Annotated in this window: 46 protein-coding genes, 1 riboswitch and 1 other annotated feature (1 of these 48 only partly in view); of the genes, 9 read left to right on the top strand and 37 right to left on the bottom strand. The window is 35.8% G+C overall.

Annotated features, from left to right (window positions below; genetic code table 11):
• Positions 1–818 (top strand): triphosphoribosyl-dephospho-CoA synthase CitG (gene citG / locus ATZ35_RS11555; RefSeq protein ID WP_208927367.1); only part of this gene is annotated, 818 nt, incomplete at its 5' end.
• Between the two features lie 80 nt (positions 819–898).
• Here citG and ATZ35_RS11550 read toward each other — a convergent pair.
• Complete coding sequence (locus ATZ35_RS11550) at positions 899–1,627, bottom strand: response regulator transcription factor (RefSeq protein WP_208927366.1); 729 nt, start codon at positions 1,625–1,627, stop codon at positions 899–901.
• Between the two features lie 112 nt (positions 1,628–1,739).
• Between ATZ35_RS11550 and ATZ35_RS11545 the strand changes: the two genes are divergently transcribed.
• Both ATZ35_RS11545 and ATZ35_RS11540 read left to right on the top strand, forming a co-directional pair.
• Entirely contained in the window at positions 1,740–3,590 is a 1,851-nt protein-coding gene (locus ATZ35_RS11545) for a sensor histidine kinase (RefSeq protein WP_208927365.1), read from the top strand.
• A gap of 318 nt (positions 3,591–3,908) precedes the next feature.
• Entirely contained in the window at positions 3,909–5,123 is a 1,215-nt protein-coding gene (locus tag ATZ35_RS11540; protein ID WP_208927364.1) for a YdcF family protein, read from the top strand.
• Positions 5,124–5,174: 51 nt separating this feature from the next.
• Here the strand turns inward: ATZ35_RS11540 and ATZ35_RS11535 are convergent, their stop codons facing one another.
• From ATZ35_RS11535 to ATZ35_RS11475, 13 genes are all read right to left on the bottom strand, one after another.
• Positions 5,175–5,516 (bottom strand): hypothetical protein, encoded by a 342-nt coding sequence (locus tag ATZ35_RS11535; RefSeq protein ID WP_208927363.1) that lies wholly within the window; start codon positions 5,514–5,516, stop codon positions 5,175–5,177.
• The gene (locus ATZ35_RS11530; RefSeq protein ID WP_208927362.1) at positions 5,513–6,811 is read right to left on the bottom strand and encodes a Y-family DNA polymerase; all 1,299 of its coding nucleotides are present in this window, start codon (positions 6,809–6,811) and stop codon (positions 5,513–5,515) included. The genes ATZ35_RS11535 and ATZ35_RS11530 overlap by 4 nt, the downstream gene beginning before the upstream one ends.
• Positions 6,812–6,977: 166 nt before the next feature.
• Positions 6,978–7,520, bottom strand: a complete 543-nt coding sequence (locus tag ATZ35_RS11525) for a hypothetical protein (protein ID WP_208927361.1) — start codon at positions 7,518–7,520, stop codon at positions 6,978–6,980.
• Between the two features lie 115 nt (positions 7,521–7,635).
• Positions 7,636–8,115 carry a hypothetical protein gene (locus ATZ35_RS11520; protein ID WP_208927360.1) on the bottom strand — a complete coding sequence of 160 codons (480 nt, stop codon included), beginning with the start codon at positions 8,113–8,115 and terminating at the stop codon, positions 7,636–7,638.
• 177 nt (positions 8,116–8,292) lie between these two features.
• Positions 8,293–9,018, bottom strand: a complete 726-nt coding sequence (locus ATZ35_RS11515; RefSeq protein ID WP_244148157.1) for a hypothetical protein — start codon at positions 9,016–9,018, stop codon at positions 8,293–8,295.
• A gap of 87 nt (positions 9,019–9,105) precedes the next feature.
• A complete protein-coding gene (locus ATZ35_RS11510; protein ID WP_208927359.1) occupies positions 9,106–9,546 on the bottom strand; it encodes a hypothetical protein in 441 nt (146 codons plus the stop codon).
• Between the two features lie 325 nt (positions 9,547–9,871).
• Positions 9,872–10,411, bottom strand: a complete 540-nt coding sequence (locus ATZ35_RS11505) for a hypothetical protein (RefSeq protein WP_208927358.1) — start codon at positions 10,409–10,411, stop codon at positions 9,872–9,874.
• Positions 10,412–10,428: 17 nt separating this feature from the next.
• The gene (locus ATZ35_RS11500) at positions 10,429–10,923 is read right to left on the bottom strand and encodes a hypothetical protein (RefSeq protein ID WP_208927357.1); all 495 of its coding nucleotides are present in this window, start codon (positions 10,921–10,923) and stop codon (positions 10,429–10,431) included.
• 133 nt (positions 10,924–11,056) lie between these two features.
• The gene (locus ATZ35_RS11495) at positions 11,057–11,590 is read right to left on the bottom strand and encodes a hypothetical protein (protein ID WP_208927356.1); all 534 of its coding nucleotides are present in this window, start codon (positions 11,588–11,590) and stop codon (positions 11,057–11,059) included.
• Between the two features lie 175 nt (positions 11,591–11,765).
• On the bottom strand, positions 11,766–12,410 hold the full coding sequence (locus ATZ35_RS11490) for a glucose-1-phosphate adenylyltransferase (protein WP_208927355.1): 645 nt from the start codon (positions 12,408–12,410) through the stop codon (positions 11,766–11,768).
• Between the two features lie 20 nt (positions 12,411–12,430).
• On the bottom strand, positions 12,431–13,087 hold the full coding sequence (locus ATZ35_RS11485; protein WP_208927354.1) for a bactofilin family protein: 657 nt from the start codon (positions 13,085–13,087) through the stop codon (positions 12,431–12,433).
• Positions 13,088–13,117: 30 nt separating this feature from the next.
• On the bottom strand, positions 13,118–22,192 hold the full coding sequence (locus ATZ35_RS11480) for an RHS repeat-associated core domain-containing protein (protein WP_208927353.1): 9,075 nt from the start codon (positions 22,190–22,192) through the stop codon (positions 13,118–13,120).
• 4 nt (positions 22,193–22,196) lie between these two features.
• Complete coding sequence (locus tag ATZ35_RS11475) at positions 22,197–22,616, bottom strand: hypothetical protein (protein ID WP_208927352.1); 420 nt, start codon at positions 22,614–22,616, stop codon at positions 22,197–22,199.
• 294 nt (positions 22,617–22,910) lie between these two features.
• On the opposite strand from ATZ35_RS11475, the gene ATZ35_RS11470 reads away from it, so the two are divergent.
• Positions 22,911–23,960 carry an AI-2E family transporter gene (locus tag ATZ35_RS11470; RefSeq protein WP_208927351.1) on the top strand — a complete coding sequence of 350 codons (1,050 nt, stop codon included), beginning with the start codon at positions 22,911–22,913 and terminating at the stop codon, positions 23,958–23,960.
• 275 nt (positions 23,961–24,235) lie between these two features.
• Here ATZ35_RS11470 and ATZ35_RS11465 read toward each other — a convergent pair whose 3' ends face one another.
• Positions 24,236–24,784, bottom strand: a complete 549-nt coding sequence (locus tag ATZ35_RS11465; protein ID WP_208927350.1) for a DUF5067 domain-containing protein — start codon at positions 24,782–24,784, stop codon at positions 24,236–24,238.
• Positions 24,785–24,891: 107 nt separating this feature from the next.
• On the bottom strand, positions 24,892–26,046 hold the full coding sequence (locus ATZ35_RS11460; RefSeq protein WP_208927349.1) for a serine/threonine-protein kinase: 1,155 nt from the start codon (positions 26,044–26,046) through the stop codon (positions 24,892–24,894).
• Between the two features lie 125 nt (positions 26,047–26,171).
• On the opposite strand from ATZ35_RS11460, the gene ATZ35_RS11455 reads away from it, so the two are divergent.
• Positions 26,172–26,600: a helix-turn-helix domain-containing protein gene (locus ATZ35_RS11455; RefSeq protein ID WP_208927348.1), complete on the top strand. Its 429-nt coding sequence runs from the start codon at positions 26,172–26,174 to the stop codon at positions 26,598–26,600.
• Positions 26,601–26,654: 54 nt separating this feature from the next.
• Here the strand turns inward: ATZ35_RS11455 and nhaC are convergent, their stop codons facing one another.
• From nhaC to tyrP, 3 genes are all read right to left on the bottom strand, one after another.
• Positions 26,655–28,025, bottom strand: a complete 1,371-nt coding sequence (nhaC, locus tag ATZ35_RS11450; protein WP_208927347.1) for a Na+/H+ antiporter NhaC — start codon at positions 28,023–28,025, stop codon at positions 26,655–26,657.
• A 140-nt stretch (positions 28,026–28,165) separates the two neighbouring features.
• Positions 28,166–30,046 carry a tyrosine decarboxylase gene (tdc, locus tag ATZ35_RS11445; RefSeq protein WP_208927346.1) on the bottom strand — a complete coding sequence of 627 codons (1,881 nt, stop codon included), beginning with the start codon at positions 30,044–30,046 and terminating at the stop codon, positions 28,166–28,168.
• 39 nt (positions 30,047–30,085) lie between these two features.
• Positions 30,086–31,492, bottom strand: coding sequence for a tyrosine-tyramine antiporter (gene tyrP / locus ATZ35_RS11440; RefSeq protein ID WP_208927345.1), 1,407 nt, complete (start codon positions 31,490–31,492; stop codon positions 30,086–30,088).
• 382 nt (positions 31,493–31,874) lie between these two features.
• Positions 31,875–32,078, top strand: a binding site (T-box leader).
• 52 nt (positions 32,079–32,130) lie between these two features.
• On the opposite strand from tyrP, the gene tyrS reads away from it, so the two are divergent.
• The 3 genes from tyrS to ATZ35_RS11425 all read left to right on the top strand — a co-directional run bounded on the left by tyrS (position 32,131) and on the right by ATZ35_RS11425 (position 35,902).
• Positions 32,131–33,399, top strand: coding sequence for a tyrosine--tRNA ligase (gene tyrS, locus ATZ35_RS11435; RefSeq protein ID WP_208927344.1), 1,269 nt, complete (start codon positions 32,131–32,133; stop codon positions 33,397–33,399).
• Between the two features lie 500 nt (positions 33,400–33,899).
• Positions 33,900–34,214, top strand: a complete 315-nt coding sequence (locus tag ATZ35_RS11430) for a YerC/YecD family TrpR-related protein (RefSeq protein ID WP_208927343.1) — start codon at positions 33,900–33,902, stop codon at positions 34,212–34,214.
• Between the two features lie 146 nt (positions 34,215–34,360).
• Positions 34,361–35,902 (top strand): glycosyltransferase-like membrane protein, encoded by a 1,542-nt coding sequence (locus ATZ35_RS11425; protein WP_208927342.1) that lies wholly within the window; start codon positions 34,361–34,363, stop codon positions 35,900–35,902.
• A 121-nt stretch (positions 35,903–36,023) separates the two neighbouring features.
• Here ATZ35_RS11425 and lpdA read toward each other — a convergent pair whose 3' ends face one another.
• The 16 genes from lpdA to ATZ35_RS11345 all read right to left on the bottom strand — a co-directional run bounded on the left by lpdA (position 36,024) and on the right by ATZ35_RS11345 (position 51,328).
• Positions 36,024–37,430: a dihydrolipoyl dehydrogenase gene (gene lpdA / locus ATZ35_RS11420; protein WP_010760823.1), complete on the bottom strand. Its 1,407-nt coding sequence runs from the start codon at positions 37,428–37,430 to the stop codon at positions 36,024–36,026.
• Positions 37,431–37,437: 7 nt separating this feature from the next.
• Positions 37,438–39,084 carry a dihydrolipoyllysine-residue acetyltransferase gene (locus ATZ35_RS11415; protein ID WP_208927341.1) on the bottom strand — a complete coding sequence of 549 codons (1,647 nt, stop codon included), beginning with the start codon at positions 39,082–39,084 and terminating at the stop codon, positions 37,438–37,440.
• A gap of 137 nt (positions 39,085–39,221) precedes the next feature.
• Positions 39,222–40,199, bottom strand: coding sequence for an alpha-ketoacid dehydrogenase subunit beta (locus ATZ35_RS11410; protein ID WP_010764468.1), 978 nt, complete (start codon positions 40,197–40,199; stop codon positions 39,222–39,224).
• 2 nt (positions 40,200–40,201) lie between these two features.
• Positions 40,202–41,317, bottom strand: a complete 1,116-nt coding sequence (gene pdhA, locus ATZ35_RS11405) for a pyruvate dehydrogenase (acetyl-transferring) E1 component subunit alpha (protein ID WP_010764467.1) — start codon at positions 41,315–41,317, stop codon at positions 40,202–40,204.
• A 571-nt stretch (positions 41,318–41,888) separates the two neighbouring features.
• Positions 41,889–44,501, bottom strand: coding sequence for a magnesium-translocating P-type ATPase (gene mgtA, locus ATZ35_RS11400; RefSeq protein WP_208927340.1), 2,613 nt, complete (start codon positions 44,499–44,501; stop codon positions 41,889–41,891).
• Between the two features lie 141 nt (positions 44,502–44,642).
• Positions 44,643–44,825 (bottom strand): hypothetical protein, encoded by a 183-nt coding sequence (locus tag ATZ35_RS11395; protein WP_208927339.1) that lies wholly within the window; start codon positions 44,823–44,825, stop codon positions 44,643–44,645.
• Positions 44,826–44,996: 171 nt separating this feature from the next.
• A riboswitch (M-box (ykoK) riboswitch) is annotated at positions 44,997–45,165 on the bottom strand.
• Positions 45,166–45,248: 83 nt separating this feature from the next.
• Positions 45,249–45,602, bottom strand: a complete 354-nt coding sequence (locus ATZ35_RS11390; RefSeq protein WP_208927338.1) for a DUF6483 family protein — start codon at positions 45,600–45,602, stop codon at positions 45,249–45,251.
• A 205-nt stretch (positions 45,603–45,807) separates the two neighbouring features.
• Positions 45,808–46,074: an LXG domain-containing protein gene (locus tag ATZ35_RS11385; protein WP_208927337.1), complete on the bottom strand. Its 267-nt coding sequence runs from the start codon at positions 46,072–46,074 to the stop codon at positions 45,808–45,810.
• 263 nt (positions 46,075–46,337) lie between these two features.
• Entirely contained in the window at positions 46,338–46,631 is a 294-nt protein-coding gene (locus ATZ35_RS11380) for a barstar family protein (RefSeq protein WP_208927336.1), read from the bottom strand.
• A 21-nt stretch (positions 46,632–46,652) separates the two neighbouring features.
• The gene (locus ATZ35_RS11375) at positions 46,653–47,330 is read right to left on the bottom strand and encodes a ribonuclease domain-containing protein (protein ID WP_208927335.1); all 678 of its coding nucleotides are present in this window, start codon (positions 47,328–47,330) and stop codon (positions 46,653–46,655) included.
• Between the two features lie 167 nt (positions 47,331–47,497).
• Positions 47,498–47,983 carry a hypothetical protein gene (locus tag ATZ35_RS11370; RefSeq protein WP_208927334.1) on the bottom strand — a complete coding sequence of 162 codons (486 nt, stop codon included), beginning with the start codon at positions 47,981–47,983 and terminating at the stop codon, positions 47,498–47,500.
• A gap of 163 nt (positions 47,984–48,146) precedes the next feature.
• Positions 48,147–48,563: a hypothetical protein gene (locus tag ATZ35_RS11365; protein WP_208927333.1), complete on the bottom strand. Its 417-nt coding sequence runs from the start codon at positions 48,561–48,563 to the stop codon at positions 48,147–48,149.
• Positions 48,564–48,755: 192 nt separating this feature from the next.
• Complete coding sequence (locus ATZ35_RS11360; protein WP_208927332.1) at positions 48,756–49,178, bottom strand: hypothetical protein; 423 nt, start codon at positions 49,176–49,178, stop codon at positions 48,756–48,758.
• Between the two features lie 21 nt (positions 49,179–49,199).
• On the bottom strand, positions 49,200–50,669 hold the full coding sequence (locus ATZ35_RS11355) for a T7SS effector LXG polymorphic toxin (protein WP_208927331.1): 1,470 nt from the start codon (positions 50,667–50,669) through the stop codon (positions 49,200–49,202).
• Complete coding sequence (locus ATZ35_RS11350; RefSeq protein ID WP_208927330.1) at positions 50,641–51,006, bottom strand: DUF3958 family protein; 366 nt, start codon at positions 51,004–51,006, stop codon at positions 50,641–50,643. The genes ATZ35_RS11355 and ATZ35_RS11350 overlap by 29 nt, the downstream gene beginning before the upstream one ends.
• Positions 51,007–51,055: 49 nt before the next feature.
• On the bottom strand, positions 51,056–51,328 hold the full coding sequence (locus tag ATZ35_RS11345; RefSeq protein WP_208927329.1) for a TIGR04197 family type VII secretion effector: 273 nt from the start codon (positions 51,326–51,328) through the stop codon (positions 51,056–51,058).
• Positions 51,329–52,411: 1,083 nt separating this feature from the next.
• Between ATZ35_RS11345 and ATZ35_RS11340 the strand changes: the two genes are divergently transcribed.
• Positions 52,412–52,711, top strand: coding sequence for a hypothetical protein (locus ATZ35_RS11340; protein ID WP_208927328.1), 300 nt, complete (start codon positions 52,412–52,414; stop codon positions 52,709–52,711).
• Between the two features lie 110 nt (positions 52,712–52,821).
• On the opposite strand, the gene ATZ35_RS11335 is transcribed toward ATZ35_RS11340, so the two are convergent.
• Positions 52,822–53,214, bottom strand: a complete 393-nt coding sequence (locus ATZ35_RS11335) for a DUF1398 family protein (protein WP_208927327.1) — start codon at positions 53,212–53,214, stop codon at positions 52,822–52,824.
• 112 nt (positions 53,215–53,326) lie between these two features.
• A protein-coding gene (trxB, locus tag ATZ35_RS11330; RefSeq protein ID WP_208927326.1) for a thioredoxin-disulfide reductase crosses the window boundary here: on the bottom strand, positions 53,327–54,079 show its 3' portion. It continues 180 nt past the right edge of the window; 753 of the gene's 933 nt are visible here — the last part of the coding sequence; the start codon falls outside the window, past its right edge; its stop codon occupies positions 53,327–53,329.

The following is a 54,079-nucleotide window of genomic DNA, read 5'->3' as shown; positions in this document are numbered from 1 at the left end:
AAGCAGCCCTTTATCCTAAACCTGGCTTAGTTGATCCTAAAAGTTGCGGTGCACATGCAGACATGAATTATTTTACTTTTATTGATAGTAGTACTGCACTGGCTCCCTTTTTAACAGAGTATGCTAATTTAGGATTCAACCATGAGGGAACACCTTTTGCCTTGTTTGAAAAAATTCGTACACTTGGACAATTGGCTGAAGCTTCCATGCTAGCTAAAACAAAGGGTGTCAATACGCACAAAGGGGCAAATTTTTCTTTTGCCTTACTATTAAGCGCAACAGGAAAAATAATTCATGATCAAAAACTTGAGCTGCCTTTTACTGAAAAAGATACAGCAGCAATTTTTGACTATGTAAAACAGATGACAAAAGGCTTGATTTCTAAAGATTTTGCCGGTTTAGCTCAAAAAGAACACTTAAGTTATGGAGAAAAACTTTATTTAGAACATGGTATTGTGGGGATTCGCGGTGAAGCAGAATTAGGTTATCCTGCACTTAAAAATAGTGCTCTTCCATTTTTAAGGCAACATCATAACAGAGAACAACAGACCTTATTCTTACTCTTATTACTACATTTAATGGCAACAATTGAAGATTCTAATTTAATTAATCGAGGCGGTATTTCAGCTTGGCAAAATGTCCAAAAGCAAGCGACTGAACTTTTACAAACGTTTTCCATAAACAGCTCTAAAAAAGAACTAGACGACGCTTTGATTCTGTTCGATCAACAACTGATCAAAGAACATCTCAGTCCTGGTGGTTCAGCCGATTTAGTTGCATTAAGCTTCTTTTTTGGTCGCTTGGAAGGTCTATTTTGAGTTTTACATAAAATAATATAAAAACAGGTGATGACCATTGATTGATCACCACCTGTTTTTATCACTATACTAACGATCAACTAAACGCTATTCCCTGCCTCTTTCCCTTCAGGATTAAACAGATAGCCAATCCCCCATACTGTCTGCAGATATTTCGGTTTTTTAGAGTCATCTTCAATTTTATTTCTTAAGTAGTTGATATATACCGTGATCAGATTCTTATCCATGTCACCGTCACTCCAAACACTGGCATAAATTTGTTCCTTACTAAATACTTGATAAGGATTTTCCATAAAAAATAAAATCATCATGATTTCTTTAGACGTCATGTTCACGATTTCACCATTCTTGCTAAATTGATACTGATTTTTATCGAATGAAAAGATACCCTCTCTCAACATCGTTTCATCCCGATGTTGGCTTAATGTCAATAACTGCTCTGTTCGATTTAATGTACTGACAACTTGCGCTCGTAATACATCTGGCGCAAATGGTTTAGAAAGGTAGACATCCCCTCCTGACTCTAGACCACTGATGATATCTTGCTCGCTTTTTTTCCCACTAACGAAGATAATGGGTGTCAAAGGCTGACGTTCTCGGATCAATTGAGCTAAATGGTAGCCGTCATTTTCATGTTCTAAACTAACATCTAAAAGAAATAATTGAAACTCTACTCGGTTCATGATATCCAGCGTTTTTTCGATCGTATCACTTTGATAAACTAATAATCCCGTTGACTGAAGCGACTTCCAAATCAATCGACGAATTGCCGGATCATCATCTACCACTAAAATTTTTTCATTCCGCAACGTGCACACCTCATTATTCTTTTTTACATTATCTATACAATAGCTGAATTAACTTTAAATTTCAACATGAACTTGTTATGATATGAACAGACTTTTAAAAGGAGCTAGACCAATGAAACGAACAAACAGAATTGTAAACATCATGATCGCAGCGATGACTGTTTTTATTGTTGTATCCGTTTTCTTTGCAATTCAAGGATTTTCTATCATTCGTAAAACAACGACTGCTAGTGGTCAAGATTTTTTACTTCAGTCGACAGAGTATGTTGGAAAAGTGATCCAACTGTCCATGAAAAATCGCCATCAAGCACTCAACTATCTAGCGATCGATGGAAATTTAAAAAATAGTGATGATCCGGCGACTTACCTAAAAAACAGTGCCTCTTCTCTAAACACTTTTTTTGAGTCACTAAACAATGAAACCGATGCTCTTTTTTACATCGAACCTGACGGTACTCCTCTTTATGCTTTTCATTGGGACGCTCAGGAAAAACAGGTAACGACCGCTGATATCCAAACGATTCGTCCCTTTATCAGCCATGATTTGTCCCTAAAGCAGCTACTTGATAAACCCACTGCACAAAATGGTGATTCCTATTTTATCGATAAAAAGGCCTATGTCAATTTTTATCAAGAAATCCGTACCTCAGCTGGCACTATCGATGGCTATTTGATTTTACCGCTAAATCTAGAAGCATTTTATAAAAACTTCTTACAAGATTTTGAATTAGATTACAAAGGCTATCCCATGATCAAAGATCGCTCAATGACCGTCGTGATGCATCCAGTCGCTCAGCAGGTTGGCCTAGATATTATTAATGGGCGAGAAGAATTGTATCCTGATTTTGATTATTCTGATTTAAAACGTCTCGAAAAATATCAGCTCAGCCATGATTCAGGAAAGCTAACCTATAAATCTTATTGGTGGGATGAAGATACACCAACTGAGGTCTTAAAAATCAGTGCTTTTGAATGGATCGATGTAGGTCTTGCTCATTGGGTCGTTGCAATCAACGCTGATTATAATGAACGAAATGATGATATTATTAACTTTGTCATTGTGTTGTCCTTCCTTTTAGTTTTATTATTACTTTTAATTATCATTTGCTCGTTGTTTATTCATAATTTTAGAAAAAAAGAAACAATCGAAGCAGAAAACCGTCAACTGATCGAAAAACAAAAACAACAAAAAATGCAGCATCAATTAGAATTAGAGCTTTACCAACGAAATAAGATGGAAACAGTCGGTCTACTGACAACATCGATCGTCCATGATATGAATAATTTCTTAACACCGATTATCGGCAACACTCAGTTGTTGTTGGAAGAACATGGAGAAGATCCTGTATTAAAAGCAGATTTAGAGGAAATTCTTCACTCTGCCCAAAAGGGAAAACAACTTTCATCCAATGTTCTACGCTTTTCAAAACCTCAAAAAAGCGTTCAAGAATGGATCGATATTTCAGCGGCTATCGGGGTTGCAACTCACTTGATTGGAGAGATCATTCCAAAAAAAGTGCAATTGACTCTGTCTATCCAAGAAAATCTAGGGACAACAAAATTAGAAGAAACCGATTTACAGAATTTAATCTACAATTTGATTACCAATGCCTATCAAGCGACTAAAGAGAATACAACAAACCAGCAAGAAATTTATGTAACTGTTTCACCTGCTTCAAAAGAATTAACTGAACAGCTGAAAAAAACAAGTTATCAGATGAATCAGATGAATCGTTTTGTTACCTTGGAAATTTCTGATAACGGTCCAGGGATTCCCACCGAATTACAAGAAAAAATATTTGAACCTTTCTTTACAACAAAATCTGCTGATGAAGGGACTGGTCTTGGTCTTTTCGCTGTTACCTCAATTGTTGCAAAATATGAATGGCATCTTTCATTAGTGTCAAAAGAAGGCCAAGGAACTAGCTTTTTTATCACCTTTCCAGCTCGTTCTTCTGAATAAGTCTGAAATGGAGTGATGTGGGACAAAAGTAAAAAGCACTTTTGTTTCACACCCTAAATACGAATAAACGGTGGGAGCAGAAGCAACCCCTTCGGAAATAAGCTAAAATTCACAAAAATTTGAAGAGCAATTTTCGTGAATTCCTTCTTATTTCTCGGGGTTAAACACTCCTGTCCCAACCTCTTCTATTTTTTCATTCTAAGTCGGACTTATTCACTTATATCATAAGATATTTACATTAACTTAAGGTTTGTAGTTTTTTTTTCGCTTATTTTTCGTTATACTAATGTGAAATCATTTATTGAAGGAGTTCTATCTATGGGGAATTATTTTAGTATTATCATTGGGCTTATTTATCTTATTGGCGTTTTTATTATTCCGAAATGGCGGAAAAAAAAGATAAACCAAAATTGGAAATTTTTTGAGTTGCTTTGGTTTTCACTTTGTTTTATTATTTATGTCATTTTTTTAGAAATACAACTTCATACTTATTATTTTTTAATTCCATCAAGCTTTTTATTGTTCTTCCTTTTCTGTTATTTCAAGGAAAAACGTAGATTAATCAATGGGTTATTCTTTAATTTGTTTTTAGTTGTCGGGATGACCTATTTAGGCGTTTTACTTGTTAGAACAATGAATCCACTATTGATTATTTTAGCAGGGATCACAGGTGTCGTCTTGTTGTTACTGCTATTGATTGGCCTTTATGCTTTACTCGCTTTTTTATATTGGAATGCGATTGTCGTTATGCGTAAAGAAGGTCATTCATTAGCGAATTTATTGACCTTGCTTTTAGCTATCGGCTTGACCGTTTTTCTGATTTTCAATTATTATTCAGCGCGAATTTTGCCGCAGTGGGCTTCACTATTATTTGGTATCTTACCCTTCATCATGTTTTATTTTTCAATCGTTTTCTATAATTTTTTAACGATTTCGATCATTTATCAATTTAATCAGCCAAAATATGAGCAGGATTTCATTATTGTTTTAGGCTCAGGGTTGATTGATGGCAAAACAGTTCCGCCACTTTTAGGCAAACGAATCGAAAAAGCGATTCAATTTTACCAAGCCCAGTCCAACGCTACTTTGAATCCACCAAAAATTTTGATGTCTGGTGGTAAAGGTGACGATGAGCATATCGCTGAAAGTATTGCGATGAAACAATATGCCATTGAAAAAGGGATTCCTGAAGAAGCTATTTTAGTTGAAACCAATTCTAAAAACACCTTAGAAAACATGCGCTTTTCAAAAGAAATCATGGAGCAAGATTTTGGGGGAACTGGTTTTCAAGCGATTTTCACGACGAACAATTTTCATCTATTTCGTGCCGGACTTTTTGCCAAAATGGCCAATCTGAAAGCAGATGGGATTGGGGCTCGAACAGCTTTCTATTTTCTACCCAATGCCTTTTTAAGAGAGTTTATTGCAATCGTAATGATGCATAAACGGCGTCATATAATTGTCTGCGGTCTGATTGCACTAATGATGATTCTATTCGCATTAGCTGAATTCTTTCTAGTCACTCACCGTTAAATCTGAAAAACCATCTAACTTTAGCACCGTATATAAAGTTAGATGTTTTTTTTAGTGTAACTGGACATGACGTATTTCGTCATAGCCAATCTTATGTCCTCCTACATAGATTCCCAATTCGTCATGACCTTGAATCAGACCAATAATATCTGCTCCATAATTTCCTTCAGAATCTAGTTCTTCTTTTTGAATCATCACTTCAACCTGATTTTGAAAAGCCTGAGCTAACACTTCATCGATTTCTGACCAACTCATTTGTCTTTTCTTTTCAGCTGGTTGTTTGTTCTTCTCTTGTTCAATGATTGCTGTATGTTCAGATAAATAAAAGCCTGCCCATTTTTTCATTTTCCGATCTTGATATTGTTCAAAATAATAATCTCGTTCCTTACTCATTGCAAGCCCTCCATTCCTCCTGCGTGTCCGCCAACGAGCGATGCTCTGGAAATTGCTGTACCGCCAGATGAAACAGAACTTGCGTGGACCAATGAAACGTAGCCAAAACGCTGGCGAATTTCGTCAATCAACTGGTCTAGTTTTAGTTCCTTCAGTTGCTCATCTGGCTCATGAAATAAATCTAATTGTACATAAGTACTGTAGTTCAGTTTGGAATAGGTAATTCCAATATGTCGTACTTCTTCTCCGTGCCAATGCTGCCTAAAAATGGTTAAACAGTAGTCGATCAATACTTTGCTGCTGTTTGTTAAAGGGACTTTCATTTGCCTTGAAAAACCTGAGCCACCCGCTTGACCAGCTTTGGAAAACCCCACAGATAAATGCACACATTCGGTCTGGCAATGGGCTTTTCGTAGACGTGCCGCCACTTGTTCTGCCATCTCTCTAATCACCACTTCGATCTCCTCTTGCTTCAAGTAATCTCGCATCAAAATTTGGGAATTATTATACGAGCGTTCTTCTGGTATGTATTTTTCAGATAAACGACTGCGATCGATGCCATGCGCATGTGCGTATAGCTGTTCACCAATGACCCCTAAATTTCTTTTAAGACTATTTAAATCCGCATGAGCCAAATCATATACGGAACGAACTCCTAGATTGTTTAACCGTTTAGCTAAGCGATGACCAATTCCCCACATATCTGTCATTGATTCAATACGCCAGACCTTTTCAGGAACGTCTTCATAATGCCATTCAGCTAATCGTTCATTATTGTGTTTTGATTCGATATCCATCGCTAATTTGGCTAATAAAGGATTATCACCCATTCCAATTGTAATTGCTAGACCTGTTTCTTTTTTGATTCTTTGTTGGATGACTTTAGCCAATTCTTTTGGTGTTTGTCCAAATAATTTCCAACTAGCTGTCACATCTAAGAAAGATTCATCGATCGAATAAATATGTAAGTCTTCTTCTGCAACATATTCTTTGTAGATAGCATTGATTTTCATGTTTTCTTTGATATATTCATTCATCCGAGGCGGTACAATCACTAATTCCGGATGATCAGGCACATCATATTTTCGTGTCACATTGGTGATGCCTAGCACTTCTTTGGCTTTTGGCGAAGAGGCTAGAACAAGACCGCCCGTATTTTCAGCATGACTCATCACAACAAGCATTTTTTCAAGCGGGTCATATCCTCTAGCCACACACTCGACTGAGGCATAAAAGGATTTTACGTCAATACAAAAAATCACTCTTCTGGATTCTTTTGCATAATCAAAAAACATAGCGATCCTCTCCTTATTCTATTTCACAATCAATTATACGAACATACGTTCCTTTTGTAAAGGGGAACAACTTTTTAAAATTTAAAAAGGGATATATAAAAAGAATACAAGCTATTATCCATTTTTTCTGATAATAGTTCGTACTCTTTTAGTATTAAATATAACTTTAACATAACGTCTTTATTACTACAGCTTCTGATAGTTGACCTACGAATAGTTCTTTTGAAGAAAAAGTATACATTTTATTGAAGTCCATTTCTTCACAAATAAAATAGTGATTTTTCTCCATTGATTTCAATAATTTTAACGACTTTCTTTGTATCCGTATAGTCTTCTCTTTTTTTCCAACTATAAGTTTATTATATAAATAGTTATCATCCGAATACCAATCCAACTCAGATATCATAATTAGCTTTAGTTTTTTCGTTGCCCAAATATGGTAGTTACTTGTTACCAACCATTTAAATTGTAATAGCTTTATTAAAAAGACTAATGATAGAAAAATCAGGGTTCCAGTAAAGATGTTTGATACTATATTTTTCCATTCAAATACAAAATAATATAGATTAAATAATAATATTGATAACAATAAACAACTAGTGAATTTCCAAATCAATTTATTAATAAACATTAATAATTTTCTTTTTACGATTGGTTCATATAGTAATATATCGTCTATTAAAATTTTTCTACGTGATTCAAAATCCATATACAACAGCTCCTTTTTCTTCTTATAAACTCTATTGGCTTATCCTATCTAAAATAATAAATTTTCTAGTTTATTCACTTATTACAAACTTTCTTTATTAAAATAATTACTCTCACTATTTTTTGATTTTACTCAAATGAATTAATTGCTCTGTGGGATTCCAATTTGGTTTAATCGAGCTTGTTGAATACCAACTAGAACCTCCTCTTATCCAATTTTCTCGCCATTTTTGTATCCCTTTATTTTTATCAGGATAATCATCTAAGCCAAATTGAAAACCACAACCTTGACAAATATCATATGAACCATATCCAAGACTGTTGTAAGCTGGCTCATCTAGTCCATCATATTTACAAACAGGACAAATATTTTTATTCGCATCTTTCTTCTTATACATAATTCCAATACTTTTTAATTGTTTCTCCACATCCCAAGCGATTGGTCGATCAGGAGTATACCAGAAAGAACAATCTTTTTTTATCCAAGTTTCTCTCCATAAGTCATGAGAAATTCCTTTATCATCATCTATTCCAAATTGAAAGCCGCAACAAGAACAAATTTCACAGGAAGGGTATTCCTTTCCATAAGATTCCATTTCTAAATCTTTATAACCACAAACTATGCATGTATACATTACATCACCTTTTCTTTTAAACTCCTACACTCCGAATTCTAAGCAAGTAACTTCCAACACTAAACTCAAATATAATTTTTATCTCTTCCGTCTTTGTTTTATGCACTTTTACATCATTTGATCTCAAGTTCATTTAGACTACAAAAAGAACAACCCACTCTCATTTGCAATTTTTTCGTATCTTTTTTTATCTTCTTCATTCTGAAAAACTAACGGTAAACTGATGTCATAATTTGTTTTTATAATTAAAGGAACAGTATTGAAATATAGACTACTCCACAAACTTTCTCTTAAAAAACCTTTAAAAAACATATTTAATAGATTAAGATCATCTATTAAATAAACAGTATTTTTACTAGTCTTTAGAACCTCAATTTGATTTAACAAGATATATTTATCTATTTGATCCAAGTGTTTCTCTTGGTTTATCAGAAACTCCGTTAAGATTTGACTATTTTCAAAAATCCCAAGATCGATGTAGCACTTTTCTTTATTTAATTCAAAAACTTTTTTTATAAAATAAAGAAATTTAGTTTCTTGACTTAGTTTGAAGTAGTCATTTGAAAGCAAATTTAATCGAGGATCTTCGTTAGTCATTGGCTTATTAAAAATATCTAGTGCAACTTTTATATACGTTTTTTGGGCTATGCTAAACAGCTCAGCATAATCTTCAGATTGAATATATAGATTCCATAACTTACTATCAATGCTCGTATTATCGCTATTAATTGGTTGAATTATTGGAATAATACCATCTTCAAGTCTAATATCTAAATTTATTGCCTTTTTCATCATAAGCGACTTCGCCCTTTCTTTTTTCAAAACCTCTTTTGCTTTTAGAATTTTCTCAGGAACTTCCATCATGATTTGCTCCATTACTCTAGATTTTCAAACTCTATTTTTCAATTAAAAATAAATAGCTACAGTCTTCATCTATATTTCAACTTACTACTAATCTAATGTTGGATCAGCAGCAAACCAAGTAAAAATAGATTCCTCTTTTGGATTTTCCATGTTGAGCCAAGCTATATAAAATATTAGTTCCTTAATATGAGTCTCTTTATTGAGAGTTAAGTCCATTCCATTATTTAAATAGAAATAATCAACACCAGTAGTATTTCCTATTGTTCCTATACTCAATTTTAAATTACCTTTAAAAAAACTTATTAATGATAAATCTTCTCCTGATTCAATTTCACTTTTTATCACTTCATTTTCATCAATATCTAGGATGAACTTTACATTTTCAACATTCTGAGTAATTTTCAATGCAATACTGATTCGTTTATCAACTAAATAATTTTTACTATTAACTTTTAGTGATTTGTAGCTATATTTCTTTTCTATATTATTTTCAAATAATCGAATATTTCCTAATGGGGTTTTCAACATAAAAACTTATCCTCCTACTATTTTAAATACTGTTTAGGATCAACTGGATAACCATGTATTCGTCCAGCACCATCAATATGCACTCTCACACCAGTTTTTCCATTGGAACCTATCACTTTTCCAGCATCCCATACCTTAGTGCTGTCATTTAATAACTTTCCTTTTACCCAACCTTCTTGTGTTTCATTTTTCTCCTTATTACTTCCTCGGATGTAATCAATTTCGCTTATGTATATATCCAGAGCAACTAAAATATACAGCTACTCTGGATTTTTAAATTCTATTTTCAATTCACAATCAATAAGAAATAGCACTTATTACTAGATTAAGTTTGGTATAATTCACCATACTTTTCAATTTTTTTATATTCTATTTCAATCTTTTGAATAGCAGAATTCAAAAGATTATTTTTATTTATCTCCCGCAAACCATTAATAATATTTTCCAACACTTTTTTCCATTCTGCGACAAAACCCTTTTTTGATAATTCTATTCTAGAATCATCATTTAACAGTTTTTTCGTTCCTCCCACAACTGATGTCCACTCTGAATCAATTGTTAGGCAATCATTACCCTGCCAAGACATATTCCAAACACCATGAAATGAACTTGAAGGCCATTCAATAGTCATCGTTCCTTCTTCTTTCGTTCGAAGCTGAAATAGCATTTCTAAAATATCATCTATCAGTTCACTTAAATTATATTTATACGAAACAACTATTGGAATATAATTCCAAAACATTATCATATCTTCTGTATGCAAAATATAAGCACTTTCTATTAAATCAGACAAATCTGAAATATCTTCTATTTCCATTGCTCCATTACTATTTATTTTTGGGTTACTTGCTTGTATTCTAAACATTACAAAATTTTCCTTTCTTATTCTGATGGATACCCATGAAATGTGCCTGTCCCATTATTTCTTATCCATATCCTTTTAGCTGGAACTGTACTCCCATCCGGTTTATGAACAACTGAAGAGGAACCCGGCGGTAAATCAAAGTACCCACTCTCTCTTGCTCCTAATTTTTTTGCTAATTCAGAAGCATAATCCAAATCTTTATTACTCCACTGTCCCTGAGGTGTTCCTTCGCTTTTAGCTGTAGCAGGCCCTTCTTTCCAGTTCACCCCATGCTTTTTACTACCTTTGTATTTTGCTTCTGGTTTTATTGAGGTATTTTTATTAGCATCTTTCGCTATTTTCTGAATATAATCCCCAATAAACCAGCCAACTATCCCATTCGCAAGGTCTTGTGCACTTGGGACTTTTGGTAACGATGGAAATGAGAAGTTTCCATTATCTAAATCTGGTTTAGGTATCATCGTTACAGGTGGGACTACTGGTACTCTTGGAATGTGAATCACAAATGCCATTCCTACGACAAGTCCTGAGTTACTTACTATTTATTTATTGATAAAGACGTAATTAGCGCTACTGAATAAATTATGTATATAGTCGGAGTAAGCTGTAAAAATACTTAGCTTACTCCAACTTTGATTACCTTTTCTACTGATGATTCTCGTATTGCTGATTCACCAAATTCGTCAACTGTGGTCGAGGTGACCACTCTGCTGGTTTGTCTGGTTTAAAGTGCCATTGACAACCTCCTAATATCCAATTTTCACGCCATTTTTTTATACCTTTAACTTTTTCTGGATAATCATGCAGACCAAATTGAAAACCACAACATGGACAAATATCATCTGAAGGGTATCCATATTCTTCATCATAAGCTGGTTCAAATAATCCATCAAACTCACAGACTGGACAACTATTTTTTATCACATCACTCTTTTTATAAACGACTCCACTCTCTTTTAATTGTTTTTCTACATCCCAATTTTCTGGACAATCAGGACTATACCAAAAAGGACAATCTTTTTTTATCCAAGATTCTCTCCATCGCTCATGAGAAATTCCTTTGTCGTCATCTTCACCAAATTGAAAGCCACAGCAAGAACAAACTTCACCCGAAGGATATTCTTTTCCATATGGTTCCATTTCCAGTTTATTAAAGCCACAAATTAAGCATTTAAACATTATCTACCTCTACTCCTTTTCAAGTTATTTGCCTAGTTGCCTATTCCAGTAGTCTCATGCTTTTTTGCATAATCTTCAATATTTTTTATTGCAATTTTTGAATATTAATATTACTATATTTTTTCAGCCTAGATAACTAAAATTTAAGATCGCTATTACATGTTGCTTACATCATTCAAATCCATCCTTTTAAGCTAAGAATTTTTAGAACCAATTCAAACTCTAGAGAAGAAACCTGCTTCTTATATTCTGTGAAAGTAACAGTTGATAGGCCCGTTCTATACGCCCATATTTCTTGTCCTCTTCCTTTAGCAATTATCAGTATACTTTCATCCATTGAGGAGATAGAAAAATAATCATCCAAACTTGATATTACGGCAGTACCACCAATATGCATTACGCCAGTAATTTTTACATCGCCAAAAATTTGTGCATCACCACTTATAACTACAGCATCAGTTATAACTGCATGTCCAGCTATTGAAGCATTTTGGATGATTTGAGCATTTCCTGTTACACACGCAAATTCATCTACTACAGCATTATTGAAAACTTTCCCAAATTTTTCTATAATTCCATTCCCTTTGACCACAGCTTCCTGATTTACCTCACCATAATCTTTTACATATGCCTGCTCATAGACTTTTGCATCTTTACTAACCCAACTATCATCGTATTGATTCAGATTTTTTTCTGATTCTATAAACCCACCGTATTCACCTTTTTCTACTACACTAAACTCTCTGACTGCTTGGATTCTATATAATTTATGCCCATCAATTTCTATAGATTCTTTTGTCAATTGATATTTTTTCTCCATTAGATAACTTTCCTTCACTTTTATTTTAGATTAAATCCATTTATTAATAACACTCCATAAATAACCTCACCACAATCCTTCTCATTTGTCATGAACGCTTCCAGACTCTGTTCATAACCTTCTTGATTTGTTACATAAATTTCGTTATTTCGAGCTTTATAGATAGTCAGTATTTGATTGTCTAAATTAATATTCTCTACTATAACATAGTCACTAGACGTACGGACGGTTCCTTTGCTTCTAATATATGCATTACCATATATAGTCACGTCCCCACTTATAATACTGTTTCCCTTAACTGTTCCAGCAACTCTTACTTCGTCATAAATTCTTGCCTGACCAGAAATGTGTGCAGATTCACGAATCCAAGCATTGCCATAAACTTTTGCATTACCTTTAACTACAGCATATTGGAAAATAATAGCATTCTCAAAAACGACTGCAGATTCTTTCACATTCGCGGCATGTTCGACCCTAGCATCACCATATACTTTTGCTTCGTCATATACCCAACTATTATCATATTGATTCAAATTTTCTTCCGATTCTACGAATCCACCATACTCCCCACAGTTTACATCCGAAAAGTTTTTAATTGCTTGGATTCTATATAAAATGCGCCCTTTATACTGTATATATTTTTCAGTTAATCTATATTTTTTTGTCTCTTCATTCATAGCACGTCACCCCTCAAATAATATATATAGTTATTTTCCAAAAGAAATAACGGAACCATCTGGTGCCAAATCTATATACTTACCATTTTTTCTATACCTTTTAACTCCTGGTGTATCTCCTTTAACTGGTTTCCCTTGAACACCTTTCTTAGCTGTTCTTGCAAATTCTTCTGCTTTTCTCAGATATTCTTCAACAGTTTCTGCCCCAACTTCTTTCCCATGTCTATCAAAATGATCTTCTAAGGAATCTTTTTCAGTTTTATATGAACCCTTAGCCCACTTTCCAGTATCTAAATCGCTATTTTTTGCTATTTTCTGAATATAATCCCCAATAAACCAGCCTACTATCCCATTAGCAAGGTCTTGTGCACTTGGGACTTTTGGTAAAGATGGAAATGAGAAGTTTCCAGTATCTAGATCTGGTTTAGGTATCGTCGTTACAGGTGGGACTACTGGGACTCTTGGTATTGGAATCACAAAGGCGGCTCCTACAACCAACCCTTTATTCTTACCTGTCCATTTTTTATCCGCCGTATCACAAACTTTCTTGATCCGAACGGTTGCCATCATACGAGTGGCTTGCGCACGTTGAACCTGAACTTGATAGCGATAAGCCGCACTTTGATAATACAGCGCCTGACTGTATGTCTGATAACCAACAGGCTGTCCATTTCTTCCTCGGATATAATTGACACCGACGTAATTTCGTTGTGGGTAATACGTTCTTCCACCATAATTTCCCACGTAACGAACGCCTGATGGTATTGTGCCCCAAGAGCTTGAAGCACGAGGTGAGGATGGTACAACGGCATTCCAGACAGCTTTTGCGCCATTCCAAACAGCACTTGCTACCTTTTTGACACCGTTCCAGACTTTTTGCGCGCCTTGTTTGACTCCGTTCCAGACCTTTTTAGCAGTTTTCTTCACATTATTCCAAGCCTTAGACCACCAACCTGCATTTCCGCTGCGGTCACGGTATTTCTGCGGGTTGTTTTCTACATAGATATAGCGGTTCTGGCTTTGAGGTTGTTCCACTTTTCCATACCAGGTATCCTCTTGTAGGAAACGGCCTGTTGTGGTGCTGTATTCTCTAGCACGTAAATGGATCCGGTTAGACTGATCATGGTATTCACTGCGGTAGCCATACTCATTTTCTAAACGTAAGGTGGCTTCCCCATATTCATTATACAAGGTATTGGTGATTAATTCACCGCTTTGTCGATTCGTGATCGTTCCAATACTGCTATAACCATCACGATGGTATTGATCTTCTTGGTCCCCTAAGATATCGGTTTCTTCGCCAAAGGTAAATTCTTGTCTTTGGGTCGTTTTGACTTTCTTATCATAGGTTTCTTGCGTGAGTTTGGCTGGACTAGTGTGTTCTTGATTATATTCATTCAATGACGTAACGATTTTGATCGAATGGTTTTTATCCAGTTCTTTTTTTAGTTTCTCCGTTTCAACGGTTTTTCTTGGTTTATCATGGTCTTTACGCCATGGTCGATCCTTTGGTAAACAGCGTAAGCGATCGGCCATGGTTGGCTGTTTCGCTACAGCAGTCAAGATTTCATGTAAGGTGACATCTTGGTTGTTTAGCGCTAATTGGGCAGTACGATCGGTTTGTTTCATCCAAGCTTTTAGATCGGTTTTGATCCGGCGTCCATGTTCGGTTGCTGTGCCTTTGATCACGCGATTACCTAGTGCATCGTAGCCATAAAAAGTATAAACACCGTTACTGCTCGTTTCTTGGATCAAGCGGTCTTCTACATCATAGAGATATGTGGTCACTTCACCGGTCATGGCGATTTTTTTGGCGACATTGCCATTGGCATCATACTCAAATTTGGCGCCTTTTTCACTTGTGATTTCGGTGACTTGATTCATATTATTGACTTTGTATTCATAGAAGGTTTTCTCTTTGTCATTGACCTTTTCTGAATAGGTGATTCGATTTCCAGCATCATCGTAATAGTACTCAATTTCAGTCTTTTTCTTGCCTTCGACTTCGATGACTTTCGTCAGTTGATCTTCGGCATCATACTCATACGTTTTTTCAAGTGTTAATTTCGGGTATTGAATCGTTTCTTTTTGGAGATTGTCATTTTCATCGTACGCATAGGTCATTTTTGCTAATGATTTTCCATTGGCTTCTAAGGTTTCAGCTGAACTGATTTCTCCTGTGGCTAAATAGTCATATTGTGTGATTGTGCCATTTGGATAGCTGATTTTTTTGATTTGACCTGCTCCGTCGTGTTCGTATACCGTTTTTTGATCACCATCTGCTACAACAGTTAGTTGATTTTTCTTGTCGTATTCATACGTGATTTTTCGTTCACTTGGGTAGGTCACGCTAGTCTTGCGTCCTAAAGCATCATAGCTGTAGGTTAAGTTTTCACCTTTTTCATCGGTTGCTTTTGTTAAATCTCCATATTGATTGTATTCAAATGCCACCTCGCCTTTGGTTGGTATCGCTTGTTTCAAGGCTTCATTGTCGATTGCTACAGTTGGCTCCGTTGTTTCATAAGCCGCACTTTTCATTTTTTCTTCATCCGTAAAGGTATACGTGAAGTTGGCATTTTTGGTAACTTTTTCGACAAGCTGATTCATTTCATCGTACTTGTATTGAATCGTCTCTTCTTTTGGTGTAGTTGTTTGCGCTAATTGTCCATCTAACGTATACTCGTAACTTTCTTTTTTCCCATTGGCTGAAAGAACACTGTCCAACTCACCTGTTGGCGAATAGTTGAAGGTAGTCTGATTACCAAGGGCATCTTTGACACTGGTCAAATTGCTTTGAAGATCGTAGGTATAATTAGTTGTTTTTCCTAAGCGATTTTTGACGCTAGTCAGTTGATCGTTTGCATCATAGCCAAAATGTTTTTCTTTGCCCTTTGCATCCGTTTCTTTTACTAAATTCCCGTTACCATCATAGTCCATTCTTAGTTGATGGTTTCTAGGATCTGTGATTTTTGCGACTTGCTGTAATTGATCATAAGCATAGGTTGTTTTATGTCCAAGTTCATCGGTTTCTTCTGCTACTTGATTTAATTTGTTGTACGTGTAACTAGAAGTAAAGGCCATTGGATCTTGTTCTTTGGTCACATTTCCATTACTGTCATATTCGTAGGTGGAAACTTGTTCACCAGGCGCGATAAAGCGGGTCACTTGACCATTTTCATCGTATTCTGTTTTCGTTTTATTACCACGAATATCTGTCATTTCAGAAACTCGATCTAGTAAGTCATAACTATAGGCAACACTCGTTTTATTAGGATAAGTCAGTTTTGTGAGCTGTCCAAATTTATTGTAGTCGTAAGTCGTTTTTTTACCTGCTGCATTGGTTTCTGCTATGCGCTGTTGATAGTGATTATAACGATACGTTTCAAGCGGCTCTTTTCTAACATTGTCTTTCACAGCAAGTAAATTGCGGTAAGCGTCATACTCATATAACCGTTTATACCCTTTGGCATTTGTTTCAGAAGCAAGCTGACCATCGGAGGTATAGGTCATTTCTGTCACAGCTTTTTTAGGATCTGTGATTTTTGAAAGATTTCCGTGTGCATCATATTCATAGGTTGTGATGCGTTTATTTGGTTCTGTTTTTTTCAATAGTTGGTCATTGGCATTATACTCATAACTTGTTTTATTGCCATTGAAATCTGTTTCAGCAATTTTCCGTCCAACGGGATCATAGTTTACCGTTTGCTGGAATTTTTTAGCATTGATTGTTTGGATCAGTTGATTATTGCCATCATAGGCATAGGTTGTTTGATTTCCTTCAGCATCCGTTTCTGATAGGACATTGCCATTAGCATCATACTTGATTTTTTGACTATTTCCTAAAGGGTCTTTGGTTTCAATCAAGCGATTATTTTTGTCATAGCTATAGGTTGTGACCTCATTTTTAGCGGTTATTGACTGAACCAGTTGACTATTTTTGTTATAGGCATAACGTTGTGTTTCGCCTAATGGATTGCTTTCTTTGATCAAATTACCACGTTTATCATAACTATAGGTATATTTCCCGCCATTTGGCATCACTTCTTCCAGAACATGTCCTAAACTATCGTAGGTTAATGTTTGACTCGTTTCTTGTGGGTGAGTGATTGTCGTTTGCTGCCCTAACTTATTGTATGCATAGATTGTTTTATTTCCTGCAGCATCCGTTTCGGCAATTTTTTCACCAAAAAGATTGTATTCATAGGAAATTTTTCGTTTTTGTTCATCTGTTGCTGTAAGCATCTGACCGTTTTTATCATAGGTGTAGCTTTCACTTTTACCGTTGCTGTCGGATTGCTTGATGCGCTGACCAAGAACATCATAGCTATAATTGATCGTGACGTTTCCTGGTGTTGCTTCTTTGGTTAATTGATTTAATAAATCGTAGGAATACGTTGTTTTTCGACCGATTGCATCTTCAAATGAAATTAAATTTCCGCTAGCATCGTAAGAGAGCTGCGTTATTTGGCCTAATGGATCAGTTGATGCTTGTAATTGATTATCTTTCGTATAGCTATAGGTTGTCTTATTGCCTAATGCATCGATTTTTTCAACTAAATTACTGTTGGCATCATAATGATATTGGGTAATATCCCCCGTTGGTTCAACTGTTGTGGCTAGCTGATTCAACGAATTATATGTGGATAGTTTCTTATTTCCCAACGCATCGGTTTGTGAAAGAACGTTACCTTCTCCATCGTATGTGTAGGTTAACACGTTACCATCTGGATCCGTGATTTTCGTCACATTCCCTTGATTGTCGGTTTCATAGACTGTTTTATTGCCAGCAGCATCGGTTTGCTCTGAAAGATAACCTAGCGGATTGAAGCCAAATGAATGCTGATTATTTTCAGGATCGATTTCCGTTGTTTTGTTGCCTCGTGAATCATAGGCATAATTTGTTTCACGATCACCTGATAATTCCTTTAGCAATTGACTTTTCTCGTTATAAGAATAGGTGGTTTTCAGTCCATTACGATCGGTTTTAGCCGTTATATTTCCCAACTCATCGTATTCATAGAGAATCGTCGTTTGATCTGGATATGTTTCTTTGATCCGTTGATTTTTTTGGTCATATTCATAGGTTGTTTCTTGTTTTAGTGCATCGACTTTTTTGATTAGATTTTGATTTTTATCGTAAGCATAGGTCGTTTTTTTCTTATCATCGACTGTCTCAGTTAAAGGATCACCTAGGGCATTTAAAGTATAACGTGTAATTGAACCTGTAGCTGTTTTTTCTTCGATTACTTGGTTTAATTCGTTATAAATAAATGTTTTCGCATTCCCTAGATAATCTGTTTCCTTGGTGATATTTCCATTTGCATCATACTCAAACGTTTGTTTCCCGCCAGCAGGATTGATCTCAGCGATTTTTCTGCCTAATTTATCATATGTGAAACTTGTCTGATTTCCGTTAAAGTCAGTTTCTGAGAGCAAGTAGCCTTCTGCACTATAGGAATAGGTCTTTTTATTCCCATTGAAATCTGTTTCTTCAATCAGTTCACCACGCTTATTTCGTTTAAATATCTTAGCGTTTCCTGCTGCATCGAATTCTTTGGTGATCAAGCCTTTGGCATCATATTCATACCCAGTTTTTGCTCCATGAGCATCACTGATCGACGTTAAATTACCAGCCTGATACGTATAATTTTCTGTGGCTCCATCCGCATCGGTCTTACTCGTCATTTTTCCTTGTCCATCATAAGAATAGGTGATCGCTTTTCCATCTGGACGTATGGTTTGTAGTAATTTTCCTTGTTCATTGTAATGATAATTGGTTTTATTGCCTAAACGATCCGTTTGCTCTGTCAATTGGTTACTAGCATTGTACAAGCTGACTTCCGTACTTCCATCTGGAAAGATCGTTTTAGTCACATTCCCGTTTGCGTCGTTTTCATAGGTGGTTTTATTGCCTGCTCGATCAATTTCCTCGATCAGCTGGTAGCGGTCATTATAACGCTTGATTTCGCTTTTACCATCAGCGTATTCAATCTTTGTTGGTTGAAAATGATCATTGTAGGTGGTGACTTCTTTGTTTCCATTGCCATCGATCGTCGTCGTTTTATTTTTTTCATACGTGATTGTAACAGTATTGTCTTTGGCATCCGTTTGTTCGATAACACGGCCTTCTTTATCAAATTTATTTTGATAAAGTAATGTTCCTTCGTCATCAGAATACGAGGTCATAAAGTGATTATCATTGTACGTATACGCTATTTTTTTCCCTAACGCATCGGTCACTTTTGTTAAGTTTCCTTTTGCATCGTATTCGAAGGTGTTCGTTGTCTGATCTGGGAAAGTGGCTTTTTTTATGTGCCCATTATCATCCCAATCAAATAAAACTTTGCTGCCGTTAAATTGTTTGATTGCTTTTAAAAATCCAGTTTCTTCTTCGTAGCTGTATTCTTTGGTTTGACCGTAGGCATTCGTGATTTTTCTTATTTGCCCTGTTGCATCAAATAGATAGGTCAACTTTTGTTCTGTATTCGTTAATTCGAAGCTGCGTTTTTCATCTTTGATTTTTTTCGTCAATGTATAAGGCGAATCGTCTGATACTTGATAACGCCCATCTTTCCCACGGTCAAAAAAGATTTTACCACCATCTTCTTTTGTGAGCATCATTGATTTATCTTCTAACTGGTTTAAAGTCAAGTATTGGTTTAGTGTCCAGTTTCTGCCGACTGGGCTATCCATACCGCCGCCTTTAGAATTATAGGTTCTGGCAAACAGTTGCTCTTCTTCAAAATCGTACCAAACACTATCTGTCATTTCGTAAATTAAATTTCCACTACCAATATTGATTGGTTCAAAACCGTATTTACAATGTTTGCCTCGACCAACTGATAATGCATCTAAGCGGATTTTATCAGCCTTAGAAAGTGGTTGTGACTGATAAGCTTTTCCTTGATTTTTCTTTGGATTTCGAATAAAAACAATGTTTCCTTGGGTCAATAATTCATCTTTCATGTTATTATCCCGCATAAATGTTGCCCGTTGTTTTTCTAATCCGTAGAATTTTAAGAGACGTGGTAATGTATCTTGACTCGTTACTTTATATAGTTGGAACTGATCATAGGTTTGTTTTGATTCTTCCGTTCCATGCGTGATCGTGGCTTCCACTTTGTAAAGATGGTTTTCCTTCAAAGAGCTGGTCAGTAATGTATTGGTTTGCCAATTGCTGGAAAGCTCTAAATAGCGATTAGCATGTTCAAATAATTTTGGATAGTTAGGGAAGATATAATCTCGCCCAATTGATGGATCTGTTCCTGAGAAGGTTACTTTATTTTTATCACTTGTATCAATCACACGATAATTTATCTTAGCATCTGGTCGACCGATACCATCCATCCCTAATGCTTGAAACTGAACTAAGCCGTCATTATCAGCGCTGACAAAGGGGCGCAGTTTCAAGGTGGTATCTTTAAGCGGCATGTTTTTATCGATTGGCGGACGTTCACGATGCTTGATCACTAAATAAGGAGATGTCGTCGTTACGCCACCTTTTGGTGCAGCAAAAACTTCAGCCGTAGAATAAGGTAATTCATGAGACGTTACTTTATTCGTTTTAACGATCATCCCGTAATTACTGCCGCCATTGATCCAGTCGTTTGCTAAATTAGTGATATCAAAATTAACTCTACGGTTATTTGGATCAATGCCACCAATCATGGTTTCTTTACCTGATTCATTGGCAGGAGGTCCATAAGGGAATTTTGCATCACTAAACCCTTTATACGTAGCTTTGGAAAAGGCTCCGATGTCTTTAGTCAAGCCATGAACTTCAAAATGACGATTGACTACTTTTCCACTACCATCTTTTGCACGATCTCCCCAAAATCCTGGTGCTCCTGTTCTAAATAATGAAAGGTTTGCTGATTCGATTTCTCTACCTTTACCAATTTTTTTCAATTCTGCATCAGGGATCTTGATTAACCCATAAGTAACAAAATGTGCTGCTCCTAATGTTCCGTTATAGCCATCATCATAGCCAATATACATATAATCTTGGAACCAATAATTCATTTTGTCATCATACTGACGAATACTAGTCGCTTCAATTCCTTGCTCGATTTTCGCTTGGACAAATTGGACATTGACACGTGCTGCTTTTAAGTTTTGACTTTTTTCTTGATCAAGAGCTCTTAGCGTCAAGGTATTCGTTTTACTGTCAAAATCAGCCTCTGCAGTTGAAATAAAATCACCTGTTATTGTTTCAATCGTTGGTGTAGGAACAGCACTCACAAGCTTTTCACCATCATAAAGACCAATAATTCCCTGCTCTTTTTCTTCTTTCGCTTGCAGAGTATCAGGTAGCTTTAACGCAAATTTAACAGTTGTCAGATCGGTTTCTTCAGAAATATATTGACTGACTTTCACTCCAGTTGGCTGATATGAAATTTCTACAGGTTCTAAATCATTTTCAGCAGCTAGTAAAACTTTGTCATCTTTAACCGCTTGAACTTCGTATTTATCGTCTGGTAACCCGATCCCTACTTTTGAATCACCAACCTTAACTGTCGGTACTTCTTTTTCAGTCACCTCATTTGGTACTTGAACTTCAACTTGCTCTTTTGCAATATAAGTATCTTTTTCCTCTTCAAAAGTACCATTAAATTCCTGCCAGTTGTCTTTTTCTTTTTCAAAATGAATGGGTTCTGTAAATACAACAGTTTCTCCCACACCAGTTTCAGGATGAACAAATGTTTTCGTTGTCTCGGAACGATCGGTTATCATTTCCGTCAGCCCTTTTTCTGCCATATCTTCTTTGACCGATGCCAACATACTTTTTTCATCTGCTTCAAACGCTGATTTTAATTGTGGCGCAACATCTAAAGTTGTTTCCGTTTGATTATCTGCTTTTTCAGTCGTTTGGTTTTCTTTCTCAGTACTTTCTTCCGCTTTTTTAAGTTTTTGTTGCGTTTGCTGATCGAGATCTTCCTTTTTCACTTTTTCTTGTGTAGCGATTACTTCACTTGAACCAACAGTTTCTGCTTTTTCATTTTCTTGTGCAAAACTTTGGAGTGCTCCCCAAGGAAACAAGCCTAAAACTTGTACTCCAGCAACAAACAACGTAATCCCTTTTCTTTTCCAGCCCTTTTTCATCATCTCCCTACTCCTTTACCCCTTCTTCTTTTTCTAGAATTAGTTCATAGTGTGTTTTTGCTTGTTCAAAATTCGACTTTTCAATTGTTCTTGCAAGTTCCTTAATTTCTGGAGACAATTGTCGATACGTCTCATAAATCATTTTGTCTTGTTCACTAAGAAGTTTTTGATAGCTACTTAATTTTGCTTTATCCCCAATAATTTTAAAATCAGTCGCTACTTTTCTTAGATCTTTGGGATACTCTTTATTCTTGATTTCTCCCATATTTTTCATATCTACCCACAATTGATATGTTTCTTTGAAGCTTGTTTCCAGATCATAGATTTTTTTATCTAGATCTCCTTCATTTGCTTTGCTACTACATCCCGTAAAAAATAATAATGAAACAAAAACGATACATAAAGTTATTTTTTTAATTCTTTTCACTTTTAAACCTCCTTTTTGTATTTTAAACTTAACAAAAAGAGGAGCTAATATCAATAGAATAACAAAATAAAATAATCATCAATGTCCAAAGATTACAAAAATACTACGTTTAATACAAATTAAACAAAATAAAAATAACACTTATACATATATATATAACCACTTCTAAAAAAAACTTTTTAACATCTAGTTATTTTTTTAGATTTATCGATAAAACTGCTATCTTAAAATGTGAAAAAGCATTATAGTTATCTTATTATGAAATAAAGTAAAACTGTATAAGGAGTGAAGTCTGTGTCGGTTTATGAAAAATTTATTCAAAACGAGCGTTTAAGACGATTTTTTGTTTTAGCGATTGTTATTTTTATTTTGTTTTTAGCTAGAAGTATGATCACAATGATTTTATTAACGTTTATTTTTACATTTTTAGCGCTCCATTTCGTGAAATTTGTTCAGCGTTATTTAAAAATCCCCTCCCTCATCCTTGTTTTGGCGACCTATTCTTTGATTGTTTTTTTAGTCTATCTAGCCATTACAAAATATGTGCCGGTTCTGATTCATCAATCGGTTCAAATGTATAATTCTGTGATTCATTTTTATCAAACTCCGACAGATGATCATAATCAACTTTTAGTCGTTATTGATAATTATCTAGAGAAATCAAACTTAATGTCTCAAATTCAAAATGGGGCTAGTATTCTTCTGCGTTATGTTCAAGATATTGGCTCGATCGGCCTTTCATTTATCCTTTCGTTCATCCTAAGTTTCTTTTTTATGATCGAGAAAAAACAAATGGCAGATTTTTCTAAGTTATTTTTAAAAAGTGATTTTGACTGGTTTTTCCAGGATATTTACTTCTTTGCAGATAAATTTGTCAATACATTTGGTGTTGTTATGGAAGCACAATTTTTTATCGCAGTCGTTAATACCGGTATCACAACGATTTGCTTAGCTTTAATCGGGTTCCATCAGCTGCCAAGCTTAGCGATCATGATTTTTATTTTAAGCTTGATACCAGTTGCTGGTGTGATTATTTCCTGTATTCCATTAAGCTTTATTGCTTATTCTGAAGGCGGTATTAATGATGTGATTTACATCTTAGTAGTGATCATTGTCGTACATTTGTTTGAATCTTATGTACTAAATCCTAAATTTATGTCTAGTAAAACAGATTTACCGATTTTTTATACCTTTGTTATTTTACTGATCAGCGAACGTTTATTTGGTGTTTGGGGCTTGATCGTCGGTATCCCGATTTTTACCTTCTTTTTAGATATTTTAAAGGTTAAACCGATCCATTCAGTTTCAGTTACTGAGAAGAGCTCTGTTCCACCACCAGAATAAAAAAAAGTGAACGTTTGGATGTTACTCCAAGCGTTCACTTTTTTTGTGGTTGCGGCTATTCTCGTATTTGGAAAATCAGTCAGGTAGCAAAGACTACTTGATTTCGGACCAAATAACGATATCTTAACTGCTACCTGTTCTACTAACACCAATACACAGCCATATATAAGGAATGGTACTTCATTCCTGTGCTTCATTTGAAGCGAAAAGCTAGTTATTTTCTAAGAAAGAAAAGCTAGCTAAACCACCTTTTTCAACCCTTTTAAATCCCCAATTTACTGCAAAATAAACTCTTTTGTTAATTTCACTTTATTACTAAATAATTTCGTTGCCTCAACGGATACTGGTGCGGTCATATCTGCTAATTTATAAGGAACCTTTAAATTCAATGTCGCTCCTGGTTGGATTTCAGTCAAGGAATCCACATACCCTGATTCCATCATAATAGCCGATTCTAAGGCAATCCCATTTTGAAAAGCTTTTGTTGTGATCGATGATACAAACATCGCATTTTTATCACTGTTATTTGTAAACTCATAATCAATCACCGCGACATCTGCTCCATCGTAATCTTTTGCAAAGGTCAATTCTTTGATCACAACATGATAATCACCTAAATCACCTGCATCAGTTTCAGCTGGGGCTTCTTCTTGTTTTTCCACTACTTTGCTTGTAGTCGTCCCTTTTTTAGGTTTTGTTACGTTACTTGTAGTCGCTTCTTTTTTGGTGCTTCCTTCTTCTTTAGAATCAGAGCCCATATTTGCTAGAATACCGCCTACTACTAAAATGCCGACCCCAATCAAAACAATTTTCTTCATGCTCATTTTTTTGTCTCCTTTGTTATTTAGTCCGTTGATACATGTTCATCATACTAAAATGCTAAAGGAGAATCTTATGCATTTTGCATAATTTTAATGAAGCAATTATTCAGTTACTTTCTAACGCCTCCGTTGGTAACAAATAAAAATAAACCATAGTAGATCAACCAACTAAGAACCAACAAACTATAACCGATTCCGCGCAGGACATTTTTCTTAGCGTTCAGCAAGGGAATTTTTTCATGAAAGTTTAGAAAATTCGTAAATAACAGCACAGGTAAAATAAAAAGAATACTACCATCCAGCGCTACTAAAAGCTTTTCACTCATTGTTCTGCCTTCGTAAATAGTCCCTGGTAGCCCGATCAATACAAACACATAATAAATAATTGCCAATGTCATCTTCCATGGCTGGCCGGTCCGAAATCCCGGTACATAGTTGCCTAAAAACGAACGGATTGGCGTCTTTACATGTTGCTGTTCACTATCATCAATGGCCTTTTTAGAAATTCCAACTGGTTCAACTGTCTGCTGTTGAGCTGCGTTTAACTGATTCCATTTTTCTTTAACAGCTGCTTGCATTTCCATTGCTGACTGATAGCGATTTTTAGGGTCCAATTTTGTGGCTTTCACAATAAGATCATGTAAAAATGGATCGAAACTCAGTTGCTTTTTAGGATACTCTTTGATTGAACAAACATTGATCACGACTCCTACCGAATATAGATCACTTCTGGCATCTGTTTGCGCAAAGCCAAACTGTTCCGGTGAGGCAAAACCGATTGTTCCTAACTGCACAGTGTCCGTTTCTTTCTCCTCTTCAAATACTCTCACTGCATCAAAATCGATCAATTTTAGTACGCCATCATTCGTCAGCATAATATTTCCGGGTTTCACATCACGATGAACTAACCCTTCATTGTGAAGAGCAATCAAAGCCTCTAATAAATCCAGCGTGCGTTTTAAAATCATTTTAGTCTCCAATGTTTCGGATGTTTTAATGATTTCTGTCAATGTTTTCCCGTGAATAAATTCTTCGTATAAATAGAGTTGCCCGTCCTCGATCACAACTTCTTGAATGCTAGGTAAATTACTGTGTTTAATTTTTTGAAGTGTCATCAAATTATCCTGCAAATAAAGCGGGTAACATTTTTTGACAAAAAATTCTTTCGTATCGTTTTCTCTAACAAGAATCGGTCCATTGATTTGATCTGTTAATGGTTCAATTTCTTTATAAGAAAATTGCTTTAGATTATTTACATTTCCCATTATTACACTCCATTTTTTGGTTTACTTTTTTTATTATAGCAAATAAACTAAAAAAATACGCCCTCACTTTGTTAAAATCAATGTATAATAGCAATAGGATATTGTAGATATAGGAGATTTTTACTATGCAAGAAAAAGATACAGATGCATTACTTCATTCATTAAAAAAAGCCGAAAATTTTCAAACTGCCCTTTCGGAAACTCGGGACCACACGATCGACCAAACCCTAAAAGACTATCTAAATACTTGGCTGCTTCATAAGAAAATAACCAAAAGCACCGTACTAAAAAAAGCCGGAATCACTGAAGCAACTGGGTATCAATATTTTGATGGAAAACGAAATCCCTCAAGGGAAAAAGTAATTGCTCTAGCCATCGGTTTGGACTTACGTTTAGAAGAAACCAATGAGTTGATGAAAAAAACTGGGTATGCCCAACTTTATCCTAAACACCCTTGGGATGCAATCGTGATCTATGGTATCACTCATCATTTAACCATCACGGAAATCGATGATTTATTGTATAGTGAATCACTTAAAACATTCGGCGAATAAATTAAAAAAATACAACCTCATTCCTTTTTCAGAATAGGTTGTATTTTTGATTGATTATTTTTCAGTTTTCTTTTTACTCATAATCGTAACAAAAAATGACACTAATGGTAGGGCGTAACAAAATACCGCATATGGTAAATAATTGATTGTGGCGATACCTAAGGTTCCTGAAATGAATACCCCACTCACCCCCCAAGGAATCAATGGATTGACAACTGAACCTGCATCATTCAAGCTCCTAGATAACATTGTTAGCGGAACTTTTTTTTCTTTAAATTTATTGATAAATGATTTTCCAGGTAAAATGATTGAAAGGTATTGTTCGCCAATCAACCCATTGACACCGAACGAACTCATCATCGTAATAAAAATCAATTTTTGACGGGAATTGATCGCTGTTTCAAAACGCTGTAGTAAGCACTCGATAATTTCCATTTTTACTAATAAGCCACCTAGCGCTAAAGCTAAAATAATCAGTGAAACAGACCACATCATACTTTGAATACCGCCTCTGGAAAGCAGTTCATCCACTTGTGTATTTCCTGTATGAGCAACAAAACCATTTTGGATAATATCAGCTGTTTCAACAAACGAAAAATGATTGGTTGTAAAGAACAGTAAAATAAGCGAGGCACAAATACTCAATAACAAGGTCGGAATGGCTGGAATTTTTTTCCAAGCACAAACGAACAAGATCGCTAAAGGAATCAGCTCAACAAATGAAATCGAAAAATTAGCATTTAACGTATTAACAATTGCATGAATACCTGTACTGTCCAAAGCCCCATCATAACGCAACCCCATGAACAAAAAATAGCCAAACGAAAGGATCGCTGCAGGAATCGCTGTTTTATATGTATTTTTCAAATGTTCAAATAAATCGACTTCTGAAATTGCCGCAGCTAAATTTACTGTATCTGAAAGTGGTGAAATTGAATTTCCTAAAAAAGCCCCGGAAACAATGGCACCTGTTGTCAAGGCTGGATCAACACCAATCAAGCTCCCCATTCCCAAAAAGGCAATCCCGATCGTTGATATCGTGGTAAATGAGCTACCTACAGCACCACCTACGATCCCGCAAACAATAAAAACAGTCGGCATAAAAAACTTCACCGATAAGAAAGAAAAACCTAAAACCATGATCGTTGGAATCGTTCCAACGGCGATCCATACACTGATCAAAGCACCAATCAAAATAAAAATCAGCATAGGAATGATGCCAGAAGTAACCCCCTCAATCAACGCATCATGAACAAAATCCCAAGAAAACTTTTTATACACCGCAAACAAAAGCAAATAGCCAATCGCAAGCAATATAGCGACATGAGCAGGAATGCCAAAGCCAATAATACTTGTACCGATCATCAACAATAATGTTATTAATAAGAAAACTGCTTCATTAAAATTTACTTGATATTTTTTCATACATGTTCCTCACATTTTTTATAGAGAGTTGGCAACTAGGAGCCCGTGCCCAACCATTCCCTCTTATTTATTTTTTTATAGAAAAGCTGCAGCTGCGGTAAAGCTGTTTTATCGCCTTACCGCACCCACAGTATTCAACTTTATTGCTCAGCGTAGATCGCTTCTAATTTTTCTTGGATCGCTGTTTTGATTTTTGCTGCATAGTCATCAAAGACTTCTTTGTCATTCATGTATGGTGACATACCGGCTGCACGTAAGATCGTTACTTTATCAGCACGTTCCCATTCAGCGCGAGAGAAACCAAGACTGTTAACAAATTCAAATGGGCTGTGACCATATTCTTCGATAGCAAAATCGGTATGTGATGTGATGAATTCATTGTTATATAATCCACCTTTTGCATAAGAGGCATAGTCATAGAAATCATGATTCAATTTATTCATTTTCACAAGATCTGTATTGCCTTTTTCATTGAATACATAATCGACCATGTTAAAATCTGGTTTTGTTAAAGCATGGATTTCGATTGTTTTGTCACCGACTTTAAATTCTAAGCCATCGATGAAATGATAGAAGTGATAAGCTCCTTCAATACTTGCGCCCATCAATTTACCATAACCAGTTACGTTTAGTGGCAATACTTTATGCGCAGTCCAAACAGCAGCTGCAGTTGCACCAGCTTTAGACCCTTCAAGAATATAAGCTCCTAGCAATGCAGGAATATCTGCACCTTTTTCAAATACGTATGTTGCAAAGTAAGAAATCACGTCACGCATGCGGATATCTTTGATCACGACACCACCAGCTGAATAAGGGATGTAACCCATTTTGTGTGGATCGATCGTTACTGATTCAGCTTGTTCGATTGCTTTAAATGATTCATAAACTTCTCTTGTTAACCAATCATTTTTTTCTTGGAAGATGTTATGTTTTGCATAAACTTCTTCAATTTTATCCCATTCGATAAATTGGTCATTTTCATCTAAGAAGATTGAACGGCCGTAACCACCATACGCAGCGTCAACATGTACGTAGAAATAGATACCTTCTTTTGCTAATTTATCTCGTAAAGCAATGATTTGATCGATCCGGTCAACTTGACCTTCTTCGGTTGAGCCAACAACGCCGACAACTCCAAGAGTAGGAACGCCTTGTGCTGCTAAATCACGAATTTGTGCTTCTAATTTCTCAATATCCATACGGTATTCGCTGTTTACTTCACCAGCAATTACTTGATCTAAACCGATTCCGATGATGTCAGCTGCTTTTAACCATGAATAATGTTTTGTTTGCGGTACGATCCATTTTCCTAATTTATCTAAGTTTTTACCACTACGAGCAGATTGTGCTTTGATTTCATCAAATTGGTCTTGCACTTGATCTAAAATATCTAGCACTTCTGTTGTAGACATATTTAATAATTCCCAATCTGTTTTACCCGCAACCATTTCTGGTACAACTGCTTTGATAGCGAATGGTAAAGATTTCATATTGCGGGCATACCATAGACCTTCTAAGTTAGCGATTGAGCCATCTGCCGCGATGTGACCCCAACCATTTTTATAGCTCATCAATGTAGCAAATTCTAAGCCAACTTCTTCTTCCATTTGTGATGTTGCTGGTGATGATTCATAAGCCACGTTATTGCCGTTCCAAAGCATTGCAGTTGTATAGGCAATAATTGATGGCATTAATGTTTCAGCGTTCATATGACCCCAGAAACGACCTGCTGAGTGCCAAGGAAGAGATTCTGTTCTTAAACGTGAAGACAACACATTGAAAACACTTCTCATATTGTCGGCCGTCTCTTGGAAACTTTTAGAACTTCTATCTTGCGGTGTAATAACAGGTAAATCTTGTGGCATATAATTTTGTCTCCAACCTACATGCTCATCAATCATTTTATTTAATAATTCTTTGAATAAATCAACGTTTTCACCTTTGTCACCTATAAATAATGCTTTTAAATTCGTATCGTCAGTATTGAAATTTTTCACGATAGTTTCCTCCAATGTTTTCATAATTTGTCGTACTAAAAAATTTATTTTTATACTCGTCTCTTATTTATCGAATTTCTTCCATTCCGGTTTCTTGTTTTTATAAATGATCAAGGCAATTCCGATCATGATCACGGTTGCTGCTACTTGGTAAATCACATAAGCAACATGTCCGCTTTGAGGAACAGAAGTTGGTGGAATCAAGCTGACTAAAATCGTAACAATTACACTCACGATAGCTAAACCTGAAACAAACCACATCAAGCCGTTTCCTTTGCTTCCTAATCTAAATGGACGTTCAACACTCGGCATACTATAACGCAATTTGATTGCTGAAAGTGAGATCAACAGATACACCACACAATAAAGGATTGTTGTTGTAATTGTAATGATCAAGAACGCTGCACTAATATCCGGTACTACTACATACAAGAATGAAACAAGTGAGATAACGATTGCTTGGATCATCACAAAAACGATTGGAATACCTTTTCCATTACGTTTTTGGAAGAATGGTGGTAAGTTCCCTTCTTCTGCAACTTTGATCATTGATTTACTTGGACCTAAAACCCAAGCACTTAATTGAACAAGTACACCGATTAAGATCATCAAGGAAATAATGTTATTGAAAATCGCTGGAATTCCAAGGTCTTGCGTCATGATTACAAATGGTTGCGTAATATTCGCTAATTCCATTTTTCCAGCTGGTACGCTATCTGCTACACTTAAACCAGCCGCTAAGTTGAAGACAACTAATAGTAAAACAGATGCAATAACGGCGATTGGATAATTCCGTTTTGGATTATCAATATTATTGGCGTGAACAGAAGAAATTTCTACTCCAGCAAAAATGAAGATGATCCCTGTCAAGGTTGGTAAGCTACCTAAGTCGCTAAAATCTGGTAATAACTTACTTGCTTCAAAATGACCTAAATAACTATCTTGGTTGATCCCATGTTTTGCCATGTACATCATCCCTAAAATAACTAGTGCAACAAAAGGAATATAAACACCGATCACAGCACCCCAGTCACCAGCAATTTTAACCATGTCAAATTTCAAATTAAGTAATGTAATACCCCAATATGAAATCAATATCATAGTAAAAATAAATAAGTTATTGTGTCCAAGATCGGGACGATTGATTACATAACCAAGTAATACACCAACGGTTGATGCTACCATCACCATTCCGAAAAACATTTGTACCCATAGTAACCATGAAGTAACAAAGCCCCATTTTTCGCCAAAAGCATTACGTACCCAAACTTGTGGACCGCCTTCTTCTGGCCAACCAGTTGATAATTCAGCTGAAATCAACGCAATTGGTAAAGCAAAGCAACAAGCTGCAATCAACATATAAAATATTTGTGCCCATCCTGTCGATGCTAATGTTGGAACACTACGAACCGTTCCGAAAAAGGCCATGGTAATTCCGATTAATCCAAATAATGATAATTTCTTATTCATGTTTCTATTGACCTCCTGATTTAATTTATTTTTTGTTTCCCACATGTGAAATCACTCCCAAAGTATAGGTACCTTTAAGCCTCAAGTCAAAAAGAGTAGAATTAAAAAAAAAGCCCGTTATTTAAGATTTTTTTACTCTATCTAGCGCGTCGATGCTTTACTGCGTTAAAGTAATTGTGTGAAAAAAAGAGCATAAAAAAGCTTTTTGTAAAAAGCCCATTCAAAATTGTCAGAAATTCTGTTTCACTCTTCCTGTTTTCAATAAACCTAGATTAAAGTGAAAACCTGTTGTATGAGAATCCACTCATTTAAAAATAATAATCGAAAAAAAGAAGTATTTGACAAGTTGGCTTATTTGTCGTAGAATTGCTACAAAATAACATATCAAACTTTAATAAAGCGAAGTAGCAAGAATGTCCCTATTTCAGAGAGTCAACATTTAGTGAGAGTTGGCATATACATTTTTTGTGAATTACACTTTTAGTTTCCTACCGTAAGTAGGCGTCTATCTACGATACAGATTTGAGAGGTATATGATACGTTCATATACAATTTGGGTGGTAACACGGCGGAGTTCGTCCCATAGGCTAATAGCCTATGGGACGTTTTTTATTTTATTTAGGAAAGGAAGAAGAAACATGACAAACATTATTGATGAATTAGAATGGCGTGGCGCCATCAACCAACAAACAGATAGCGAAGGGTTGCGTGAATACGTTGAAACCAATAGCATTTCACTATATTGCGGTGTGGACCCTACAGGAGACAGCATGCATATTGGGCATTTGATTCCTTTTATGATGCTAAAAAGATTCCAAGCCTTTGGACATCATCCCTTTATTTTGATTGGTGGCGCAACTGGAACAATTGGAGACCCAAGTGGAAGAACAACAGAGCGTCAGTTACAAACAATGGAAACAGTCCAACATAACGTTGACTCTTTAACTCGTCAAATGGAAAAATTATTTGCAGTCGATACTGACAACACATTGACTTTAGTGAACAACTACGATTGGACACATAATCTTACTCTATTAGATTTCCTAAGAGACTTTGGTAAATTCTTTAACATCAACACGATGCTTGCAAAAGATATCGTAGCGAGCCGTTTGGAAACGGGAATTTCATTTACAGAATTCACGTACCAAATCCTACAATCAATGGACTTTTTACACCTATTCCAAAATAACAACGTCCGCATGCAAATCGGTGGTGCTGATCAATGGGGGAATATCACAGCTGGTCTAGATTTGATTCGTAAAAAAGAAGGCGCAGATGCAAAAGCCTTTGGTTTAACGATTCCTTTGATGTTAAAAGCAGACGGCACAAAATTTGGGAAAACAGCTGGTGGTGCGGTTTGGCTTGATCCAGAAAAAACAACACCATACGAATTCTACCAATTCTGGGTGAACCAAGATGACCGTGACGTGATCAAATACTTGAAATTCTTTACCTTCTTAACAAAAGAAGAAATTGATGCACTAGAAGTTAAAGTAGAAACTGAACCACATTTACGTGAAGCACAACGCGTATTAGCTGCTGAAATGACTAAATTTGTGCATAGTGAAGAAGATTTAAACGATGCATTAGCAATCTCAGAAGCGTTATTTTCTGGTAATGTAAAAAATCTAACCTCTAAACAAATTGAAGAAGGCTTTAAAAATATGCCTACGGTTGAAACAGAAATACTTGATCAAAATCTTGTAGACTGGTTGATCGAACTGGGTATTGAACCTTCTAAACGTCAAGCAAGAGAAGATATTTCAAATGGCGCGATTTCAATCAATGGTGATCGAATCAAAGAGTTAGACTTTATCGTTACAGCAGAACACAGTTTTGATGGAAAATTCATCATTGTTAGAAAAGGGAAAAAACAATACACATTAGTAAAATTAATTTCTAAGTAAAAATAGTTAGCCTATTTTTAAAGGGTGAAGTAAAACTGAAAATCAGTTTTACTTCACCCTTTTGCATTTATTTATTCAATTTACTGGACAAAAAAAAAAAAAGTTTTATAATAAAAAATGCTTGCTAGAATGGATTTCGTTCGGCAATGTGAAGTGTTATTACCTATTTATATTATCTAGCTATACAGACTAGGCTTTCGGGAAAAAAATAAAATGGAGTGAGACAAAAAAACGTCTCAAGCAATTTTTCCTATTTCCCTGTCAAGCCTAAACGAGTCCGCTTCGCTTTTGCTGAGAATCACAGTGAAAAAATTGAACTGATGATGAACAGTACAAGACTTTCGTAAGAAAGTGTTGATCATTAGTATTATCTAGCTGCACAAATCAATCCTTAGGAAAATAGATAAATTGTTAGTGAAACAAAGAACGTTTCAATAACAATTTCCTAATTTTCTACAGGATTAAACGATTTGTTCCGCTTTTAAATTTAGGAGGAACTTATGAAAATCGACAAGATACAAGACGGCCACGGCGATGAGTTTTTCCGTTCTCTATTAGCTTTAGAAACATTGGAAGATTGCTACGATTACTTTGATGACTTAATGACCCTAAAGGAGCTGGATTCCATGATTCAGCGATTTGAAGTTGCGAAGTTGCTACTATTAAATAAAACCTATAGTGATATTGCAGAAGCCACTGGCAGCAGCACTACAACAATTTCTAGAGTTAAAAGAATCATTGACGAAGGAAATGGTGGATTGCTTGAAATGGTCCATAGAATCGATGAACAGGACGATAGAGAACTTCATCGCTAGAATAGAAAAATTAGCGCCCTAAAAGTCAAGGAAATCCTTTTAACTTTTAGAACGCTTTTTTTATAGCTTATATTTCTTAATTCTTATTATTGTTCTATAATGAATAAGGTATAACAAAAATAATTCGATTTACTAGGAGATTCTAAATGAAAAAAAAAATCTTTTCAATTTTAAATTGTCTATTTCTTTTATCAATACTTTACACGTTCTACGGAACACTCAGGAGCAGTCTATTAGATATCTCAAATATTAACGACAAAGTTTGGGCGTTCTTACTTATTCTATTTTTTATTATTTGTATCGCATTTGTTCCAACTAGCACCCGCTCATACATACAGAAAAAACTAAAACAATTTTTCGCTTTTTTAAAAAAAAATATAGCGATCATTACGATGTTACTGTTCGCAGTAGGTGTTATCTTACAAGTGATTATTTTATACTATATTCACGTCCCGATTGGTTGGGATGTAGATGGTATTCATGCTAGTGTAACTGAACTAATAAAAAATTCTCCAGACTCTATCGCTAGCATTTATTTATCAAAAAATCCGAATAATAATTTATTTTTCTTCTTAATGTATTTTATAACTCAAATAGGAAATTTTTTCCATCAGTCGTTAGGGAATTCTTGGATGTTTTGGCAGCTAACAAATACAATCTTTATGGATATTGGCTTTATTTTTATTTTTTTGACAGCAAAAAATCTTTTTAATAAAAAAATTGCTTATCTCTCTTTTTATTTAGCCTTTATTCCATTAGCTTTATCACCCTGGATGATGGTGGTTTATACAGATACTATTATGCTACCAGTAATCAGTATTACGTTGTGGATTTATTCGCTTGCAAAAAAGAAACACAACCACTATTTAATGATTGTGTTAGGGATCTTGATCGCAATTTCTTACCTATTAAAACCCTCTTCTATTGTTTTTCTAATTGCCTATAGTATGATTGAGTTACTTAATTTACTAACTGATCCTAAAAAGATCAACTTAAAAAAAGTACTCTTAATAACGGTACTCTTTTGTCTATCTTTTGCTGGAACAATAAAACTCTTTCACCTATTCGAAGACCAACAAAAGCTTATTGTTATCGATCCAAATCAAGCAAAGCCTTGGCAACATTTTGTAATGATGGGCTTAACGGGTAGTGGCGGCTTTAGCGAAGAAGATACAAGAGCAACAATATCAATTCCTACCAAAGAAGGCAAAGTCAATTATGCCAATAAAAAGATAGCAGAGCGAATAAAAAATTATGGTTTTACAGGTTATACAAAATTCTTAATGAAAAAACATTTCAATAATACTGATAGAGGAGATTTCGGTTGGGGACGAGATGGTGGTGCGCAAATCTATTTACAATCAAACGATCCTATACAGATTTTTCTAAGAGATACTTATTATCAACAAGGAGAGAAAGTCAAAACAGTCCGTCTTTTTATGCATCTCATGTGGATGATTACATTAGTTGGTCTACTGTTTGTGACAAGAAAACAATTTAATAATGATCCAAACGATACCTTACTAGCCATTCTTAAATTGACTATTTTAGGTGCGTTTTTATACCTACTTTTATTTGAAGGAGGCCGCTCTAGATATCTGATACAGTACCTACCCTTTATTTATATGTTATCAGCGAATGGTTTCTACCTTCAGTTTACTGCTATTAAAAAAATTAAAAACCCTTAATTACTCCCTCCCCTTATCAAGTTATTATTCCTTACTTGATAAGGGCTATTTATTAAGCTAGTGCAAAACAAAAGACCGAGCTTGGCTAGCTCGGTCTTTCTTTGTGTGACAAATATGCTATTTAAATATGAATTGGCAAACCTAAAGCCAATTCAGAAGCATCCATAGTAATTTCCCCTAAAGATGGGTGTGGATGGATCGTTAATGCAATATCTTCAGCATTCATGCCAGATTCAACCGCTAATGATAATTCAGAAATCATATCACTTGCGCCAACTCCGCCGATTTGTGCTCCGATAATCACATTGTCTTCGTTTGTTGTTACCAAACGTACGAATCCTTCAGTTTTACCTAAAGAAATAGCACGGCCATTACCAGCGAATGGGAATTTGTAAGCTGTTGCTTCTAATCCCGCTTCTTTGGCTTCAGCGATTGTCATACCAACACTTGCTAATTCAGGATCAGTGAAGGCTACTGCAGGCATTGCTTTGTAGTCCACTTCTACTTTTTTACCAGAAATTGCTTCAGCAGCAATTTTTGCTTCGTAGCTTGCTTTATGAGCAAGAGCAGCACCTGGTACGATATCCCCAATAGCGAAGATGTTTGATACGTTTGTTCTACCTTGTTTGTCCACTTTAACTAAACCACGTTCGCCAACTTCAACACCTGCTTGTTCTAAACCAAGATCATCTGTGTTTGGACGACGTCCAACTGTTACCATTACATAGTCAGCAGTGACTGATTCTTCTTTGCCGTCTACTTCATATTTAACTGTTACGCTGTCGCCGTTGTCGATTGCTTCTTTAGCCATGGCTTTTGTTACAACTGTTACATTTTTCTTCTTGAAGTCGTCTGTAACTAGTTTAACCATGTCTTTTTCATAAGTTGGTAAGATTGAAGGGCTACCTTCTAAAATTGTTACTTCTGAACCTAGGTTAGCGTATGCTCCACCTAATTCTGCACCGATAACACCGCCACCGATGATTACAAATTTCTTAGGTACTTCTTTCAAGTTCAAACCACCAGTAGAATCTAAGACACGTCCACCAAATTTAAATCCTGGGATTTCGATTGGGCGAGAACCTGTTGCTACGATTGCATTATTGAATGAGTAAGTTTGCGCTGAATCCGGATGAATGACACGTAATGTGTTTTCATCAACGAAGAACGCTTCTCCTTCAATAATTTCGATTTTATGTTTTTTAAGAAGGAAACCAACACCACTTGTCAACGTATTAACAACTTTGTTGTCTTTCCATTCTTGTGTTTTTGTAAAGTCTAACTCAACATCTTTAGCTGTTACACCAAACATAGTTGAATCTAGTGATTCTTGATAGTGATGTCCTGCTGCGATCAATGCTTTAGAAGGAATACATCCAACGTTCAAACATACACCGCCGATAAACTCACGTTCAATGATCGCAACTTTTTGACCCATTTCAGCAGCACGAATTGCTGCAACGTATCCTCCAGGGCCTGAACCAATTACGACTGTATCTAATTCAATGGCGAAATCTCCTACTACCATCTGATAATCATCCTTCCATTAATAGTAATTCTGGATCAGCTAATAAACGCTTGATGTTGTTCATTGCTTTTTGAGCAGTTGCTCCGTCAACGATACGGTGGTCAAAGCTCATTGAAAGTTTCATAACACGTCCAACAACGATTTCACCGTCTGCATTTACAACTGGTTGAGTAGCAATTGTACCAACACCTAAAATTGCAACTTCAGGGTAGTTGATAACTGGTGTAAACCAGCCACCACCAACTGAACCAATATTACTGATTGTGATAGAACCATCACGCATATCCGCAGCAGTTAATTTACCATCAATTGCAAGAGCTGCTTTTTCGTTGATTTCATCAGCGATCGCAAACATGCTCTTCGTATTCGCATTTTTAACGTTTGGTACATATAAACCATGATCAGTATCTGTTGCGATACCAATGTTATAGTAGTTTTTATATACGATTTCTTGTGCTGCGTCATCAATTGATGCATTCAAGATTGGGAATTTTTGAACTGTTGCAGTTAACGCTTTAACAACATATGGTAAGAATGTTAATTTTGTGCCGTTTGCAGCAGCAACATCTTTAAATTTCTTACGGTGATCCCATAATTTAGATACTTCAACTTCGTCATGCAATGTAACGTGTGGTGCAGTATGTTTACTGTTAACCATCGCTTTAGCAATTGCTTTACGAGTTGGTGTCATTTTCTCACGAGTTTCCGCTTCACCTAAATCAGAAACAAAAGGTTTAGCAGGAGCTTTTGGCGCTGCTGTTTCAGTCGTAGCTGTTGCTTGTGGAGTTGCTGCAGTTTGTTCAGCTTGTGCTGGCGCTGCTGCTTGTCCGCCACCTGAAATAAAGCTTTCGATATCCGCTTTTGTAACACGTCCACCTTTTCCAGTTGGTGCAACTTGTGTGATATCTACATCTTTTTCACGAGCGAATTGACGTACTGATGGCATAGCCAACACACGTTTGTTTGGATCAGCAGCTGCTACAACACCTGTTGAAGCAGCTGGAGCTGGTGCTGCTTGTTCTGTTTGAGCAGGTGCACTTGCTGCTGGAGCAGACGCGCTTGGTGCAGAATTATGTCCAGGTGCATCGATTTCGATCAATACATCTCCAACATTTGCTACTGTACCTTCTGGAACAACGATGTTTTTAACTGTTCCTGTAACTGGTGAAGGGATTTCTTCAACAGATTTGTCGTTTTGAACTTCCAATAAAGTATCATCTTCGTTGATTGTATCGCCTGATTTAACGAACCATTTTACGATTTCGCCTTCTGCAATACCTTCACCGATATCTGGTAATTTAAATTGGAATACACCGCCGCCGTTGTCAGCTGCTGGCGCTTCTGGAGTTGCTGCTGGTTGAGCAGGCGTTTGTTCTTGAGCTGGAGCTGCTGGTGCAGCGTCATTTTCAGGATGTCCAGGTGCATCGATTTCGATCAATACATCTCCAACATTTGCTACAGTGCCTTCTGGTACTACGATAGATTTAACTGTTCCTGTAACTGGAGATGGAATCTCTTCTACAGATTTATCGTTTTGAACTTCTAATAATGTATCATCTTCATTGATGGTATCTCCTGCTTTAACGAACCATTTTACGATTTCGCCTTCTGCAATACCTTCACCAATATCTGGTAATTTAAATTGATAAGCCATTTTTTAAGCCTTCCCTTCCTTTATCGTATCTGTCTAACTAGTCATTTACTGCAAATAACAACGCTAAATTTCCACGTGATCAGTTATCACGTGAAAATCAAGGCATATTTTTAAAGTAAATTTTATTTAGTTTCTAATTAAAATTCTGCGATTTCTCTAGCTTTCGCTTCGATATCTTTAGCATTTGGCAACCAAATGTTTTCTGCTTGTCCAAATGGGAAGATTGTATCTGGTGCAGATACACGGCCAATTGGCGCTTCTAATGATAATACTGCACGTTCAGAAATTTCAGAAACAACCATAGCACCAACGCCAGCTTGTTTTTGTGCTTCTTGAACGACTACTACGCGACCAGTTTTTTCAACTGATTTGATGATTGTTTCAACATCTAAAGGAGCGACAGTACGCAAGTCAATGATTTCAACAGAAATATTGTCTTTTGCTAAATTGTCAGCGGCTTTAATTGCTTCACGAACCATTGCACCGTAAGTAATGATAGAAACATCAGTACCTTCGCGGGTAACAGCTGCTTTATCCAAAGGCACTTCATATGCTTCTTCAGGCACTTCTTCACGGAATGAACGGTAAAGTTTCATGTGCTCTAGATAGACAACAGGGTCATTGCTTCTGATTGCAGAAATCAATAGTCCTTTTGCATCATATGGATTTGATGGAATAACCACACGGATACCAGGAGATTGAGCAATCAATCCTTCTAAGTTATCTGAGTGAAGTTCTGGTGTATGCACACCACCACCAAAAGGCGCACGAACAGTAATAGGCATGTTACGTGTTCCGCCCATACGGTAACGAGTACGAGCCATTTGACCTACGATTTCGTCAAAGACTTCAAATACGAATCCAAAGAATTGGATTTCAGGAACTGGACGGTATCCTTCTAATGCTAACCCGAAAGCTAAACCACCGATTCCAGATTCTGCTAAAGGAGTATCGAAGACACGGTCTTCGCCAAATTTTTCTTGTAAACCTTCAGTCGCACGGAAAACTCCGCCGTTTTTACCAACGTCTTCACCGAAGACCAAGACGTTTTCGTCTTTCTCTATTTCAAGAGCTAAGGCATCTGTAATTGCTTGGATCATTGTTTTTTGTGCCATGATTATTTCGACTCCTTCGCTTCGTAGAATGCAATTTGTTCTTTAATATTTTGAGGTTGAACTTCAAACATATTTTTTAAGAAATCAGAAACTTTTTGTTTTGGAACTTTATCTGCTTCTGCAATTGCTACTTTGATTTCTTCTTTAGTTTTTTCAATTACTTCGTTTTCTTTTTCTTCAGACCATAAACCTTTGTCTTCTAAATATTTACGGAAACGAACTAATGGATCTTTTTGTACCCATTCGTCATCCATATCTTTTGAACGGTAACGAGTTGGATCATCACCTGATAATGTATGTGGACCATAACGGTAAGTTAATGTTTCAATTAAAACAGGACCATTGCCATTTGCAGACCATTCACGAGCTTCTTTAGCGATTGCATAAACTGCTAGTGGATCCATTCCGTCAACGACGATCCCTGGAATTCCAGCTGCTACAGCTTTTTGTGCTAATGTTTTAGCTGCTGTTTGTTTTTCACGAGGTGTTGAAATCGCAAAACCATTGTTTTGGATGATGAACACGCCGTTTGCATGATATGCTCCTGCAAAGTTGATTGCTTCATAGAAATCACCTTGTGAAGAACCGCCATCACCTGTATAAGTGAAGACAACGTTTTTCTTGCCGCGTTTTTTCATTCCTAAAGCAACACCAGCTGCTTGGATGTATTGTGCACCAATGATGATTTGTGGTGGTAGAGCATTTAATTCTGGCGCATAGTGGTTACCCGCTACGTGGCCACGAGACCATAAAAATGCTTCTGTTAATGGTAAGCCGTGTTGAACTAATTGAGGTACATCACGGTAACCTGGTAATAGATAATCTTCTTTTTCCATAGCAAATTGACTTGCTAGTTGGCTTGCTTCTTGTCCAGCTGTTGGTGCGAAGAAGCCTAGACGACCTTGACGGTTCAATGCAGTTGAACGTTGGTCTAATACGCGCGACCAAACCATACGAGTCATTAATTCTACTAATTCGTCATCTGATAAATCCGGTACAGCGTCTTTGTTTACGATTTTCCCATCTTTATCTAAAATTTGAAATGTTGGGAAATCAGCGTCGACTTTTTCCATAAGTGCTTTAAAGTCAATAGGTTTTTGTTTCTTTGCCTTTGCCATTTTGTCACACAATCCTCTCTGATACGTTTCTTTTTTTCGTAAAAAATAAAACAGCGTTAAAAACTGTATTACTTTTTATCGACTACACTTACAAATTATCACTAATCAGATAAAAGAGCAAGTAAAAAGTGAGCATTTCTTTAAATTTCATTAAAATACCTAAAACCTTTCGTACCAAAGGTTAGTGATTAAAATCACAAACAAGAAACCGTTTTATATAATGCCTTCCCAATCGTATCTTTTGACAAACAGCTGTTATAGTCACCGTATTCATTGTTATGCTACAGTAAATTTGTAAGTTAGAAATTGTTTGCTAAAAAATGTACAGACTTTTTTAAATTATAAAAAAATAAGCAAAGACAAAATTCTATTGATTTTGTCTTTGCCTCATAAAAAGCGAATATTAATAAATTAAACGGTATTTTTCTTCAATATTCACGAATAACAATGTTGATCCTAATGCTATTTTTCGTTTTTTTACACTTCATCATCTTTCCTTGAAAAAGTAGATCGAAGTCTTCCATTTGTTAAATCAGCTGTCTCTTAAAAATAAAATCAGTATTTTTCTAAATTAAATCCACTCTTTAGTGATATGAATATATAGTCGTTTAGCAAATTCTACTGTGATCAAATATAGTACAATGATCAAAATGAACCAGCCCCAATAATTAGCTGGAAGTTTCACAAAGTCGAAAACCTCTCGAATTGGTGTCAAGACAATCAATAATCCTAAGCCCACTGCGCCTAAACTAGAAAGAATCACAGCAGGTGATGCGATACTTTGTATAAATGGGAGTTTTCTTGTCCGGACCATTTGAACAACCAATGTTTGGCTCACTAAACCGACTACAAACCAACCAGTTTGGAATAAATGTTGACTGCCTACTGTATTTGCACTGAAAACAAACCACATCACCAGATAGGTCATGATATCAAATATGCTACTTACTGGACCAATGCACAAAGTAAATTTCATCAGGCCATTTGTTTCCCAACGCACAGGTTTCAGTAAATCTTCCTCATCAACGTTATCCCAAGGAATAGCCAATTGTGCGATATCATAAATCAAATTTTGAATCAATAATTGAATCGAAAGCATTGGTAAGAATGGTAAAAAGGCACTTGCGATCAATATTGAAAAAACATTTCCAAAGTTTGAACTGATGGTAATCTTGATATATTTCATCATATTGCTAAAAACTTTTCGACCTTCGATCACACCATCTTCTAAAACGTTCAAACTCTTTTCCAGTAAAATGATTGAGCTAGCGTCTTTTGTTATATCGGCTGCTGTATCAACCGAAATTCCTACATCTGCTTTACGAAGTGCTGGTGCATCATTGATTCCATCTCCCATAAAACCAACTGTATGACCATTACCTTGAAGTGTTTCGATGATTCTGGACTTTTGCATCGGGTTCAATTTTGCAAATAAATTGGTTTTTTCGACCTCTTCTTTCATTTGTTCATCCGACATATTATCGATATCAGAACCAAGTACGACATGTGACACTTCTATTCCTACATCGCGACAAACTTTTTTAGCAACGATATCATTATCACCCGTTAGAACTTTTACATTAACGCCATGTTGATGTAAAGACTTGATTGCAGTAATCGCTGATTTTTTGGCAGGATCTAAAAACCCCATAAAACCAATCAATGTCATTCCTTGTTCATCTTCGACACTATAAATGGCTTCACTATGAACATCTTTTTTTACAGCAACAGCTAAAGCTCGCATCCCTTGCTCGTTCATTCGGATATTTACTTCACGCATTCTTTTTTGCAATTCAGGTGTTAACGGAACAATTTCCCCATTGATTTCCGCATGTGTACAAACGGCCTCCATCTCTTCAACAGCACCTTTTGTGATCATAAATTGATGACCATCTGCATTGACAACTACTGTTAAGCGACGACGGGAAAAATCAAACGGAATTTCATCTAATTTTGTCACTGAATGATAAGGGCTTTGATTCTTGTTTTCCTCATAAAAATTGATTACAGCGATATCCATTAAGTTTTTCCAACCTGTTTGATAATGAGAATTTAAAAAGGCCATATCTAAAACTTGATTATTGACTTCACCTAATGGGTCTAGATGTTGAACCAGCACAACTTTGTCCTCCGTGATTGTTCCTGTTTTATCAGTACAAAGAATATCCATGCTACCTAAATTTTGAATAGAAGGTAATTCTTTCACGATTACTTTATGTTTTGATAAACTTAACGCACCTTTTGCTAAGTTACTAGTTACGATCATTGGAAGCATCTCAGGTGTTAAGCCCACAGCCACTGCGATTGCGAAGAAAAAGGCTTCGCCCCATTCGCCTTTGGTAATTCCATTGATCAAAAATACGATTGGAAACAGAATCATAACCATTCTTAATAGAAATTTGCTCACTTTTGTTAACCCGATATCAAAGGAAGTTTTTCCACGCTGGGTCGTCGCATTCTTAGCAATATCCCCGAAAAATGTATGTTGACCAGTTTTCAGGATAATCGCTTTCCCTTGTCCACTTAATACATCCGTTCCCATAAATATCAAGTCCTGCATATCTAAAGCAGAAACTGTTTCTGAGTTTTTATCGATTCCTGCATCCACAAACTTTTCGACTGGCATTGATTCACCTGTCAAAGACGACTGATTGATAAACAAATCCTTTGTCCAAATCAACACGGCATCTGCTGGTATCATATCTCCTGTGGCCAGCGTTACAATATCTCCTGGGACAACTTCGTCCATTGGAATTTCTTTCGTTTGACCCGCACGCGTCACAGCAGTTGTATTTTCAATAAGTTCTTTTAAATTCAAACTCGCTTTTTGGGAACGATACTCTTGAATAAAGGCAATAATAACACTAGCTAAAATCATGATTCCCATCACAAGTGCAGCTTCAAAATCTTTGGTAACAGCTGATACCACCATCAATAAAGCTAATACATAAACAAATGGATCTTTAAATGCTTCTAAAAACATCATAATTGCTGGAGTCGGTTTTTGTGCTGATACTTCATTTGGTCCATATTCTTCTAAACGATTTTTGGCATCTTCTTCAGATAGTCCTTTTTCTGATGTACGAAGTTCCATCATCAATTCACGTTCAGACAACATTGCTAATTTTCTTAATTCTTGGTCTTTTGTTGTTTTCTTGATATCTGCTATTTTTTTGTTCATCATTATCTTTTCCTCCTTTTGCTTCATCCAATATAGAAGGGGAAAGAATTATTATTTCAATTCCATCGTTTCTAAGATGAAGGGGACATTTAGTTTATTGCTCGACTGACTGGGGTCTTCCATGTGGCTCTTCCTCTCTTTGTTTTATTTTGGAACGATGGATTTTTTGTTAGGTGGTGATTTTATTATCTTGAATACTGCTCCTTGCTGTCGCCAAGTACTTTTCATCATCTGCTCTTCAACTCTTAGAGTTTTTGCTAGCTGGCTTTTGTTTTTCTTCTGGCTGTTTGTTTCTTTTTGCGGAACTTCACTCCCTATGGTCGCCAAGTACTTTTCATCATCTGCTCTGGCGGAGCCAGTCGCAGTGATTCAAAGCAAAGGTTACAACTCTCCTTTCAGTCGTCTTGTACTGTTTAACATCAGATTGCTGAGCAATCTGTGTTAAACAACAAAACGCACACTCAACAATAGAGTGTGCGTGAAATAGCAACTTAAATAAAAGTTTCTCTATCGTTGAGCTTTAGCACTATAGGGCGTAGATAATTTCTTATCAGCTACGTTATGAATGACCTTCACGATCATTCCTGTTCAACCAACTAAGAGTCTCTCGATTCTTTCGCGGCAGCAGCATGTGTCCAAATAGGAGCCTCACCTAACAATTATTCAGTTCTTAATCCTTATTCATCATAGTTCATATTTTTCTAATTGTCAAAAGAAAACGAAATAATTCAAAAATGCTTTTTTTATTGCTCAGACTAATTCTGCTCTCCCTTGAGTGATTTCTGTTCTTGAAAAATCAGCTCTTGTTAATTCTTCATCTGATAACTCCTCCACGAGGTCATAAAACCAGTTACCTAAGTCAAAAAACTGTTCATCTGTCATTTTTTTAGATTCTGAAAATAGTATGTTTTCAGCTTGGTTTACTTTTAATGTTAAAATTAGTTCTGAAAGATAGCTTTGGATTGGAACAGAATAATTTTCTCCAGTTCCTTCATCTGTCACTTGAATCATTGGCATGACTTGAACTTCTGATACTTTTTTAAAAGGATTAAATACAGCAGATTTTACTTGTCTCATAAACCAATCTTTTTCATAGCCCATCATTTTTATTCCACTCCTTTTTTGATTGTTATTAAAATACTAAGCAGGTTTCTGCTCATCGTTTTTTAATCTTTTCTTTAATTTTACCATTAAATGTAGTAATTGACAGGATAATATTTATGAACAAGGATTGAAACCCTTGAATTAATCTATCTGCTTCGTTGATTTGATCTTGTAATTCTTCTGAATCTAAATCTTCACTGCCGCATTACGACGTATATCCCTCTAGATATTGCTCATTGGCTTGGACTGTTGCTTCGCTGTGGAGGATAACGGCCTTACATAAAGCTGGATACGTGCTTGAAATATAGTTTTTTATGCTATCCATCCCTTGACCACTCATGCCAACAACTAATAGAATACCTTGGGTTGCGCTTGAGACAGATTCCAATGCTTGGCTATAGGTTTTACCAAATGCTTTGATTTGTTCTGTTTGGGTTTGAACTTCACCAATCACCATTTTGACCATGGGCATCTTCCTCCTCTCTGAGCCCTTGTAATTCTGTTTCATACTATGAAAAAAACGGTACTAGTAATTTTGCACTAGCACCGTTTAAATATTTTTTTTAGTACAGTAAATTCAGCTATCTCTTTGTTAGCGATTGCATCTTGAGTAGCCAGTTATAGTTTACTTGTCACGGCTTTACTATTCGACGCCATAAATCAACTTCAAAAAGTTAGACCAAAAAATCTAACTTTTTGAAGTTATTATACCACTCAAATAATACAGTACCTTTTTTATTTATACTTTATTTCAGATTTCATCATAGGGTATTTTTTATTAAAGTTATGAAGCATTTCTTTTAAAGAATTTGCTTCATCTGGAATAGACTTTTCTAAATCTGACCAATGTTCAAATATTATTTTTTCCGGTAATTCAACTAAACCAGTTATAGTATCCCAAAAAGCATCCCAGTTTTCGCCATAATAATCAGGAAAATCAAGCTTTTCCTTTAATAAAACCTGTAAATTCTCTTTAGTTGATACATTTTTTAAATCTATAATAACTTCCTTTTTTGTTGAATCGCACATATTTTCTCACTCCTATAATTTCTAATAATTACCAATAAAATGCATTGTTTTATAGTGGTCTGTTGTTATATAGAGCAAACCATCATTTGAGTAAAGTAATCTTGTTCCAGGTTGTTTAGCACGTGACATGTCTCCTATCAAACCTACATCTGCTTCACGCCAAACTCTCCCAGGAACTTCTGGCAAAATTTTAGTACTATTTTGATAAACATCTCCTCCAATTTGTCCTCCTGAAACATAATTTTCTAGGGCTTTCCCTGGCCTCCATCCCTTTTCAATTGCTAAATCTTTCGATACAAAATTATCTGGCAATCTACCAGTTTCTCTTAAACTATCAACGAGAGGATTAGCTTTTTCAGTAATCCCTAAAACATCTTTGTATTTTTCATGTAATGCAACATTTTTGGGGCTATTTGCTCCATTTCCCGTACCATTCGCCCCACTAACCTTCTTATCATAAATCTGCGCATTCCTCACCGCAGCTCCTGTCAATCCAAGCGCCCACATCGCATCCCACAAACCTGATTCTTGCATTTTTCCCATAAAATCTTGTCCATGTGCTAAAGCACCAAAGCCTGGCATTCCAACTTTATCACCACTAAAATAATCTCGTCCACTTTTCTGGAAATCATTGACTCGTTTTGTCATCTCTGTTGGACTTAATTCTAACACATCTAAGCCGTATTTTTTGATAAACAAAGAAACTGCATCAGTCCATCTTCACTGATACAGTTCAATCGTTTATCTATGAATTTTTGTACGATAAATACAGCTAGCTTTTGTTAGCTATTGGCAACTTGATTAGCGAGTTACAGCTTACTAGTCAAGGCTTTACTATCCGACGCCAATCAGATAGTAAATAATTATTAAATTTCCAAATATGATTCCACCATTTTTTTAGATGCTGGAATTAATTCTCCTTCGATTTTAACATAGTTATCATTAATAATGGTCGAGAGACATTCATCACAAAATTTCACAATTTGATTTTCCTCTTGCTTCATTACTGTCAACCTTAAATTACTTTCAGAACAGATTGGGCACAGTTCATCAGTCATATATGCGCTTAAAGCCCATATTAACGATGAAACTTGATTACAAGTAGCTTCTTCATCCTGATTTTCTTCAATTTTCTTTTTATAAAAAGATATACCAAGCTCAAGGCTGTCATCTGAATGACCCAAAATAAAATCTTGCGATTTAAATTTTTTTATTGAGTTTAAATATTCCAATGACGTATGTTTTTGAAATTCAGAATCATATTTATTTACAAATTTAATTAGATTATCAAAAAATATATTTAACTCACTTTTATCAAAACTATCATAAATTTTTATAATACTTTTATTCATAATAACCTCCTATGGTTTGGGTATCGGAAAAGAAGTGATAATATTTCCCGCTTTATCTGTTATTACTTTTAACCAAGTTGTTTTTTCTCCACCTAAACTAGGTTTTACAGTTCCTAAGTTTTCGCCAATATTTACTACTCTTTCAAATCTCCCTTCACCTAAATTAACTACAGGAGTATCTACAACTTTTTTTGATTGCAGTATAGATTTCAATTTTGATTCCGATACTGAAAATTGTCCAGCATTTTTCAGTATCGGAATCAAAATGTCTATCTCTAACATGTTTCATTCCAGCATTATTTGAAGGACTAAATCTTGTTGGATTTTCAGCTAAATTAAGCCTTGATTGAACCACTCCAACATCTGTATTTGGAATATCAACACCACCAGCTTTCTTACCATAAACCTGCGCATTCCTCACCACAGCGCCAGTTAATCCAACTGCCCACATCGCATCCCAAAGTCCGGATTCCTGCACCCTTCCTGCTAAATCCTGTCCATGTGCGAAACCACCAAACCCTGGCATTCCAACTTTATCACCACTAAAATAATCTCGTCCACTTTTTTGGAAATCATTCACTCGTTTTGACATCTCTGTTGGACTTAATTTTAGTACATTTAATAATTTATTTTTTATGAAAAAGACGGTACTAGCAATTTTGTACTAGCACCGCTTAATAATTCATATTTTTTAATTTTGTAACGAACCTTTACCATATACACTAACTTCATGATAAGATTTACAACGTCCACAACTTCCTTTATTCATAATTCAGAAATCTGAATAAGGAAATTCTACTAAGTCAATTGCCTCGATGCTTTCACAATAGAAACTAATATAGTTATATCCTTCCTTTTCACCATAACCACTATCATCATGTACATGAAAACGCATATCCTCAGAATAGTCACGCCCAGTATCTTTCATATCTTCTATAATAAGACTATCGATGGGAGAATAGTTAACTTCTTTTAAAGATAAATTTCTCACATTTACAAATCTAAACTTTTCTAGCAAAATTTGTTTGTTAGTCTTATTAGCAATTTTAGTATCTACATTCAAGATTGTACGCTTTTCATTAAAAATATTCTCTTCTATACAAAAATCTATTCGCATGATTTGTTTATCATACCACCCTAATTCAATATCTCTCTTATTTTGTACCTTGTCATAGTTTTTGATATATTTTTTCATTAATTTACTCTCCTAACATATTTAATCTAAAAATTGAATGGTATTAGTATCTTTATTTATTGTCCCAGGCCTAAATAGGCCATTTTCATCTAAGAAATATTTTGTTTCATTCGCTGCTCTTCCTCTATCAAACCAGTTATATTCGTGAATGTGCGGATTTGTATGATGGAGAGAATTACCATGATCTGAAAAATCTATTCTCATACTTTGTTTCCCTTGACTGTCATAAATTACAATAGATCTCTCAATACTACCACTAGAGCCTAACCTGTTAAATTCCATTCTACTATTAGGAATGCCATCCATAGGTGAGTAATTATTTTTATAATACTCATCTGGTAAAAATAATTCTGTAGCAAAATCATTTGTATTTTTATTATTCATTTTGGGTCCGCTAATTTTCTTATCATAAATCTGCGCATTCCTCACCGCAGCTCCTGTCAATCCAAGCGCCCACATCGCATCCCACAGACCTGATTCTTGCATTTTCCCCATAAAATCTTGTCCATGTGCTAAAGCACCAAAGCCTGGCATTCCAACTTTATCACCACTAAAATAATCTCGTCCACTTTTCTGGAAATCATTGACTCGTTTTGTCATCTCTGTTGGACTTAATTCTAACACATCTAAGCCGTATTTTTTGATTAATTTCTTTAAATCTGCTGATAAATCGTCCTCATTCAATGCATAACGATAACCATTTTTCTCAATCATGTAGCGATCTGTTCCAAATCTATCATCAAAGACACGGATAATCTTACAACCCTCTAATAGTTGTTTATCCCGTCTTTCAACGCGATCATTCCAATTCTTATTTACATCCTTGATCCAAGCAGTATCTTTTAAAGAAAATCCTTTGCCATTCCAACTTCCTGCGCCAACATTTCCTGAACCGTCAACGCCTAGCGCCTGCATCCCTTTTGTCATTAGTTCTTCTGAACCTTTCAGCCCATCGAAGTAGCTCGGAGACTTTTCACAAAATGCCAAAAACTTACGGAGTTTTTCTTCTATTTTTGCTTTCTTCGCTTGATTTCGGGTAATTCCTGCATCCATATTATTGATCGCAGCTTGGAAAATCATCCCCATCAATTTTGAGCTGTCTTCTGATAATCCTCGTTTCGCTTGGGCAAAGCTGTCTTTTGAGGATTGAAACCCTTGAATTAATCTATCTGCTTCGTTGATTTGATCTTGTAATTCCTCTGAATCCAAATCTTCACTGCCGCATTGCGACGTGTATCCCTCTAAATATTGCTCATTGGCTTGAACTGTTGCTTCGCTGTGGAGGATAACGGCCTTACACAAAGCTGGATACGTGCTTGAAATATAGTTTTTTATACTATCCATTCCTTGACCGCTCATGCCAACAACCAAGAGAATACCTTGGGTTGCGCTTGAGACAGATTCCAGTGCCTGGCTGTATGTTTTACCAAATGCTTTGATTTGTTCTGTTTGGGTTTGAACTTCACCAATCACCATTTTGACCATGGGCATCTTCCTCCTCTCTGATCGCTTGTAATTCTGCTTCATACAAGGTTTCGGACTGCTCTTCTAATTGTCTTTTATTCTTGGCTAACGTTTCTTGTCCGTCAGTTATTTCCTCAAAAAATCGACGTTCTTCGATTCGGGCATCTTCAATGATCTCTTCAAAAAAAGTGCCTTCTTCTTGTCGGTAAAAATAAGCCATCACTCGTTCATTATGATGACGTTCACTTGCATATAATTGACCGCAATCTTCTATTTTCCGCTCTAATAACATCGTTACTTCGGTGTTTTCTTCTTGTCTTTCTTCATTTTCTATTCGTCTTTTTCGAATCTCTTCCTCTTTCATTGTTTCCTCCTCGTATAAAAACTGGGTACACTCGTTCATCTAGAACCTGTTATAAAGGTGATTTAAACAGTTGTTGAACTTGTGTATCCGCTCGTTTAAAGGCCGCAACTGCACTTTGAATATTGGCAGTATCACGGTTTAACAGTTGTTGAATGGTTGAGGAAGAGCTTTTTAATTTTTCAAAAGTACTGTTTGCTAAACTATTTCCTGGCACCGTTGTCCCAGAAGAAAAAGTCACCGTTTGGGAGATTGTTAATTTATCGTTGGCTTGACCAATCTTGGTTGCCTGATTTTGAATTTCACCAGCATTAATATCAATCATTTTTTCATACTCCTTTATATTTTTTTCAACCCTAATATCAAGTATATCTTAATAAAAAATGGAAGTAAATCACATATTTAAAAATACCTCTAACTTAAATTTCATTGTACAACAAAAAATTGCAAGTCGATGACTTACAATTTGCATAATAAAAATATTTTTTTCTGTTATTTTATCTTATATATAAGGGAGCACTTTTTCGTGTTATTTAATAGGGGTTACGAGAAAAATTAAGTTGCGTGTTCGTATTCTTTTCGTATATACTTAGAAAGTAGAATAGAACGAAGAAAACAGCTCCTCTTTAAGCAAGCTGTTCAAAACAGAATATAAAATAAATTGGCACTTCATTATTTGGCGACAACCAGATAATCGAAGCCTTGTAACGACAGTGGTATCTGCCCAAACAAGTTGCCAATAGTACTAGTAACATGTACTAGCTTCTTTTATTACACCTAAAGTTTCCTATTTTGCTATAGGTTTGTTAACTTTTGGGTTGTTTGAGTAGAAGTGGTAGATGATTTTTAGAGACTATTGTTGACGATATTGGGAAATTTCCTGATATCGTTTTTTCTATTCTACAAATTCAAGTAAAGGAGGTTCACTTCAAATTAAAACAAAAAAAGGCACTTCATCACTTGGCGACAACCAACTGATGAAGCCTTGCATAGACAGTGGTATCTATCTATACAAGTTGCCAATTGCTAGCACAAAGTCCTAGCATTCTTTATTGTACCTAATTTTACTGGAATTTTCTAGTCCATTTTGTTAAAATCATGTACTTTATAAAGTCTGCACACTTTTTCTAGATAATTGATGGCGGTATTGGTAGTTTTAGGACGATAAAAAGTGATAATCGCACATTGAACATTTGATTAGATAAAGAAGAAGCAACGACTATTTCATAGTCCTTGTACTTTTCATCATCAAATCACTCTGTTCTTCGTGATTCAAAGCAACTTTTTCTCACTGATTGCTCCAATAACGTTTTTTTGTTTTACCTCAAAAATTTGCCTACGTCACTGCGTACATTCAAAAGCGCTGAAGCACGAAATTCAGCGCTTCAAAAAAAAGGAGAGAACCATTATGAAAAAAGAGCTACATAACCTCAAAGCAATCCCCTATCAAGATATTACTGATTTACAAGATTTATTAGATCATTTACAGTCTTGGCAAGAACCTCTTGCTGTGTTAGATCATTTCTTCCAATTCCGAACAGGCCCGATCAACAAGAAAAAAGTAATCAAAGAATACTACGCAAGCGGTCACTTGTTCCACGCTTTTTTTACAGAATTTATCCGTCTGATGGAAGCTGAACAAGCAAAAATCGAAAAGTTAGATCGTGAAAGAAAAGTAGTGACTCATTTTAATAAAAAAGACGAGTAACGTCTAATCAGTATCTTCTGTTCAGTTACTATAACAATAGTGATAAAAAATGATGACGTCATTTCTCATCACTATTAACATAATTGCTTTCCTAATCCGAAAGGGACAATCTAAACTTCTGGAATTGGTTCACTTAACAAAATTTCGCCACTTTGACCAAAATAATCCACCTGCATAGCCACTAAATCTGTCCGCCAATAAGCTACTCCTGCAACTCCAGCAAGCTCTGTGAATTCTTCAAAGGTAATGTCACCTGCTTGTGCTTTTAAAACTGCATTTTTTATTTCTGCAGAAGACTCTGTCACAGCAACCGTTTTAGGTTTACCATTCAGTTGGATTTCAATAGATGACGCCTCATCATAGTAGCGATAGACGCCCGCTTCTACCAAATACTCATATTTCTCAACGCCGATCTTTTTAAAATCACGAATCAACTCGGAAAATCCGCCCGCATTTTTTTCATTATTGACGATTTCTTCGATTGCTTTTACATTAAGACTCATCCCATTCACTCCTATTTAATCGTATAAAAATAGATCTAAGTCAAAACTTATCAAGCTTTGACCTAGATCTTGGTCAGTCAACAGAATAATCATGCTTCAATAAAAGGATTGATTATTTAACTTCTTCCGCCTCTGTCATATCTTCAATATATTTATACACTTGTTGGCCTGCAATTCCGCCTTCGCCAACCGCTGTCGTGATTTGGCGTAATGTTTTTTCACGGACATCCCCAATGGCAAAAACACCTGGCATACTTGTCTTCATATCTTGATCTGTTTCGATCCAGCCTTCAGCATTTGTTAATCCAGCTTTTTTGAATGGTTCAGTCAATGGATCAAGTCCGACGTAGATAAACACACCGTCCGCGTCGATTTCTTTCACTTCATCTGTCAAGATATTTCTTAATTGTCCACCCGTTACAACCATATCATTTCCAACAATTTCTTCTAAAACGGTATTCCATTCAAAAGAAATTTTTTCATTAGCAAACGCACGATCTTGGATGATTTTTTGTGCACGCAATTCGTCACGACGATGCACGATTACAACTTCTGATGCAAATTGAGTTAGATAAATCGCTTCTTCAACTGCTGAGTCGCCGCCGCCGATCACTAAAAGTTTTTTATTACGGAAGAAGGCGCCATCACAAACCGCACAATAAGAAACACCACGACCTGCAAATTCTTCTTCCCCTTTAACACCTAATTTACGATGTTCACAACCTGTTGCAATGATCACTGTTTTAGCTTGATAGGTTTTATCATCACAAATCACTTCTTTATAAGAACCTTGATCTTTGATATCCATTACAATGCCGTATGCATTTTCAGTACCAAATTTTTCAACGTTTTCGTACATTTTATA

Source organism: Enterococcus rotai (assembly GCF_001465345.1).
Classification (GTDB): domain Bacteria; phylum Bacillota; class Bacilli; order Lactobacillales; family Enterococcaceae; genus Enterococcus_L; species Enterococcus_L rotai.
Note: the sequence above shows the minus strand (reverse complement) of the source record. Positions and strands in the feature narration are given on the sequence as shown.

Excerpts from the sequence above, each read along its gene's own strand:
- ATZ35_RS11545 (WP_208927365.1), top strand. The coding sequence starts at position 1,740 with ATGAAACGAACAAACAGAATTGTAAACATCATGATCGCAGCGATGACT.
- ATZ35_RS11540 (WP_208927364.1), top strand. The coding sequence starts at position 3,909 with ATGGGGAATTATTTTAGTATTATCATTGGGCTTATTTATCTTATTGGC.
- ATZ35_RS11535 (WP_208927363.1), bottom strand. The coding sequence starts at position 5,516 with ATGAGTAAGGAACGAGATTATTATTTTGAACAATATCAAGATCGGAAA.
- ATZ35_RS11530 (WP_208927362.1), bottom strand. The coding sequence starts at position 6,811 with ATGTTTTTTGATTATGCAAAAGAATCCAGAAGAGTGATTTTTTGTATT.
- ATZ35_RS11525 (WP_208927361.1), bottom strand. The coding sequence starts at position 7,520 with ATGGATTTTGAATCACGTAGAAAAATTTTAATAGACGATATATTACTA.
- ATZ35_RS11520 (WP_208927360.1), bottom strand. The coding sequence starts at position 8,115 with ATGGAATCTTATGGAAAGGAATACCCTTCCTGTGAAATTTGTTCTTGT.
- ATZ35_RS11515 (WP_244148157.1), bottom strand. The coding sequence starts at position 9,018 with ATGATGGAAGTTCCTGAGAAAATTCTAAAAGCAAAAGAGGTTTTGAAA.
- ATZ35_RS11510 (WP_208927359.1), bottom strand. The coding sequence starts at position 9,546 with ATGTTGAAAACCCCATTAGGAAATATTCGATTATTTGAAAATAATATA.
- ATZ35_RS11505 (WP_208927358.1), bottom strand. The coding sequence starts at position 10,411 with ATGTTTAGAATACAAGCAAGTAACCCAAAAATAAATAGTAATGGAGCA.
- ATZ35_RS11500 (WP_208927357.1), bottom strand. The coding sequence starts at position 10,923 with ATGGCATTTGTGATTCACATTCCAAGAGTACCAGTAGTCCCACCTGTA.
- ATZ35_RS11495 (WP_208927356.1), bottom strand. The coding sequence starts at position 11,590 with ATGTTTAAATGCTTAATTTGTGGCTTTAATAAACTGGAAATGGAACCA.
- ATZ35_RS11490 (WP_208927355.1), bottom strand. The coding sequence starts at position 12,410 with ATGGAGAAAAAATATCAATTGACAAAAGAATCTATAGAAATTGATGGG.
- ATZ35_RS11485 (WP_208927354.1), bottom strand. The coding sequence starts at position 13,087 with ATGAATGAAGAGACAAAAAAATATAGATTAACTGAAAAATATATACAG.
- ATZ35_RS11480 (WP_208927353.1), bottom strand. The coding sequence starts at position 22,192 with ATGATGAAAAAGGGCTGGAAAAGAAAAGGGATTACGTTGTTTGTTGCT.
- ATZ35_RS11465 (WP_208927350.1), bottom strand. The coding sequence starts at position 24,784 with ATGAGCATGAAGAAAATTGTTTTGATTGGGGTCGGCATTTTAGTAGTA.
- ATZ35_RS11460 (WP_208927349.1), bottom strand. The coding sequence starts at position 26,046 with ATGGGAAATGTAAATAATCTAAAGCAATTTTCTTATAAAGAAATTGAA.
- ATZ35_RS11455 (WP_208927348.1), top strand. The coding sequence starts at position 26,172 with ATGCAAGAAAAAGATACAGATGCATTACTTCATTCATTAAAAAAAGCC.
- nhaC (WP_208927347.1), bottom strand. The coding sequence starts at position 28,025 with ATGAAAAAATATCAAGTAAATTTTAATGAAGCAGTTTTCTTATTAATA.
- tdc (WP_208927346.1), bottom strand. The coding sequence starts at position 30,046 with ATGAAAACATTGGAGGAAACTATCGTGAAAAATTTCAATACTGACGAT.
- tyrP (WP_208927345.1), bottom strand. The coding sequence starts at position 31,492 with ATGAATAAGAAATTATCATTATTTGGATTAATCGGAATTACCATGGCC.
- tyrS (WP_208927344.1), top strand. The coding sequence starts at position 32,131 with ATGACAAACATTATTGATGAATTAGAATGGCGTGGCGCCATCAACCAA.
- ATZ35_RS11430 (WP_208927343.1), top strand. The coding sequence starts at position 33,900 with ATGAAAATCGACAAGATACAAGACGGCCACGGCGATGAGTTTTTCCGT.
- ATZ35_RS11425 (WP_208927342.1), top strand. The coding sequence starts at position 34,361 with ATGAAAAAAAAAATCTTTTCAATTTTAAATTGTCTATTTCTTTTATCA.
- lpdA (WP_010760823.1), bottom strand. The coding sequence starts at position 37,430 with ATGGTAGTAGGAGATTTCGCCATTGAATTAGATACAGTCGTAATTGGT.
- ATZ35_RS11415 (WP_208927341.1), bottom strand. The coding sequence starts at position 39,084 with ATGGCTTATCAATTTAAATTACCAGATATTGGTGAAGGTATTGCAGAA.
- ATZ35_RS11410 (WP_010764468.1), bottom strand. The coding sequence starts at position 40,199 with ATGGCACAAAAAACAATGATCCAAGCAATTACAGATGCCTTAGCTCTT.
- pdhA (WP_010764467.1), bottom strand. The coding sequence starts at position 41,317 with ATGGCAAAGGCAAAGAAACAAAAACCTATTGACTTTAAAGCACTTATG.
- mgtA (WP_208927340.1), bottom strand. The coding sequence starts at position 44,501 with ATGATGAACAAAAAAATAGCAGATATCAAGAAAACAACAAAAGACCAA.
- ATZ35_RS11390 (WP_208927338.1), bottom strand. The coding sequence starts at position 45,602 with ATGATGGGCTATGAAAAAGATTGGTTTATGAGACAAGTAAAATCTGCT.
- ATZ35_RS11385 (WP_208927337.1), bottom strand. The coding sequence starts at position 46,074 with ATGCCCATGGTCAAAATGGTGATTGGTGAAGTTCAAACCCAAACAGAA.
- ATZ35_RS11380 (WP_208927336.1), bottom strand. The coding sequence starts at position 46,631 with ATGTGCGATTCAACAAAAAAGGAAGTTATTATAGATTTAAAAAATGTA.
- ATZ35_RS11370 (WP_208927334.1), bottom strand. The coding sequence starts at position 47,983 with ATGAATAAAAGTATTATAAAAATTTATGATAGTTTTGATAAAAGTGAG.
- ATZ35_RS11360 (WP_208927332.1), bottom strand. The coding sequence starts at position 49,178 with ATGAAAAAATATATCAAAAACTATGACAAGGTACAAAATAAGAGAGAT.
- ATZ35_RS11355 (WP_208927331.1), bottom strand. The coding sequence starts at position 50,669 with ATGCCCATGGTCAAAATGGTGATTGGTGAAGTTCAAACCCAAACAGAA.
- ATZ35_RS11350 (WP_208927330.1), bottom strand. The coding sequence starts at position 51,006 with ATGAAAGAGGAAGAGATTCGAAAAAGACGAATAGAAAATGAAGAAAGA.
- ATZ35_RS11345 (WP_208927329.1), bottom strand. The coding sequence starts at position 51,328 with ATGATTGATATTAATGCTGGTGAAATTCAAAATCAGGCAACCAAGATT.
- ATZ35_RS11340 (WP_208927328.1), top strand. The coding sequence starts at position 52,412 with ATGAAAAAAGAGCTACATAACCTCAAAGCAATCCCCTATCAAGATATT.
- ATZ35_RS11335 (WP_208927327.1), bottom strand. The coding sequence starts at position 53,214 with ATGAGTCTTAATGTAAAAGCAATCGAAGAAATCGTCAATAATGAAAAA.